At 56.9% G+C, this 57,671-nt stretch carries 52 protein-coding genes and 2 pseudogenes (2 of these 54 cut by a window edge); 5 read left to right on the top strand and 49 right to left on the bottom strand.

What is annotated here, in order from left to right; genetic code table 11:
* Both NL123_RS15645 and NL123_RS15640 read right to left on the bottom strand, forming a co-directional pair.
* Positions 1-732 carry the 5' portion of a DUF1329 domain-containing protein gene (locus NL123_RS15645; RefSeq protein ID WP_494358245.1) on the bottom strand. Its footprint begins 645 nt before the window's first position, so the window shows 732 of its 1,377 coding nt (coding positions 1-732); its start codon is at positions 730-732; its stop codon lies beyond the left edge, outside the window.
* A gap of 21 nt (positions 733-753) precedes the next feature.
* Positions 754-2,316 carry a DUF1302 domain-containing protein gene (locus NL123_RS15640; RefSeq protein ID WP_494358244.1) on the bottom strand — a complete coding sequence of 521 codons (1,563 nt, stop codon included), beginning with the start codon at positions 2,314-2,316 and terminating at the stop codon, positions 754-756.
* Positions 2,317-2,524: 208 nt separating this feature from the next.
* On the opposite strand from NL123_RS15640, the pseudogene NL123_RS15635 reads away from it, so the two are divergent.
* Positions 2,525-3,679: pseudogene (locus NL123_RS15635) on the top strand (methyl-accepting chemotaxis protein); the annotation flags it as partial.
* 33 nt (positions 3,680-3,712) lie between these two features.
* On the top strand, positions 3,713-4,585 hold the full coding sequence (locus NL123_RS15630) for a methyl-accepting chemotaxis protein (protein ID WP_494358312.1): 873 nt from the start codon (positions 3,713-3,715) through the stop codon (positions 4,583-4,585).
* 58 nt (positions 4,586-4,643) lie between these two features.
* On the opposite strand, the gene NL123_RS15625 is transcribed toward NL123_RS15630, so the two are convergent.
* The 8 genes from NL123_RS15625 to cysD all read right to left on the bottom strand — a co-directional run bounded on the left by NL123_RS15625 (position 4,644) and on the right by cysD (position 13,763).
* The gene (locus NL123_RS15625; protein ID WP_494358243.1) at positions 4,644-6,038 is read right to left on the bottom strand and encodes an FAD/NAD(P)-binding protein; all 1,395 of its coding nucleotides are present in this window, start codon (positions 6,036-6,038) and stop codon (positions 4,644-4,646) included.
* A 69-nt stretch (positions 6,039-6,107) separates the two neighbouring features.
* Positions 6,108-6,572: a nuclear transport factor 2 family protein gene (locus NL123_RS15620; RefSeq protein WP_494358242.1), complete on the bottom strand. Its 465-nt coding sequence runs from the start codon at positions 6,570-6,572 to the stop codon at positions 6,108-6,110.
* Positions 6,569-7,045, bottom strand: a complete 477-nt coding sequence (locus tag NL123_RS15615) for a nuclear transport factor 2 family protein (RefSeq protein WP_494358241.1) — start codon at positions 7,043-7,045, stop codon at positions 6,569-6,571. The genes NL123_RS15620 and NL123_RS15615 overlap by 4 nt, the downstream gene beginning before the upstream one ends.
* A gap of 29 nt (positions 7,046-7,074) precedes the next feature.
* Positions 7,075-9,162, bottom strand: coding sequence for an oxidoreductase (locus NL123_RS15610; RefSeq protein ID WP_494358240.1), 2,088 nt, complete (start codon positions 9,160-9,162; stop codon positions 7,075-7,077).
* Between the two features lie 104 nt (positions 9,163-9,266).
* Positions 9,267-10,022, bottom strand: coding sequence for an SDR family NAD(P)-dependent oxidoreductase (locus NL123_RS15605; RefSeq protein WP_494358239.1), 756 nt, complete (start codon positions 10,020-10,022; stop codon positions 9,267-9,269).
* A 67-nt stretch (positions 10,023-10,089) separates the two neighbouring features.
* A complete protein-coding gene (locus NL123_RS15600; RefSeq protein WP_494358238.1) occupies positions 10,090-10,821 on the bottom strand; it encodes an SDR family NAD(P)-dependent oxidoreductase in 732 nt (243 codons plus the stop codon).
* A 78-nt stretch (positions 10,822-10,899) separates the two neighbouring features.
* Positions 10,900-12,804 carry a sulfate adenylyltransferase subunit CysN gene (cysN, locus tag NL123_RS15595; RefSeq protein WP_494358237.1) on the bottom strand — a complete coding sequence of 635 codons (1,905 nt, stop codon included), beginning with the start codon at positions 12,802-12,804 and terminating at the stop codon, positions 10,900-10,902.
* Positions 12,804-13,763: a sulfate adenylyltransferase subunit CysD gene (gene cysD / locus NL123_RS15590; protein WP_494358236.1), complete on the bottom strand. Its 960-nt coding sequence runs from the start codon at positions 13,761-13,763 to the stop codon at positions 12,804-12,806. The genes cysN and cysD overlap by 1 nt, the downstream gene beginning before the upstream one ends.
* Positions 13,764-14,066: 303 nt before the next feature.
* Here cysD and NL123_RS15585 point away from each other — a divergent pair, with 303 nt between their 5' ends.
* Entirely contained in the window at positions 14,067-14,945 is an 879-nt protein-coding gene (locus NL123_RS15585; protein WP_494358235.1) for a VOC family protein, read from the top strand.
* 10 nt (positions 14,946-14,955) lie between these two features.
* On the opposite strand, the gene NL123_RS15580 is transcribed toward NL123_RS15585, so the two are convergent.
* From NL123_RS15580 to NL123_RS15415, 34 genes and pseudogenes are all read right to left on the bottom strand, one after another.
* Positions 14,956-16,164, bottom strand: coding sequence for an MFS transporter (locus tag NL123_RS15580; RefSeq protein WP_494358234.1), 1,209 nt, complete (start codon positions 16,162-16,164; stop codon positions 14,956-14,958).
* Positions 16,161-16,565 (bottom strand): nuclear transport factor 2 family protein, encoded by a 405-nt coding sequence (locus NL123_RS15575; RefSeq protein ID WP_494358233.1) that lies wholly within the window; start codon positions 16,563-16,565, stop codon positions 16,161-16,163. Before NL123_RS15575 ends, NL123_RS15580 begins: the two co-directional genes overlap by 4 nt.
* A gap of 28 nt (positions 16,566-16,593) precedes the next feature.
* Positions 16,594-17,364 carry an SDR family NAD(P)-dependent oxidoreductase gene (locus tag NL123_RS15570; RefSeq protein ID WP_494358232.1) on the bottom strand — a complete coding sequence of 257 codons (771 nt, stop codon included), beginning with the start codon at positions 17,362-17,364 and terminating at the stop codon, positions 16,594-16,596.
* Between the two features lie 74 nt (positions 17,365-17,438).
* A complete protein-coding gene (locus tag NL123_RS15565) occupies positions 17,439-18,836 on the bottom strand; it encodes a DUF1329 domain-containing protein (protein WP_494358231.1) in 1,398 nt (465 codons plus the stop codon).
* A 24-nt stretch (positions 18,837-18,860) separates the two neighbouring features.
* Positions 18,861-20,408 (bottom strand): DUF1302 domain-containing protein, encoded by a 1,548-nt coding sequence (locus NL123_RS15560; RefSeq protein ID WP_494358230.1) that lies wholly within the window; start codon positions 20,406-20,408, stop codon positions 18,861-18,863.
* 289 nt (positions 20,409-20,697) lie between these two features.
* The gene (locus NL123_RS15555; RefSeq protein ID WP_494358229.1) at positions 20,698-21,852 is read right to left on the bottom strand and encodes an LLM class flavin-dependent oxidoreductase; all 1,155 of its coding nucleotides are present in this window, start codon (positions 21,850-21,852) and stop codon (positions 20,698-20,700) included.
* Between the two features lie 235 nt (positions 21,853-22,087).
* A complete protein-coding gene (locus NL123_RS15550; RefSeq protein WP_494358228.1) occupies positions 22,088-23,524 on the bottom strand; it encodes an NAD(P)(+) transhydrogenase (Re/Si-specific) subunit beta in 1,437 nt (478 codons plus the stop codon).
* Complete coding sequence (locus NL123_RS15545; RefSeq protein WP_494358227.1) at positions 23,524-23,844, bottom strand: NAD(P) transhydrogenase subunit alpha part 2; 321 nt, start codon at positions 23,842-23,844, stop codon at positions 23,524-23,526. The genes NL123_RS15550 and NL123_RS15545 overlap by 1 nt, the downstream gene beginning before the upstream one ends.
* Positions 23,845-23,859: 15 nt before the next feature.
* Positions 23,860-24,981, bottom strand: a complete 1,122-nt coding sequence (locus NL123_RS15540) for a Re/Si-specific NAD(P)(+) transhydrogenase subunit alpha (RefSeq protein WP_494358226.1) — start codon at positions 24,979-24,981, stop codon at positions 23,860-23,862.
* Between the two features lie 88 nt (positions 24,982-25,069).
* Positions 25,070-27,406: an efflux RND transporter permease subunit gene (locus NL123_RS15535; RefSeq protein WP_494358311.1), complete on the bottom strand. Its 2,337-nt coding sequence runs from the start codon at positions 27,404-27,406 to the stop codon at positions 25,070-25,072.
* Positions 27,407-27,464: 58 nt separating this feature from the next.
* On the bottom strand, positions 27,465-28,535 hold the full coding sequence (locus NL123_RS15530; protein ID WP_494358225.1) for a WD40/YVTN/BNR-like repeat-containing protein: 1,071 nt from the start codon (positions 28,533-28,535) through the stop codon (positions 27,465-27,467).
* Between the two features lie 117 nt (positions 28,536-28,652).
* Positions 28,653-29,108: a nuclear transport factor 2 family protein gene (locus NL123_RS15525; RefSeq protein ID WP_494358224.1), complete on the bottom strand. Its 456-nt coding sequence runs from the start codon at positions 29,106-29,108 to the stop codon at positions 28,653-28,655.
* Between the two features lie 62 nt (positions 29,109-29,170).
* Positions 29,171-29,560 (bottom strand): nuclear transport factor 2 family protein, encoded by a 390-nt coding sequence (locus NL123_RS15520; protein ID WP_494358223.1) that lies wholly within the window; start codon positions 29,558-29,560, stop codon positions 29,171-29,173.
* 17 nt (positions 29,561-29,577) lie between these two features.
* The gene (locus NL123_RS15515; RefSeq protein ID WP_494358222.1) at positions 29,578-30,036 is read right to left on the bottom strand and encodes a MaoC family dehydratase; all 459 of its coding nucleotides are present in this window, start codon (positions 30,034-30,036) and stop codon (positions 29,578-29,580) included.
* Positions 30,037-30,046: 10 nt separating this feature from the next.
* Positions 30,047-30,832, bottom strand: a complete 786-nt coding sequence (locus NL123_RS15510; RefSeq protein ID WP_494358221.1) for an SDR family oxidoreductase — start codon at positions 30,830-30,832, stop codon at positions 30,047-30,049.
* A gap of 17 nt (positions 30,833-30,849) precedes the next feature.
* Positions 30,850-32,037, bottom strand: coding sequence for an acyl-CoA dehydrogenase family protein (locus NL123_RS15505; protein ID WP_494358310.1), 1,188 nt, complete (start codon positions 32,035-32,037; stop codon positions 30,850-30,852).
* 87 nt (positions 32,038-32,124) lie between these two features.
* Positions 32,125-33,132 (bottom strand): annotated as a pseudogene (locus NL123_RS15500) (acyl-CoA dehydrogenase family protein); the annotation flags it as partial.
* 65 nt (positions 33,133-33,197) lie between these two features.
* Positions 33,198-34,076 carry an SDR family oxidoreductase gene (locus NL123_RS15495; RefSeq protein ID WP_494358220.1) on the bottom strand — a complete coding sequence of 293 codons (879 nt, stop codon included), beginning with the start codon at positions 34,074-34,076 and terminating at the stop codon, positions 33,198-33,200.
* Positions 34,077-34,087: 11 nt separating this feature from the next.
* Positions 34,088-35,242: an acetyl-CoA C-acetyltransferase gene (locus tag NL123_RS15490; RefSeq protein WP_494358219.1), complete on the bottom strand. Its 1,155-nt coding sequence runs from the start codon at positions 35,240-35,242 to the stop codon at positions 34,088-34,090.
* Positions 35,243-35,250: 8 nt separating this feature from the next.
* A complete protein-coding gene (locus NL123_RS15485; protein WP_494358218.1) occupies positions 35,251-36,315 on the bottom strand; it encodes an acyl-CoA dehydrogenase family protein in 1,065 nt (354 codons plus the stop codon).
* A gap of 10 nt (positions 36,316-36,325) precedes the next feature.
* The gene (locus NL123_RS15480) at positions 36,326-37,489 is read right to left on the bottom strand and encodes an acyl-CoA dehydrogenase family protein (RefSeq protein ID WP_494358217.1); all 1,164 of its coding nucleotides are present in this window, start codon (positions 37,487-37,489) and stop codon (positions 36,326-36,328) included.
* Positions 37,490-37,504: 15 nt separating this feature from the next.
* Positions 37,505-38,275 (bottom strand): enoyl-CoA hydratase family protein, encoded by a 771-nt coding sequence (locus tag NL123_RS15475; RefSeq protein WP_494358216.1) that lies wholly within the window; start codon positions 38,273-38,275, stop codon positions 37,505-37,507.
* Entirely contained in the window at positions 38,272-39,363 is a 1,092-nt protein-coding gene (locus tag NL123_RS15470) for an NAD(P)H-dependent flavin oxidoreductase (RefSeq protein WP_494358215.1), read from the bottom strand. Before NL123_RS15470 ends, NL123_RS15475 begins: the two co-directional genes overlap by 4 nt.
* Entirely contained in the window at positions 39,360-40,265 is a 906-nt protein-coding gene (locus NL123_RS15465) for an enoyl-CoA hydratase (protein ID WP_494358214.1), read from the bottom strand. The genes NL123_RS15470 and NL123_RS15465 overlap by 4 nt, the downstream gene beginning before the upstream one ends.
* Before the next feature lie 27 nt (positions 40,266-40,292).
* Complete coding sequence (locus NL123_RS15460; protein ID WP_494358213.1) at positions 40,293-41,105, bottom strand: CoA-transferase subunit beta; 813 nt, start codon at positions 41,103-41,105, stop codon at positions 40,293-40,295.
* A gap of 31 nt (positions 41,106-41,136) precedes the next feature.
* Positions 41,137-42,012 (bottom strand): CoA transferase subunit A, encoded by an 876-nt coding sequence (locus NL123_RS15455; protein WP_494358212.1) that lies wholly within the window; start codon positions 42,010-42,012, stop codon positions 41,137-41,139.
* A gap of 8 nt (positions 42,013-42,020) precedes the next feature.
* Positions 42,021-42,929 carry a VOC family protein gene (locus NL123_RS15450; RefSeq protein WP_494358211.1) on the bottom strand — a complete coding sequence of 303 codons (909 nt, stop codon included), beginning with the start codon at positions 42,927-42,929 and terminating at the stop codon, positions 42,021-42,023.
* A 256-nt stretch (positions 42,930-43,185) separates the two neighbouring features.
* Entirely contained in the window at positions 43,186-44,760 is a 1,575-nt protein-coding gene (locus tag NL123_RS15445; protein WP_494358210.1) for a FadD3 family acyl-CoA ligase, read from the bottom strand.
* A gap of 37 nt (positions 44,761-44,797) precedes the next feature.
* A complete protein-coding gene (locus tag NL123_RS15440; RefSeq protein ID WP_494358209.1) occupies positions 44,798-45,829 on the bottom strand; it encodes a 2Fe-2S iron-sulfur cluster-binding protein in 1,032 nt (343 codons plus the stop codon).
* Between the two features lie 16 nt (positions 45,830-45,845).
* On the bottom strand, positions 45,846-46,583 hold the full coding sequence (locus tag NL123_RS15435; protein WP_494358208.1) for an SDR family oxidoreductase: 738 nt from the start codon (positions 46,581-46,583) through the stop codon (positions 45,846-45,848).
* A gap of 197 nt (positions 46,584-46,780) precedes the next feature.
* Positions 46,781-47,635, bottom strand: a complete 855-nt coding sequence (locus NL123_RS15430; RefSeq protein ID WP_494358207.1) for an SDR family NAD(P)-dependent oxidoreductase — start codon at positions 47,633-47,635, stop codon at positions 46,781-46,783.
* The gene (locus tag NL123_RS15425; protein ID WP_494358206.1) at positions 47,628-49,337 is read right to left on the bottom strand and encodes an FAD-dependent oxidoreductase; all 1,710 of its coding nucleotides are present in this window, start codon (positions 49,335-49,337) and stop codon (positions 47,628-47,630) included. Before NL123_RS15425 ends, NL123_RS15430 begins: the two co-directional genes overlap by 8 nt.
* 51 nt (positions 49,338-49,388) lie before the next feature.
* Positions 49,389-50,591, bottom strand: a complete 1,203-nt coding sequence (locus NL123_RS15420) for an acyl-CoA dehydrogenase family protein (protein ID WP_494358205.1) — start codon at positions 50,589-50,591, stop codon at positions 49,389-49,391.
* Between the two features lie 196 nt (positions 50,592-50,787).
* Positions 50,788-51,906, bottom strand: a complete 1,119-nt coding sequence (locus NL123_RS15415) for a 3-ketosteroid-9-alpha-monooxygenase, oxygenase component (protein WP_494358204.1) — start codon at positions 51,904-51,906, stop codon at positions 50,788-50,790.
* A 225-nt stretch (positions 51,907-52,131) separates the two neighbouring features.
* Between NL123_RS15415 and NL123_RS15410 the strand changes: the two genes are divergently transcribed.
* Both NL123_RS15410 and lipP1 read left to right on the top strand, forming a co-directional pair.
* On the top strand, positions 52,132-52,932 hold the full coding sequence (locus NL123_RS15410; RefSeq protein ID WP_494358203.1) for an SDR family NAD(P)-dependent oxidoreductase: 801 nt from the start codon (positions 52,132-52,134) through the stop codon (positions 52,930-52,932).
* A gap of 27 nt (positions 52,933-52,959) precedes the next feature.
* Complete coding sequence (gene lipP1 / locus NL123_RS15405; protein ID WP_494358202.1) at positions 52,960-53,904, top strand: LipP1 family hormone-sensitive lipase; 945 nt, start codon at positions 52,960-52,962, stop codon at positions 53,902-53,904.
* 56 nt (positions 53,905-53,960) lie between these two features.
* On the opposite strand, the gene NL123_RS15400 is transcribed toward lipP1, so the two are convergent.
* The 5 genes from NL123_RS15400 to NL123_RS15380 all read right to left on the bottom strand — a co-directional run.
* Positions 53,961-55,178: an MFS transporter gene (locus NL123_RS15400; RefSeq protein ID WP_494358201.1), complete on the bottom strand. Its 1,218-nt coding sequence runs from the start codon at positions 55,176-55,178 to the stop codon at positions 53,961-53,963.
* A 58-nt stretch (positions 55,179-55,236) separates the two neighbouring features.
* Positions 55,237-55,659, bottom strand: a complete 423-nt coding sequence (locus NL123_RS15395; RefSeq protein WP_494358200.1) for a MaoC/PaaZ C-terminal domain-containing protein — start codon at positions 55,657-55,659, stop codon at positions 55,237-55,239.
* Positions 55,656-56,087: an FAS1-like dehydratase domain-containing protein gene (locus tag NL123_RS15390; RefSeq protein WP_175531771.1), complete on the bottom strand. Its 432-nt coding sequence runs from the start codon at positions 56,085-56,087 to the stop codon at positions 55,656-55,658. Before NL123_RS15390 ends, NL123_RS15395 begins: the two co-directional genes overlap by 4 nt.
* Positions 56,088-56,185: 98 nt before the next feature.
* A complete protein-coding gene (locus NL123_RS15385; RefSeq protein WP_092243348.1) occupies positions 56,186-57,388 on the bottom strand; it encodes an acetyl-CoA C-acyltransferase in 1,203 nt (400 codons plus the stop codon).
* A 99-nt stretch (positions 57,389-57,487) separates the two neighbouring features.
* Positions 57,488-57,671 carry the 3' end of an SDR family oxidoreductase gene (locus NL123_RS15380; RefSeq protein WP_494358199.1) on the bottom strand. 596 nt of this gene lie beyond the right edge of the window, so 184 of the gene's 780 nt are visible here — the last part of the coding sequence; its start codon lies off the right edge, out of view — the gene reads right to left on this strand; it ends in the stop codon at positions 57,488-57,490.

Below are 57,671 nucleotides of genomic sequence, written 5' to 3'. Positions count from 1 at the left end.
CAGCGTTCCCTTGTCACGCTGAGGTACAAGTTTTTCGCCATAACTCCACGCAGCGGTCCCTGTCGTTTCCACTCGATTCTTGGGGTCGGCCTTGCTGAGCACTATTTTGTGAAACTCGCGCGCCCAGGAAATTCCGCCACCGGGGTTCACAACCGCAGTATCGAAGGTCCCAACCTCACGAGGAGAAGCAGCAGGTACTGTCATATTCCATACGAGTTCGAGACCGCTTTTTGGAATAGGAAAAGGGGAACTGCCGCTGGTGGCTTTTATACCCAACCCGTCGTCGACCAGCTCGGCCGTCACAGCATTCTTTTTCGAAACATCACAGATCCATTGCGGAAAAGCCCAGTCCCGATGCGATTGATAGACTGGCAAATTGAAAGTGTCCGGGTACTTTTTCAGCAGGGCTTTTTGTCCGTCGGTCAATCTGGCCGCGTACTGCTCCATATTGCTGGAGGTGATGACATAAAGCGGTTTTTCCTCCGCATAAGGGTCAGTGTAGGGAGTGCCAGTTCCTGCATAAGCAAGATTCGGAGGTTTACCAAGCCACTTGCCTGAATATTCAGGGATCGTCCCATCGGCATTGCCTGCCTTCTCCGCCCCCTGGCAGGTCAGTTCGTTGCCTAGCTTCGCCGCCTCCTCGGCAGGGACCTTGGCCCACACATTTGAGCTGATAAAGCACGTCATCGCCAAGGTACAAGCGGCCGCGCCTGCATAATATCTACTGAACATTTTTATACCCTCTTATACCGTTCAGAAACTGTATTTTGCATTAAGTGTGACAAAGTCTCGATCCGCCAACTGGCTTGCATCCTCGGCATCACCGAAAAACATGTTGTACTTAACTCCGATTTCCAAATTGTCGAGATAAATCAAACTGGATCCGATACTAAGGCGCTTGTCACCCTCATTAAGAAGCCCACTGCTTTGTATGACCCCGCTGCCTTTTACGCCTTGGTTCCAGGCAATTGGCACAGTCATATCCCATCCATCAAAGACACCCAGATAGCGATTGATGTAGGCGAAAGAATAGCCCCAGCCGGTACGAGTAGAAGAGGCTAGGCTCGTATTTTTGGTACTGGCCCCATACGGATTGCTGTCCAAGTCAATCAACTGCTGCGCCATCACTTCAGCCAACACAATAACTTGGTCAGACATAAAGTTGGGCCCAAACGAACCATACACGTTGGCTTGGGCTTGCAGCGCATCACCTCGAACTTGTTGCGGTAAACCGGCAGTGTTTACTTGAACCGGCAGGCCTTGATAGTAACCGACCTCCCCGCCCAAACTGTAATCACCCAAGCGCGTTGAAACGCTCATGGCAGTCGCTTTGATATCTTCAAAGTACTTCACATGATAGGAACTGCCAGAAGGGTCAAAAACGATTGAAGGCGTTTTACTGTGGTAATTGATGTGATAGAAGCCCAGTTCAGTGGACGGCGTGACTCGATACCGGGTGCCGAGACCCCATTGGCCGGAATCACGCGCATCCTCCGTTGACGTCCGCGGAATAGAAACCCCTGGCGCAAAGAACAACTTCTCGGAACCCGGGCCAATCACATCGGTGGAGAACAGATAGTCGCCCGTAGGAGACAGTTCAGTTGGGCGAAAGCGGAACTGTGAGTAAGCAACGAGCGACCAGTCCTGGGTAATGTTCCACTGGCCGGAAACTGCCTCTGCGCCAAGCAGGACATCCTTGGTTTCAACCCCGGGAATGTTGCTCTTGGACGCGTCCGCGCCATTTTGTCCACCGGAAATACCTGGGAAAAACACGTTCTCCCCCCAGGCGACCAAATGCTTACCCAGCTTTGCACTGAGCTTGCTTTCGCCCCCCAGATCCCATGCCCCATAGGCGTAGGCATCAAGCATAACGGTACGGCTACCGTCCCACTTGCGCGTCTGCGAACTGAACTCGTCGGCGTCACCATCATGATTCAATGTACTTTGCGAGTTGTTGTCAGTAGACCCTTTATAGACCGCGTCGTAAAACGTACTGCCACGCAGGAACAGGCCATAATTATCTTTATGCAAATCTGATTCGACCAGTAAACTCAGACGGTTGGTAGTCAAGCTGCCCCGGTCAAAATTTCGATCAGAATCATCAGCATTCAGTTGACTGAGGACTCTTCTGGATTGTTTCTCCGTGCGAACGCCAATACCGTAGTTGGCTGTCAGCGTGTAGTCCATGCTGACGCCATTATCAAAATTGATCGTCTCGCCCGCAAAACAGCTGATACTGGGTAACGCCAAGGAAACGAATGCCGCCGACATCGGTACCCGGGCCAGCGTACCAAGAACCTTTGGTGAAATTTTCATTTTGCTGCGTCCTCTTATTGTTGTTGATCGCAACGTGCGGTATCTACCTACTGCGAGTATTCCCTCCTACTCTTCAGTAACCTAAATTTTGCCATTCTCACGAACATCGTCTATTCGGACTATTCCGGAAAGTAAAAATACTGTCGGTCGGTTAGTCCATATGGACGAGGCGCACCAAAGCAGCAACTGATAATTTATCGATCGGGTAATGTTAATTTGGCCGATGCTATTGCAGGCCTCCTATAGAAAGTCGGCCTTTCTTGGATCCAGCTGCAACGCTAACACCGCTCATATCTTAAGAATAATAAGGAGCCTTCAAATGCTACTTGTTGCCGCTCGCGCCTGCGCCAACTTGGCTGTCGGTAAAAAGCTGTTGTTTGGATTTGGCATGGTGCTTGGATTGACGTTAACCGTCGCCGTCACCGGTTTATATGCAGTCAACGCTATTGTCCAGAGGCATACACGGGCGGTGCTGCTTACCCAAGTCAATACTGAAATCCTCCTGACACGCCAAGCAGAGAAAGACTTTGCTCTGACCCGAAATGCAGACTCAGCACAGGAGGTCAACACTCGTCTTGATAAGGCGACTCGTCAGCTCAACGACCTGAACGCAGTGGGCCCAGAGGATCCGAATCTAAAGAAAATGACTGATGCGGTTGTCAGCTATCGGCAACAATTCCAGGAATACGTTACGCAAGTGGCCAAGGCTCAGACTGCGCGTAATGTCATATCAGAAGATGCCAATGATGCGCGTCGGCAGTTCGAAGTCATTGAGCAGGACATGTATAACGCCGCTCGCGACGAACAATTGGCCAAAGACATATTGCGTGGTGGGGACCCTCTGTCGTTGGCCGAGAGCGCCTCAAAATTGAGCAAGTACATGCTCGACCTGCGCAGCAATGAAAGCCTCTTTATCATCGATGGGACGCAAGAGGCCTTGGACAGCTGGGGGCAGGTCAACGACGAGCTCCAAGCTCAGGCACGCAACCTCTCGGTCTGGCTGGGTGAGGACCAGATGCACGCACTCGACAGCGCGCTGGAAGCGCTGTTTCGCTATCAGCAAACCTTCGAAAATTACCATCAGGCACGTCTGGATAGCAAAGCCATCGAAGCCAGGTTGATCGAACGGGCACAAACTGTCACCGCGCTGAGTGGAGAGGCCCTGGCAACGGAAGAACAAGCCATGCACACCGATAGCCAGCAAGTCTTTGTCTTGCTCGCCGCCATGACGGCCTTTGCAATTGTGTTGGGTATCTGCGCCACGCTGATCATTTCCAGGTTGATTGTTACTCCCTTGCTGCAAACGGTTGCGTTCGCCCAGAAAGTCGCCGCGGGCGATCTGCGACAAAACCTGAACGTTGAGCGTACCGATGAACTTGGACAGCTGTTGACGGCCATGCAAGACATGATGCTCAGCCTACGGAATCTGATTGGGAACATTGATACAGGCGTAGGTCAAATCGCCAGTGCATCCGAAGCGCTATCGAGCATCACCGCGCAAACACGTGAAGGGGTATTGATACAGAAAACAGAGACAGAGAGCGCCGCCTCAGCCATCCAGCAGATGAGCATCACCGTTCAAGAGGTCGCCATTAACGCCGAACGCGCCTCTCGAGCCGCCTCTGAAGCAGACGAAGAGGCCCGTCATGGTGATCAGGTCGTGCGCGAAGCCGTCGCGCAAATCGATCATTTGTCTTTGGGGATCGAACACTCCGCTCAGGCAGTCCAGCAATTGCACCAAGAAAGCACCCAGATCAATACGGTGCTGGAGGTCATTCGCAGTGTTGCCGAACAAACCAACCTGCTGGCATTGAATGCCGCGATCGAGGCGGCTCGGGCCGGCGATCAGGGCCGTGGATTTGCTGTTGTGGCGGACGAGGTGCGCGCATTGGCCAGGCGCACCCAGCGTTCGACGCAAGAGATCGAGATACTGATCACCTCTCTCCAGCGAATGGCTCAGCAGGCGGTCGTTGAAATGGAAAGCAGTCGCAAGCTGACGCAGAGCACCGTCAGCCTCGCCGGCCAGGCCAGTTCGGCTCTGGGACGCATTACGCAGTCGGTCTTCATTATTAAACAGATGAATCAGCAGATCGCATCCTCAGGCGAGGAGCAAACCGCGGCGGCCGAATCTATCAGCACCTGCATGGTCCAGGTACGTGACATTGGGGACCAAAGCGCGTCCACAAGCGAAAAGACTGCCGTATCGAGCGCTCGTCTCGCAAGTTTGGGTGGGGAACTTCAAGGATTGCTGAAGCAATTCCATATCTGAGCGCCAGAAGGCTTATGCTTGGCGCTCCGATAGCTAGGCGCAGCACCCGTGCAAGATGTCACCCCACACGGTGCGACTGCACTGCGTCAACAACCAGCTTGCGAGCCAATTGCCACGCATGTTGACGTAGTTCAGGAACCGCAGTCGCCTCCCAGTAGTCGGCCTTGAGCATCGGGCCTATATAGCTCATCCATGGGATTGATCTACCCTCTCGATCTTTCACCGCTAGACTTGGATCAACACGCAAACCCAATCCGTCAGGATCGACACTGATCAGGCCATCTGCTTGCAGTTGTTTAATCAATCGGTCATCGACATGGCGCAGGTCTGAGTTCGGCCCGGTGCAATTAATCAATTGGGCCACCTCGATGTGTGTGAGCCGACGACTCCCACGTAGCTGAATACCTATACGCAACCCATGCTCACAGGATTCAAGCGTTTTAATGCGTCCCGCCATAGGCTTGAGTCGACCATCAGCCACCGCCGTTTGAAATGATTGAAAGGCGCTCGGAGCCACCCGATGACGATGGACGTCCCAATACGCTTGGGCATGACGAAGAAAACGTCTGCGCTCAGTTATCGCGAGGCGGTTCCACAGTGTTGCGGTATGAGGGCGCAACATTACAAACACATCACGCCAATTGACCCCATCCCCCTCCCCCAAACGAACCTGGCGCCGAATCTCTCGCATGTAGCTGCGCACCGTCGCTGGTCCTTCCAGCATTCTCTGGACCAGCTGATCATGAACGTGCGTATTCACCGGGCCAGCACGATGCGGCAGCGGTAACAGCCCTCGGCGTGACAACAAATAGATCGGCGCCTGAGGTGTTTGACGCTCAAGACTCAGCGCAACATCCATGGCGGTTAGACCGCTGCCCAATAGGAGCACGGATTGATTGGCAAAGTGTGATACCTGCCCCTCTACAGCCCATGGATCGCGTTGATAACGACCAGCGTCCAGGTCTGTGTCAATTCCTTTGGGATCAAGTGGCGCAAAGTGCCCGAATGCCAGTACCACATGCGCCGCTTCGATCAACCGGCCATCGGCCAACTCGACCTGAGCGCCTTGTTGGCGGGGTCGTAACGCCCAAGCTTCTCCTGCCAGACAGGTCAATGTACTTCCCGAGCGACATTGCTCCTGGGCGCTATTCAGAAGCGCAGCCAGATAATCGCCGTAACACTTGCGCGAGACGAAGTCAGCAGCACCGATCGAGGCATCATAGTTCTGACAGTAGCGCAAAAAATCTTGTGGATCATCGGCTAACGCACTCATATTTCCTGCAGGTACATTTAACCGATGATGTGGGCTGTTGGTTCCATAGGCGATACCCCGGGCCATGCCGCCAGTGCGGTTGACCATCACGATATGCAGGCCGACCGGGCTATGTCGTAGTAGTTGAACCGCCGTGGCCGTACCACTGAAACCCGCCCCGATGATAACGATAGTCTGCATGGGAGGCCTCCACGGTGGTGATCAAACTTGTTCGTTAAAACACATTGGGGTAACTGACTTGAGTCTGGCTCAGCGCCCCTGAGATTCTACGAACAGTCGAGTAATACGGCAGGAATGGATCTGCCAACGCCCGTCGACACGTCGATATTCGTCATGATAGTGGCCATAACCCTGCAGGAATCTCAGAGGCGAGTCCGACTCTTCAGACCAGTGCAAAACATCTTCCACCGCCCAGATGCCAACCGCCGAATCCTGACTGATTATCTCGATTTCAGGCATATGCCCATGGTGCATGGTGGTCACTCCAGCCAGTGCCTCACGTAAAAAGGCGATGATATTCGCCCGGCCCTCGGACAGCGCCTTGGGGTCGTGCTGGAGGCCGCTCGCATCGCGCATGTCGAAGCGTGCGTCTTGCGTAAACAGATCAGCGAGCACCAACCAATCCTGGCTATCTACACACCGGAAATAGCTGGCTTTCAGGCGCTTGATCTGCTCAATGGACAGCAGCTGGTCCAAGGTCTGCGCCGTGTTCATTTCGGCTCCTCCGGATCGGCGTACACAGGCTTGGTGAAATCGTCGAGCAAGGCCTCCTTGATGATTAGCGGGTTCACGTACTCGCGCCAGTACACGATCTTGTCGTCCACAAACCGGAAAATACTCAGATAGAAATTCGAATACGGTTTGTTGGTGGGATGGTAAAAAGTGTGAGAGCTGTATTCGGCAATCAGCGTATTGGGATCGAGCAAATCATGCATCGATTCGATCTCATACGCATAAGGGTCAAAAGGCGACGTACCCCGCTCAATCAGTGTACGTAATGCGCGATTACCAACCAGGCTCGAGGGCATGTTCGGCACCGGGCGATAAGGCCATTCCTGAAGCATATCCGGCGCAAGGCAAGCCTCGAACTCGTCGAACTCCTTCCGTCCAAGGTGGCCCAACATGCGTACGAACAACGCTTTATTTTTATCGCGAACGGCTTGATCGCTTGAAGGCGAGATACTCATCGTTCAACTCCCAAATATTGGCGAAAATCTCAGAGTGCGCGGCCGACGGCGTTGCCCGTACGGATCGCACCCTCGATATAACCCAGCTCCTGAGCATCACCGATGCAGTGCACGTCAGCGCACTCGGCTTCAAGGCTCCTGGACAGCTTTTCTCCGCTCGGCTTGGCGCCCAGCGCCATGATGACGGTATCGGCCTTACGCGATTGCACCTGTCCGGTGGCCGTACGGTAAACCACCCGATCAGGTTTGATCTCAAGCAGATCGCTGGAATACAGAAGCGTTACTTTCAGCTTGCGGAGGGTGTCCATCAGGCGCCAGCGGCGAACCATCATCAGCTCTTTACCGAAGCTGACGCCTGGCTCGATGACTGTAACCTTGCGTCCACGCTCGGCGAGGAACTCGGCCAGCTCGACACCCACTAACCCACCACCATAAATCACCACATGTTTGCCAAGCGGTAGCCAGTACTCGCTCATATGGCTGATGGTTGCTGCGTTATTGAGAAAGCCCAGGGTCCTGCCGGCAGTGATCAGCAAGCGAACATAGGCTGGCAGCTTGCGGGCGAGTTCCGGTCCGTACTGGCCGGTCACCATGGCGCGCATTTCATCGCCACTGAATACATGGGGCAGTTTGGATCCGGGTAAATCGATCAAGCTGCGGGTGGCGCCTGTCGCGACCACCACCGCATCGGGTTGCATCTGCCTGACCAATTCAGGGGTGACGGTGCAGTTCAAATGCACCGACACTTTGAGTTCGCTCATCTGCCGGGCAAGGTACTCAATCAGTTTGCCGTTCTCGGGATAGACAATGGACGAGAAAAACACGGTTCCGCCAAGACGCTTGGAGGCCTCATACAGCTGTACCTCGTGTCCTCGCAACGTTGCGACTCGCGCCACTTCCATGCCGGCCGGACCGCCACCCACCACCAGTATTCGCTTGCGCGGGCCGTCAATAGGCATGATCGGTGCGGTATTTTCAAAGCCGGTCTGGGCATTGACCGCGCAGCGCACATGGGTCCCCAGAAATATCTGGCTGATACAGGTGTAGCAATAGATACACGGGCGAACCAGCTCCGGGCGGTTGAGTGCAAGTTTGTTCGGCAACTCAGGGTCGGCCAGGAGCTTGCGCGCCATGGTGATGAAGTCCAGCTTGCCTTCACCGATCAATCGATCGCCGACTTCCGGTTCGATGCGCCCGGGGCAAATCACGGGAATGTTGACCGCAGCCTTGATTGCCGCGGCATTTTTGACGAAGTAGCCGGGAAAATGCGTGGCATGGCCTTCGGTGAAACTGATGCCTTTACTTTTATCCGCGTTCGCCGTCACATGGATCGCATCGGCGCCAGCCTGCTCTCCAAGGCGGGCCACTGCGATAGCATCTTCCAGGGTGATACCGTCATCCATCAGGAACTCTTGAGAATCGAGACGGAACCACACCGGGTACTCTGCGCCGACGGTACTCTTGATCCGCTTGATGACCTCGATCAACAGCCGTGCGCGATTCTCCAACGAGCCACCCCAACGGTCATCGCGCTTGTTACTCGAGGGAGACAAAAAACCAGACAGCAAGTAACCATGTCCTGCGTGGATCTCAACACCATCCATACCCGCAGCCTTGGCTCGACGCGCAGCCTGTGCGAAACAGTCGATTACCCACTCCAGATCTTCTTCTGTAGCCACCTGATGAGTGATCACCACGCCGGGCTTGAAAAAGGCCTCGAACATCTCCTTGTTTTCTTCCGGGGTCAGATCAACAGGCCAGTCAAACGCTTTATCGGTCGGTGTCGACGGCACCAGCAACGGCAATCCACGCAACGGCTCATTCACCGCGATGGCGCCGGCATGCTGCAGCTGCATGGCAATTTTTCCGCCGTGAGCGTGCACCGCGTCGGCCACGGCCTTAAGCCCTGGAATGAAGTGGTCCTCGGAGATCGCCACCTGCATTTGATTACCTGAGCCACGCGGCCACGCCACCCCCGTGGAACCCATGATGACCATGGCTGCGCCACCTTTGGCACGCGCTTCGTAATAACGCACGATGCGCTCGCCGCAGAAGCCTTCAGGCTCTGCCAGGTTCGACCCCATCGGTGACATGATGATCCGGTTGCGTAGGGTCATAGACCCGATCGACCCCGGGGACATGAGATGGCTAAAGCCACTGGACATACTGACGGACTCCATTTTCTTATAATTCTGCTCGGCTATCGCGTATGAATGTCCGTTCAGGACATGGTCTGCCCACCATCGATGGAGAAGTCGATGCCGGTGACGTAACGCGCTTCATCAGAGGCCAGGTAAGCGACAGCGGCAGCGATTTCCTCGGGCTCGGCAATGGCTGACAGCGGGTACAGCTTGGCCATCAATTTTTCATCGATGTCTTTCGGGAACTGGATCGTGGCGTGGATGTTGGTGTTTACCCCGCCCGGACAAATCGCATTGGCCCGCACACCATCAGCGGCGAACTCGACGGCAATGCTGGTGGTCAACGCGACAACCGCAGCTTTGGAAGCACAATAGGCCGCCAGATAAGCCTGGCCTTGCTTGGCCGAGGCTGAAGACATATTGATAATATTGCCTTTACTGGCAATCAGGGCCGGAATCGCCGCTTGGGAAATGGCAAATACGCTGTCCAGGTTAATGGTCAGCATTCGCCGCCATAGGGTGTCGGTCATCTCCGTGAAGTGCCACCCCCCGGCAATGCCGGCAATGTTGCACAACACATCGAGGCGATCGAAATGAGCCACCGCCCGTGCAACCATTTCCCGGCAACTTTGCATGTCGGTCGCGTCAAAGGCAAAACAGGCGACCTCGGTCCCATGAGCTTCTCGCAACTGTGTGGCGACAGTCTCAAGGCCCGCAGCATTGATGTCTGCCAGCACCAGCTTTGCGCCCTCTTGCGCCAGGCGCACTGCACTGGCACGACCAATACCGGAGGCTGCCCCCGTCACAAGCGCTACTTTCCCGTTGAAACGTTGCATGTCTTGCTCCTCATCTTATTATTATGGCCAGCTTGCAGCCCTGTATCCCTGACGCGTCCGGGCTGGATCAATCGATTACCGAATAACCACCGTCGACCACCAAGGTATGACCGGTGATGTAACTGGCCGAAGGCGAACAGAGAAACATGATTGGCTCGGCCATTTCCTGCGGCGTAGCCCAACGTCCCAGGGGGGTTTTGTCACTGACCACCTTGGCCCAATAAGGATTGTCCGCGTAGGTCGCGGTCATGCTGGTCGGCACCGAACCTGCAGCAATCGCATTGACCCGGATATTCTCCTTCGCCCAGGCCACCGCCAGGGTTTTCGTCAGTTGCACGACCCCAGCCTTCGCGGCGCCGTAACCTGGCAGATGCGGACTACCAAAATAGGACATCATCGAGGCGATATTGATGATGCTGGCGCCCCCTGCAAGCACACTTTTGCTTAGCGTGTGCCGCAGCGCTGCACTCAACTCGTAGACTGCATTAAGATTGACTTGAACGGCTTCGGCAAAATCAGCGTCGGGCATGATATGCCCTGCGTTATTGATCAGGATGTCGACAGACTTGACCGCACCCGCAAAGTCCGCAATTGAGCCTTTGTTATTCAGCTGCAGGCAGTGGTAATCAAGACCACTCAAATCCACATCCGGATACTCACCCATCGCCGCACGTTGTCCGGTAATGGCCACCTTTGCACCGGCAGCCAGAAATGACCTGGCGGTTGCCAGACCGATGCCACTGGTGCCGCCGGTGACGATGACATTCAACTGGTTAAAGTCGAAGACGATTCCGCTCATCCACAATTCTCCATCTGCGTGATCGATACGGCCCAGATAGGTCTGAAGACGTTTCCGGGCAGTTCAGGCTCGACGCACTTAGGTCAGGATGCCCATGGTGCGCAGGTGTTCGACAATACGCTCCGCCGCATCTTCGGGCGATAGCGAGGTGGTGTCGATACGCAGCTCTGGGTTCTGTGGCGCTTCATACGGCGAGTCGATACCGGTGAAATTCTTCAGGTCGCCACGCCGTGCTTTTTTGTACAAGCCTTTCGGATCACGCTCCTCGGCTACCCCTAATGGTGTGTCGACGAACACTTCGCAGAACTCACCTTCCTGCATCAGGCTGCGGGCCATATCACGTTCGGTTCGGAACGGAGAGATGAACGAAACCAGGGTGATCAAACCGGCATCCAGCATCAGCTTCGAGACTTCGGCGACTCGACGGATGTTCTCCACTCGATCCGCTTCGGTGAAACCGAGATCTTTGTTCAAACCGTGACGCACATTGTCGCCGTCCAGCAAGTACGTATGGCGACCCAATGCATGCAGGCGTTTCTCTACAAAGTTGGCGATGGTCGATTTGCCGGCACCGGACAAACCGGTGAACCAGACGACCGCAGGACGCTGCCCCTTCAGCTTCGCGTGCGCGGCTTTATTGACCTCGATGGCCTGCCAGTGAATATTCTGCGAACGGCGCAAGGCGAAGTGCAACATCCCCGCAGCGACCGTCGTGTTGCTGGCCCGGTCGATGATGATGAAGCTGCCCATGTCACGGTTTTCGGCGTAGGGGTCAAACGCGACGGCCTGATCCAGGCTGAGGTTGCACACACCGATTTCGTTGAGCTCGAGGGTCTTGGCCGCCAAGTGTTCAAGGGTGTTTACATTGACCTTGTACTTGGGCGGGGCAATGGTCATGGTCACGGTCTTGGCACCGATTTTCATCAAGTACTGACGCCCAGGCACCAATGCCTCATCACTCATCCAGACCAGATTGGCTTCAAACTGGTCCGCCACCGACGCCGGTGCATCGACCGTAACGATGGCATCGCCACGGCTGATATCGACTTCATCCGCCAAGGTCAGGGTGATCGACTGTCCCGCCACAGCAATCGGCAGGTCACCGGTGTAAGTGACGATACGTTTGACCGTACTCTCACGTCCGGATGGCAGGACACGAATACGGTCGCCCGGTTTGATCGCACCGCCGAGGATACGCCCCGAGAAACCCCGGAAATCCAGGTTCGGACGGTTGACCCATTGCACAGGCATACGGAAAGGACCACGAATCAACAGATCATTGTCGATCTCGACGGTTTCCAGGTACTCCATCAGTGTCGGGCCATCGTACCAAGGCGTTTTAGGGCTCTTGTCGATGATGTTGTCACCCTTGAGGGCCGACATCGGAATGGCCTGGAACTGTTCGATACCAATCTGTTGGGCGAATGCGCGGTAGTCAGCGACTATCTCGTCGTATCGCGCTTGGGAATAATCGACCATATCCAGTTTATTGATCGCCAGCACCACATGCCGGATACCGATCAACGACACCAGATAGCTGTGTCGGCGGCTCTGAGTCAGCACGCCACGACGAGCGTCGATCAGGATGACCGCCACATCGGCGGTCGAAGCCCCGGTCACCATGTTACGGGTGTATTGCTCGTGACCTGGGGTATCTGCAACGATGAATTTTCGGCGGTCGGTGGAGAAAAACCGATAAGCCACATCGATGGTGATGCCCTGCTCGCGCTCGGCGGCCAAGCCGTCTACCAACAATGCGAAGTCCAGGTCACCGCCTTGGGTACCGACTTTCTTGGAGTCAGCTTCCAGTGCAGAAAGTTGGTCCTCAAAGAGCATCTTCGATTCATAAAGCAACCGGCCGATCAGGGTACTTTTGCCGTCATCGACACTGCCGCACGTAATGAAGCGCAGCAAGCTTTTGTGCTGGTGGGCATGCAGATACTGTTCGATATCCTCGCCAATCAAATCGGAAACGTGTGCCATTAGAAGTACCCCTCTTGTTTTTTCTTCTCCATAGAGCCGCTTGAGTCATGGTCGATCATGCGACCCTGGCGCTCAGAGGTTTTCGCCAGGAGCATTTCCTGGATAATTTCCGGCAATGTCGAAGCCGTACTCTCGACTGCACCTGTCAGGGGGTAGCAACCCAAAGTGCGAAAGCGCACGCTTTTCATCATCGGCGTTTCGCCTGGAAGCAATGGCATACGATCGTCATCAACCATGATCAACGTACCGTCGCGTTCGACCACGGGACGCTCTTTGGCGAAGTACAGCGGTACCAGTTCGATATTTTCCAGATAGATGTACTGCCAGATATCCAGTTCGGTCCAGTTCGACAGAGGGAATACCCGAATGCTCTCGCCTTTGTTTTTGCGAGAGTTGTACAACCGCCAGAGTTCTGGCCGCTGCATTTTCGGATCCCAGCGATGCTGAGCCGAGCGGAACGAGAAGATGCGTTCCTTGGCTCGCGATTTCTCTTCGTCGCGACGCGCACCACCGAAGGCCGCATCAAAACCGTACTTGTCCAGCGCCTGCTTGAGACCTTGGGTTTTCCAAATATCAGTGTGTAGCGAAGAACCGTGATCGAAAGGATTGATGTTCTTCTCCACCCCTTCCGGATTGATATGCACCAACAGATTCATACCCAGCTTGTCCGCAGTCTTGTCGCGGAACTCGATCATCTCGCGGAACTTCCACGTGGTGTCCACGTGAAGGAACTGGAACGGCGGTTTGGAAGGATAAAAAGCCTTCATTGCCAAATGCAGCATTACCGAACTATCTTTACCGATGGAGTACATCATCACCGGGTTTTCACTGTCCGATACCGCTTCGCGCATGATATCGATGCTTTCGGCCTCAAGACGCTGCAAGTGAGTCAGTGTTGCGCTTGGGAGCACGCGCGCTTGCGAATGCTCGGCCAATGGTTCTCTATTTTCGACGTTCATGCCCGAGCTCTCTCCTGGCTGATTTCCACTCACGCCTATCTCCGTCACGACCACTTGAGTGGTTCGCCGACGACAGGCCTTTGAATGGAAAGTACGGCAATGGAGCGCTTCATCCATCGTCCGTCCGGACTACTTTTGGGAGCGATTGAGTCGGGTATGCAACGATAAGCTGAACGTTGTTTTGTTAGTCCAATCGGACGATGGCCGAAGAACACAAAAGAGGGATTTTCGACGCGCGCGTGAAGCTGACTTGCCGACCGGCAGGTTACTCGTCTTCAGCCCTGATCAATAAAGAGAGAAGCGATGAATATTCAGTTCAAGGCCAGAGGCTTGTGCGTCAGCGATCTCAAACAATCCGTGCGCTTCTATGAAGACGCCTTGGATTTTACGCCGCAACTCTCACCGCACGCACTGGACCTGGCCAGCCTTCCAGGCAGCGGCGAACTCGACAATGCTCAAGGCCGCATTCAAAGCATACGCGACGCTCAAGGAATCGAGTTGACACTGGTTGAAGTCAATAACCCACACTCCTCGGGTACGCTGGAACGACGCCCGAACAATCAGTATGGCCTGACACACCTGGCATTCTGGGTAGCTGATATTCAGCGCAGTGCAGAACGGATTTATGCCGCAGGTGGCAGGATCTACCCACACACCCTTGCATTTTTTTTCGAGGCAAAGGTCACCATGATGTATGCCACCGATCCGAATGGGATACGTATCGAACTCATGCATAGCCCGGGAGAAGAGGATCGTTTTTCGCATTCAGGAATGTGTACCTCAGCGATAGAGCCTGCCCTGGACTTCTATTCGCAACTCAACTTTGCCAAAGCCGAACGTTTCGATCTGCAAGGCAAGTGGTTGGACATCATCAATGAACTGGTGAATGTTCGACTCAGTGCGCAGATGGTCCGAAACGTCCAGGGCGACACGCTCGAGCTGCTCCAGATTGACCATCCACCCTGCTTCGGCGCGCTCGAACGCGCGCCATTGGAAAGTTACGGTTTCAACTTTCTGATCCTGACCGCTGCTGACCTCGCCAGTGCTGCCGACGCGATTCAGGCAAGAGGCGGTATTGTTCGCTTCCGCGCACAGGATCAACACGGTCTTTGCGGTTTGTCCTGCAGTGACCCGAACGGCATCCGCCTGGAAATACTCAGGCGTCAGCCGTACTCATTGTGATTCAGCTGACCTACGAAGACGGCGCCTCGGCAGCCGCCGCCGACTGGTCTCGCCTTTCACCCCGCAACAGGATGAGCAACGCAAAAACCGCCAGCAGTATGCCGATCCCTACCACCGCCGCATGACGTCCGAATAATGCGGCCAAAGGCGCCATAAGCAGTGGGTTGAGGAAACTGCCAAAGAACATTGCGCTGTACATGACGCCAACGGCTCGTCCACGCTGGCTTTCGCTGGCGCGGTCCAACACCAGATTGACAAGATGCGGAGTCAGAACTCCAGCCCCCAGGCCCGTCATGGCACACCCCAGGCCGGCTACCCATGCCCCATTGGACAAGCCCAATACCACATGCCCAATCGAAAGCGCGATAAGCCCGAGAAAAAACACGTGGCGCTTGCTCAACCAGCTCCGCAGAAAACCGTACCCGGATGCCCCTATCGTGTTGGCCAGCGCTGACATCGCAAGCACCAGCGCCAGGATCGTCGGTTTGGACACTCCACTGTCCGCCAGCAGAAACGACGTTTGCGTGCTGCTGGTGAATATGGCGGCGAACAATGGAATGAAGCCCAGATACAACGGGATCAGACTACGGATCGAGCCCTTTTCTCTCGCTTTATAGTCCACGACGACAGGGGCTTTGGGGATCACCACCATGGATAACAGCAGCAGCGGCACGCCGAGCAAGTAGAAGCTGAACGGCAGCCTCCAGCCGGCCAATTGGCCAATATATCCGGCCAATAACATCGACAACAAACCCATCAACGCACCGCACGCAGACTGATAGCCGACTATTCGATTGCGCGATTGGGCATCGAAACTTTCGCCGATCAGGACCAGTGTGGACGTACCTAATCCCGCCGCCGCGATCCCCAGAAAAAAGCGACTGAGCAACAAGCTCAAGGCACTGTCCAGATACAAGCCTGCCGACCCGGTAAGCGCATAGATTCCGGCACAGACAATCAGTAAACATCTTGCTCCCAGCCGGTCGACCAACCATCCCGTCAGCGGGCCGCCCACCATTAAGCCGATGCTCGGAATCATCATCACCAGCTGCGCCATCAATGCCGCCTCGCCAGGATCTCCGCCCAAATAGCCAGCCAGCTCCGGCAGTACCGGACTGACAGCGGTGTACAACAATGCCATTGCCGGTGCACTGGCCAGCAAAACAGGCATTGCCCAAGAACGCGCAGTTGACTGCGTTTGGATCGTGGAGTCCTTCATTTCAGAGCCTCTGCCGTGCGCATATTGGCTTGACTCCATATCGCAACCAACGAACCAAATCGCCCTTGTTCATCGAAATGAGCGATATCCAGCGTGTCGACCTCGAACGGTGGATCAACACGATCACAGATAGCCGTAAAGGCACAGGCGGCGTGTTCATTGTGAATTCGCACTGGCCCTTCCGGTTCTAAACGGATGCGCCCACCCACGCCGATAAAGCTGCGCTGAAAAAAATCGCGGATCGCCGTATGTCCACGATATTCGGTTCCTATCGGGTCCTCCAATAACGCATCCGGTGCAAACAACGCTACAACACCCTCAACGTCTCCTTCACTCAGGCAAAAAGCATAACGCTCGAACATCTGGCGAATATGCTCGACACTTGGAATAACCTTGGCCATGACTAGCTCCTAAGAATCATTGGATGATCTATCCCACCACCGAATATCCGCCGTCGACCGGGAGCGTTTGCCCAGTGATAAATGCAGCAGCGGAGCTGGTTAAAAAGAGAACCGCACCGGTGATGTCTACCGGCTGGGCGACCCGCTTGAGCGGTGTACGCTCAATGAACGGCTCAAGCGCTTGATGATTGGCGATGTGCTTCGACGTCATGCGAGTCTCGGTCAGGCCCGCCGCCACGGCATTGACTCGGATCCCCTGCCCGGCCCACGCAATGGCCAGTGTTTTGCTCAGTTGCACCAGACCGGCCTTGGCCGCGCCATAGCCAGGGACGGCCGGGTTGCCAAAGAACGATGTCATTGAGGCAATGCTGATCACGCTCGCACCTCCCGGCAGCGCACTGCCTGCCAGCTTCGGATGCAGCGCCAACGCAATGCGATAGAAGCTCGACAGATTGATCTGCACGGCGCGCTCAAACGCTTCGGGATCGAACTCACTGCCGCCCCCACCCGACAACGCAGCACCCGCGCAATGCACCAGGATGTCGAGTTGCGGCAAAGCACATGCGACATTTTCTATTTGCTCGTTATCAAGCATATTGAGTGGCAGATAGCGGTAACCGCTCAGATCTTCTGGATAATCGGCTGCCGCCGTACGCGTTCCGGTCACACATACTTGTGCACCCGCACTCTGGTAAGCCGCAGCGATCACGGCACCGATACCACTGGTTCCGCCTGTCACTAATACATGTCGACCACGATAATCGAAGGTCAGGTCCTGCCAGTCGATACGATTTATCACTGATGACGCTCCCGTTATGAAAATGCCCCGGACCGGCCGGGGCATTCTCGTATTAACTGTTCGGTGAACGGTCGTTAACGACCGGCACGAGCAGCCGCCTCAGGCGTAAACATGGCTGGAGTCATTCCCCCTTCGTTGAGTTTTGGCGCACCACGGCCCATGGTCATGCGGTCGACCAGATAGGCACCGGAGATCAGGTCATGGTGCCCGACTACGCCGTAGTAGTAGCCCTGGATCTCATAAGCGTATAGCCAGTTGGTCAGCACCGTACGCCAGAGTTGGCCGCGGCTGTCATACTCGTCCGCCATAACGCCCGACCACGTGTCCTCGTCGATGTAAATCACGCGCTTGGCATACTGATGCCTGAAACCGGGCTTGAGCGTGCCTTCCAGCACCCACACTCGATGCTTCTCAAAGCGCATTTTATCGGTATTGATATGGCCTTTATTTTTGAGCAACTCGTCGGTGGTCACATCGCTTTGGTGGATACGATAACTGTTCCAGGGCGTGTAGATTTCACGCTTTCCCGCGATTTTCCAGTCATACCGCTCTGGCGATCCGTTGAACAAATGGTCGTCATCCACCGTACGGAAGCCACCAGGCCCTTGCGGCATGTCGAAACCGAAAGAAGGCAGCTGGCGCACACGGCGCGTCCCAGGGTTGTATTGATAAGCATCCCGAGGGCGCTTGGCATAGTTGAAGTAGTCGCCCGCCACCAACACTGAGCCTTTATCACGCTGCGGAAGAAGGGTTTTGACGAAGCACCAGGAGTTCACGCCTCCATAAGGTTCCTCATTGGAGTCAGTGCTTCTTCGAACAGTCGGCTCTCCTCGCGGGGAGAGACAGCGCATATCCACCTCGCCCCATGCGGTATTACCGTCGGGATAAACGACGGCTTGCTGCTGGACCGAGGCCTCAGTCCAGGGTTGCAAGGAGGTGTTGTTGAAGTTCCAGAACAGTTCCAGCCCGGTTTTTGGAATCGGGAACGGAGGCGCTCCGGTGGTCGCGATGAAACCCTCACCGTTGTCGACCATTTCTGCTTGCGTCGCATTCTTTTCAGCTGTTGCACACACCCAATCCGGATAACGGAAATCACGATGACTGGCATAGACCGGGATCTTGAAGGTATCCGGGTATTTTTTCAGCAACGCTTGCTGGCCAGCCGTCAGGTTGTCGACATACTGGGCCATGTTCTGCGCAGTAATGATGAACTGTGGTTTTTCATCCGCGTACGGATCCGGCCAGTAGTGGCCCGTTCCAGGGAACTTGAGTTGTGGAGGAACCCCCAACCATTTACCGGAAAAAGCTGGAATCGATCCATCGGCATTGCCTTGTTTCTCGGCTCCGACACACGTCAGCTCGCCCTTCAACTTGGCGGCCTCATCGGCGGACACTTTTGCCCAGGCCGGATGTGCCACCGCAAAACTCAAACCAACGGCGACCACTACGGTACGAAGAACATTAATCGTCATCGTAAATCTCCTGTCCTTGTCTTGTTACAGGTCGTATTTGACGTTGATGGAGACGAAGTCTCTATCGGCCAGAGGCCGTTTCACCGGGTCTGGTGAACCGAGGAAAGCGTTGTAGGTCAACCCGACTTCCAGGTTGCTCAAATACTTGAACTTGGCGCCGACGCTGGCTCGCGAATCACCGTCGCCGCCAAACCCGAAGGTCCCGACTGAAGACTGATTGAACTGACGGCCATAGCTGACAGGCACCGACATGTCCCAGCCACTGAAAACGTCCGGGTATGTCATCGTCACCGTCATTTGCCCCATCTGAGCGTTACGATCACCCACCAGCTTGCCCTGATCTATGTCATTGACATGCAAAACTCCGACTTCCGCAGCCAAGGCAGTCTGCGGCGCAAGCCAGCTAGCGCCCCAGGTCCTGATTGTCGAGATCTGCGCTTGACTGGCAGAGCCACGAGAAACGCCGACTGTCGTGCTGGCGAGCGGCAAGCCATCCTTGTAACTGACCTCGCCCGACACCTGCCAATCACCGATACGGGTGGAGATACTCGCCCCTGTCAGGTCAATGTCTTCAAAGTATTTGACGGTATAGGTGCCAGCAATCGGGTTAACCAGAACACTTGGCAGTCGGTCGTGATAACGCAGCCGGTAAACGCCGACCTGGGTGTTCGGTGTCAGCATGTAGCGCATGCCAAGGCCCCACTGCCCGCTGTCGCGTGCATCCTCATCGCCGGTTCGCGCGAGCTTGCCAACGCTGGCCAGGTCACCTTCCGAGAATCGAAGGTAGCGTGCACCAGCCCCCACTACATCGGTGGTGGAAAAGTAATCCCCCACTGGCGACAGTTCGTACGGGTGGCTCTTGAATTGGTAATAGCTGAGCAACGTCCAGTCATTGAAGGAGAAGGTACCGGCGATTTGGCTTTCCGGGAGCAGTATTTCCTTGACTTCGGTTCCTGGCACGTTGGATTTCGTCGCATCCACCGGTCCCTGCACCGCAGAGATACCGGAGATAAACAGACTCTCACCCCACGCAACGACCTGATTACCGACTCGCAGATCGTAGAAACTACTATCACCTACTGCGCCGCCCGTGTAGGCATAAGCATCAAGGAGGCGACTACGCGATCCGCTGCGATCCTCGGCTTGAGATGAAAAGTGGTCTACTGGACCAAACTTGTTGATCGTGCCTGGCGAGTTGTTATCGTTCGAGGTGTTGTAAGCGAAATCGTAAAAGGTCGAGCCACGTAACATGACACCGGTGCCATCCTTGGAAATGTTCACTTCACCGATGGCACTGATGCGATTGTTGACGATGCTCCCTCGCTTGAAATTGCGATCACCGTCATCGCCGTTGATGTTGTTATTGATCAGGTCATTCGATTGTTTTTCAGCACGGACATTCAAGCCATAATTGAAGGTGGCGAGGTAGTCGACATTGATGCCGTCACCCAATTGGAAGTTCCCCGCATGGGCCGAGGACACGCCCATGGCGACAAAGGCACAGGTCACCATATTCAGCTTCAAACGCAGCCTCGCGCTGCCAGCGTTCGCCTTGCAATCTCTAGCGTTCATTTGAGTTTCGCCTCCGGGACAGTATTGAATTTATTTTTCGCCCTGGAACGCTTGTCAGCGATTTTTCAATGCTGACAAAGCCCCTGTGTAGTGATGCACTCCGACCTGTCCTCCGGACGTTCAGCGCTTTCTTATCAGCAGGTGCCGTTACTATTGCTTTGCCCCCCCCCCCTCACATCCTTCATTTGGACGAGGGAGGGAAATACCTTAAATTTATCCGCGCGACGCTCAAAAAACCATCTCAAAAAGCAACGTTGCTCTCGTCGGAGCAACGTCTAAACGCCTTTACTCAGGCCTCTGCAACGGTTTCCCGGCCTTTGACCAATGCATTGCGAAAATAAGGGATGACATGCTCGCCAATATTACGAATGGTCTCCAGTTGAGCCTCCTGCGGAATCGTCCCCATCTGGCAAATAAACAGAATTTCATCCGCGCCTGCATCCACGAGCCGTTGAACATAACCGATACAGTCAGCCACCGTGCCATACGCATGATTGGGGTTGAGCAACTCCAGTGACGGATCACTGAAGTCCACCGATACTTTTTCAGATCCCCACGACGTATTGAGTACAGTTTGCCCGCTTCCCGTGGTAGTCACATCCTCATCCCACTTCGATGGATCAGGCTTCTCCCCACCCGTGTACCAGTGAGCCAGAGACTCAAGGAAATAGCGCTGCCCCCGTATCCCAATCTTGCGGGCTGCCTGTCCGTCCTGCATGACGATCGCCGGGCAAAGGGCGGCCAAATGCTCGGTCGGACGAAAGCCTACTTGATCTTCAGCCTTGCGGTTGGCAAATGCTTCTCGATAGGTTGCGTTCTTTTTCGCGACCTCATCGGGACCGCCAAACCCGAGAACAAGCGCGCCAAGGCCACGCCCTCCCGCAGTCGCCAGACTGGTCGCATTAGTGCAGGCCATATACATCGGAGGATGCGGGAATTGGTAAGGTTTTGGATGGATGGGGCGTCGTGGAATTTTCACGAATTCGCCGTCATGTTCGATCTCGTCCTGAACAAACATCTTCGGGATCAGGTACATCATTTCGTCGATTTGCGGTTGCAGCTTGGCCAGGTCATAACCAAAGGTACCCGCTTCTTGCTGCGTACCGCCTTTACCCATACCGAAATGCACTCGACCTTTGGATAACAGATCGAGCGTAGAAATACGTTCAGCGATTTTTACCGGGTGGTTCATCGCCGGAGGCAAGCACACTACACCATGACCAATCCCGATTCGCTCAGTCTTGCCGGCGAGAAATGCCAGCAACGTTTCCGGTGCGCTCGAATGCGAATAGTTGCTCAGCGCTGTGTGTTCTACCGCCCATACCACATCAAAACCGAGCTTATCGGCCAGCACTACTTGCTCGACGGTATCGTCAAAAACCTTCCGGTCACCTTCGCGCGAAGAATCTGTGGTTTGTGCTTCATAAATTAACGAAAACTTCATGGTCTTTCTCCATATCGCTGGGCTCTACCTGTAGCGTCGCAACCGCTTTGTGGGTTCGTCGCTCAGAAGTTGCGCCCAGTATGGATAGCGTTAAATCTTTCGCGCATCGTCTGACTGGAGTAGTCAACTCGGCCGAGTTGAAGGTATGGATTAGCCGCGTAAAGGTTTTTTACCAGGTACTAGCCAGCCCGACCGGTATTGCGCCAGCGGGCGGCTAATGCTCTCGTAGAGGACCTTATTCGACGGCTTTGACCATGTCTTCGATGACTTTCTTGGCGTCGCCGAAGACCATCATGGTCTTGTCCAGGTAGAACAGCTCGTTATCCAGGCCGGCATAACCGCTGGCCATCGAGCGCTTGTTGACGATGATGGTCTTGGCCTTGAACGCTTCGAGGATTGGCATGCCGGCAATCGGCGAGTTCGGGTCGTTCTTGGCGGCCGGGTTGACCACGTCGTTCGCGCCCAGCACCAGCACCACGTCGGCCTGGCCGAACTCGGAGTTGATGTCTTCCATCTCGAACACCTGGTCGTAAGGCACTTCGGCCTCGGCGAGCAGCACGTTCATGTGCCCAGGCATACGGCCTGCAACCGGGTGGATCGCATACTTCACGGTGACACCGCGGTGGGTGAGCTTCTCGGTCAGTTCCTTGAGCGCGTGTTGCGCCCGAGCGACTGCCAGGCCGTAGCCTGGAACGATGATCACGGTGTCGGCGTTGGTCAGCAGGAAGGTCGCATCGTCGGCCGAACCGGATTTGACCGGGCGTGCTTCTTTGGAGCCCGTCGCGGCACCGGCATCCGGCGCATTGCCGAAACCACCGAGCAGTACATTAAAGAAGGAACGGTTCATCGCCTTGCACATGATGTACGAGAGGATCGCGCCGCTGGAGCCCACCAGCGAGCCGGCGATGATCAGCATCGAGTTGTTCAGCGAGAAGCCGATACCTGCTGCTGCCCAGCCGGAGTAACTGTTGAGCATCGACACCACCACCGGCATGTCCGCGCCGCCAATCGGGATGATGATCAGCACGCCCAGCACGAAGGCCAGGGCCAGCATCAGCGCGAAGGCCGTGAGGTTACCGGTGAACATAAAGGCCAGGCCCAGGCCCAGTGTCAGCAGGCCGAACACCAGGTTCAGCTTGTGCTGGCCGCTGAACTGTACCGGTGCGCCCTGGAATAGACGGAACTTGTACTTGCCCGACAGCTTGCCGAACGCGATCACCGAACCGGAGAATGTGATTGCGCCGATGGCCGCACCGAGGAACAGTTCCAGGCGGTTACCGGCCGGAATCGCATCGCCCAGGTGTTTGACGATGCCCAGGGATTGCGGCTCGACCACTGCGGCGATCGCGATGAACACGGCTGCCAGGCCGATCATGCTGTGCATGAACGCCACCAGCTCCGGCATCTTGGTCATCTCGACGCGCTTGGCCATGATCGAACCGGCGGTGCCACCGACCAGCAGGCCGACAATCACGTAGCCGATCCCGGCCGTGGCAAGCTCGGCGCCGAGTTTATAGATGAGGCCGACGGTAGTGAGCACCGCCAGCGCCATGCCGAGCATGCCGAACAGGTTGCCGCGCCCCGACGTGGTCGGGTGTGACAGGCCCTTCAGAGCCTGGATAAAGCAGATCGACGCAATCAGGTAGAGCGTCGTCACGAGATTCATGCTCATTACTTCGGCGCCTCTTCTTTTACTTTCGGGGCTTTCTTCTTGAACATCTCAAGCATGCGGCGCGTCACCAGGAAACCGCCGAACACGTTGACTGCCGCCAAGGCGACCGCCAGGGTGCCCATGGTCTTGCCCAGTGGGGTCACGGTGAGCGCTGCGGCGAGCATGGCGCCGACTATCACGATCGCGGAAATCGCGTTGGTCACGGCCATCAGCGGTGTGTGCAATGCAGGTGTGACGTTCCAGACCACGTGGTAACCGACATAAATCGCCAGCACAAAGATGATCAGGTTGTAGATACTGGGGGAGATAAGCTCTTCCATCGTCTGAATCCCTGTTTAGGCGTTTTTGCGAATGACTTGGCCGTCGCGGCACATCAGGCACGCGGCGACGATGTCGTCTTCGAGGTTGATTTCAAACTGCCCTTCCTTGTTGAAGACCAGCTTCAGGAAGTCCAGCAGGTTTCGCGCGTACAGGGCCGAGGCATCGGCGGCGACAGCGCCGGCGAGGTTGGTCGGGCCGCAAATGATCACGCCATTTTCCACTACCACCTGGTCGGCGACGGTCAACGGGCAGTTGCCGCCTTGCGCGGCGGCAAGGTCGATGACCACTGAGCCTGGCTTCATCTGTGCGACGGTGTCGGCGCTGAGCAAGATTGGCGCCTTGCGGCCGGGGATCAGGGCTGTCGTGATCACGATGTCGGCCTGCCTGGCGCGTTCGTGCACGGCCAGGGCCTGGCGCTGCATCCAGCTGGAGGGCATCGGGCGTGCGTAACCGCCGACGCCGACGGCGCACTCGCGCTCTTCGTCGGTTTCGTAAGGCACATCGACGAACTTGGCGCCGAGGGACTCGATCTGTTCTTTAACCGCTGGGCGTACGTCAGACGCTTCGATCACCGCACCCAGACGTTTCGCTGTTGCGATGGCCTGCAGGCCGGCAACGCCGGCGCCGAGAATCAGCACGCGGGCGGCTTTCACCGTACCTGCGGCGGTCATAAGCATGGGCATGAAACGCGGATAGTGATGAGCGGCAAGCAGCACGGCTTTATAACCGGCGATGTTGGCCTGGGACGACAGCACGTCGAGACTCTGGGCCCGCGAAGTGCGTGGCGCGGCTTCAAGCGCAAAAGCAGTGATGCCATGTTCGGCGAGCTTGGTAATGGTTTCATTGCTGAACGGATTGAGCATGCCCACCAGCACGGTGCCGCTTTTGATCAGCGCAAGTTCGCTGTCGCTGGGGGCAACCACCTTGAGAATAAGCTCGGCGCCAAACGCATCGTTGGCGCTGCCAATGGTCGCGCCTGCTGTTTCATAGGCACTGTCGACGATGCTGGCCTGGATGCCGGCCCCGCTTTGTACCGTGACCTTATGGCCTTGGCCGATCAGCTTCTTGATGGTTTCCGGGGTGGCAGCCACCCGCGTTTCACCGGCGAATGTCTCCCTCGGTATTGCGATATGCATAACGTCCTCGACTGAATGTTAAATAGAGGGCACAAGGGCGCATCGACAACAAAGTTGTCGATGCGCTGTGCTACCAGAAAAGTGTGTTTTACTTGGCGGAGACCGGAGCGTTAAGTTTGGTTTCAGCCTTGCTTCCGACGTTCAGCCAACTGGCAAATGCCGGCAGTAAAAGTACCGCGCCGAACATGTTCACCAGGAACATGAAGGCCAGCAAAATGCCCATGTCAGCCTGAAACTTCAGTGCGGAGAACGCCCAGGTGCCGACACCGACCGACATCGTCACGGCAGTGAACACCGCAGCCGTTCCCCGCTGACGCATTGCTTCATAAAAGGCAGAGCGCAAGTCATCCCCTTCGTCGAGATGATGCTTGATGCACTCGTAGAGATAGATCCCGTAATCCACGCCTACCCCGACACCCAGCGCGATGACCGGCAGCGTTGCGACTTTCAGGCCGATTCCCAGCTGCGCCATCAGCGCATTGCAGAGAATCGATACAATCGCCAGCGGCATGATGATGCACAGCACCGCCTTCCAGGAACGAAAGGTCAATAGACAAAGCAGTGTGATCGCACCGAAGATTGAAGCCAGCATGGTCACTTCGGCCTGCTCCACCGCTTCGTTGGTGGCAGCCATTACGCCGGCGTTGCCACCGGCCAGCCGGAACGACTGATCGACGCGAAACTCAACCCCCTCGGTCGGCTGCTCGGCGATGTAGCGTTTGATCTCCTTGGTCAGGTGATCAAGCGTCACGCCCTGGTGATCTTTGGTGTAGATCAACACTTGCATCGCCGTGCAACTGTCCGTATTCAAACCCAGGTCAGGGTTATAGGCCGCAGACCCCTGTTGCAATGCCTGACTGCTACGCGGTAGCGCCGCCCAACGCGGGTTACCTTCGTTGTTGGCTGCGATACCGACCTTGGCCAGGTCTGGCACGCTGACCACTGATTGCACACCGTAGACGCCCCGTAAGAACATTTCAAAACGATCGACGTTATTCATCACCGAGTAATACAGGCAGGCATCCCCCTCGAACCCCTTGGCTTCGACCACTACCGTCAGTACATCGACGCCAATGGCATAGTGGCTGACGATGGCCTCGTTATCCTGGTTATAACGTGAGTCGGCCCGCAGCTCTGGGGCGCCGCTACCGATATCGCCCACCGTAAGATGGCGCGACTCCAGCGTGCCCACCACCAACAGCGCCAGCCAAACCACGAAGACAGCCATGGCCGGACCTGGCCGCGTCACCGCCGACAGTTTCCACCAGACAGGATGACGACCGACCGGGTCGGTCTTGATGTTGCGGGCAGAACTCTCCAGACGCATTCTGGAAAGCAGTATCGGCAACATCATTTTGTTGGTGATGATCATCAATAGAACGCCCAGGCACGCGGTAATGCCCAGCTCGCGCACGCTATCGATCTGAATGCGCATGATCACCGCGAAGCCCAGTGCGTTGGTCAGCAAGGCCAACGCCCCGGGAATAAACAGCCGACGAAACGCCGAATGCGCGGCTGACAATGAGTCGGCACCGCCCAGCACCGCCTGCTTCCAGGCATTGGTCATCTGCACCGCGTGGGAAACGCCGATGGAGAAAATCAAAAACGGCACGAGAATAGACAACGGGTCGATGCCATAACCCAGCAGCGGCAACAAACCCAACAGCCAGATGACAGGCAACAGTGCTACCACCAGGGTCAGCAAGGTCAGGCGAAAGGAGCGGCAATAGAAAAACAGCAAGATTGCAGTGATCGCGAATGCAATCCCAAAAAACGCAATCACCCCAACCAAACCGTTGATAATCTCACCGATCAATACTGGAAAACCGATGATATTGACTTCAAGCTGATCGCTACTGAATTTGGCTCGAACCTTCTCCAATGCGGCCGCCACTTTTTCGTAATCGACCTTCTCGCCGGTTTGCGGATTGAGCTCCTGCAGATCGGCGCGAATCAGGGCCCCCTTCAAATCGATCTGCACCAGACGCCCAATGACACCAGAACGTGCCACGTTGCGCCGAACCACGGCAAGATCCTCGTCGGTTCCGCCAAACCGCGACGGAACCACCACATCACCGTAAAAGCCCTCTTCCGTCACTTCGATAAAGCGGGTGTCCGGGGTGAATAGCGAAGAGACCCTGGTGCGGTCCACGCCGGGAATGAAAAACACTTCATCGGTTGCTTCCCGCAAGGCTTGCAGAAATTCCTTGTTGTAGATGTCTCCTTCGCCTTTCCAGCGCAGATTGACCAATACCCGATTAGCCCCAGGAAACACCTTCAGGTAGTCGACGAAGGTCTGCATATAGGGATGTTGCAGCGGGATCATTTTATAGAAACCCGGGTCCAGCTTGATGCGTGTGGCTGTACCGGCAAAAACCAATGTCAGCAGCACGAACAGGATGAACAGCCAACGGCGGTGCGCCATCAATAGATCAGCGCAACGCTCGACGAAGATGGATTTTTTGTTATTCACGACACGTTCCTCATTCGACGGCTTTGCGTTGCACAGGCTGTTGTGCCTGCTGCGTAATACCCGCCGGACCGACGAATATCAGTCTTGCGTCAGTCGCTTCACTGACGCTTGAAAGGCTTTGCCCACCCCCGGCGTGCGTGCGTTTAAAGGTCTGGCCGTGATCTTGCGAGACAGTGACCACACCGCCCTCACCCACCAGCACAACGTTGCCTTCCCGAGTCTGGGTTCCGCCGTAAAGCGCCGCGGTAGTGCCCGAATTGATCTCTTTCCAGGTCACACCGAAATCCTGAGTGCGGTAAACCTTGCCACGCATGCCATACACCAGCCAGGTATCTGGCGACAGCGCGACCAAACCGAAAAACGAACCTTTGTAAAACTCTGGCAAGCGGGTCCAGGTCGCGCCCTGATCAGCAGACCTGGCGACCAACCCACTCTCGCCTACCAGCATCAGATGAGTCTCGCCGGCGCCGGAAAGTGCATACAAATGCCGGTCACCCAGCCCCGTATCGCGCGGCGTCCAGGACTTTCCCTGATCTGTCGAAGTGAGAAAACTGCCAAAACTGCCTATAGCGAAAAACGGCCCCTGCGCTGGCCCCCAGATATCAAGCAATACTTCTGAGGTTTCACCCATGAAGTTGGCCTCGTGCCAACTCTTGCCACCATCCTCGGTACGCAAAATCCAGTTGTCATGACCGACGGCAAAACCGAGTGCCGGGTTAGCAAAGAAAACTCTTGTCAGGGTCGAACCACGTTGCGGCTCGACGTTAGCGTCCTGCCAGCTCTTGCCTGCGCCCACACTGAAGAAAAGATGCCCCAACTCCCCGGCTGCAACCATTTGCCCATCAACTTGAATGGCACTGTTGATCAGCATGCGCTGCGGCTGGACCGTGGTCGCAGGGAAATGTGGGCTCGGCCGAGGTAAAAAGGAGACAACCGTGCCGATAGCAACCAGAAGAGCCATGGCCAAACCGCCCCAGACCCGACGCCCTCCCGAGTCGGGGGAGCGCAGGTCCAGCGGCGGTTGCCGACGAGCGCTTTGCGTAGCAGATTCATTGTTTATTATTGTTGACTGCTGATTCATGACTCCTCCTGATTAAGCATCGCCGAGCAGTCACGGATCACTGCATCGAAGGCTTACTGGAATGTGCCGTGCAGAGCCCACCTCTGCATCGTCCATCCGGAGTAGTCGCCCTAGGCGTCATGCTCCGCCTGGAGCATACGCGTACTTTCCATGGGCACTCAGGTCCCCGTACAAATCATTTGCGATTATCCGCTCGGAAAAACGCCAGACGTTATCAATTTTTTCGAACCGATCAATGTAGTCACCGCCAATGATCGGCTGCAGGGGCAATTGCGTGGTTTGTTGAAAGACCATCACATAGACATGGGCCATTGCCCGATTCGGGCCGTTGGGACGGATCTGCACGTTGCTCATCATATGCCGGGTACGCGGTCTGCCGTCATACAGGCGAACAAAATCCCTGAACAGCTCGGATAACAGCTTGGGGTTGTTGCTCACCGGAGCACTGCGTCCTGGAAGATGAACATCAGCCTGCGCGAACAACCTGCCAACACCATCAAGATCCCCCTGATCCAGGCGCGCCGCATATTCATAAATCAGGTTCTGGATTTCAAAATAGTCAGTCGCATCCACGGCATTCAAACCTTTAAAAGAAGTGTGCCTCCCAATGCAGGGGCAATACGGTATCAGTAGAACTAACCGGGCGTGACCAGCAAAAAATCATCAGGCCCGTAAAAAGACGCTCGTGAAATTATTTTTTCCGAGTCGTTGAAGCGAAACACGTCGATTCTCGAGTAGACCTCAAGCCCCCTGGCGGTAGGTGCCCACGTCTCCAGCACAATGGCCAAAGCGTTAGCCTGTGGAGCGCCCCGTATCGGCCCCTGAACTTTCAGAATGGTTTTCGCGGACATTGCTTTGTTATAGAAATCGGCGATGGCTGGTTTACCCACAACGGCCACCGATCCAACCGGATCTTCGATACTGGCATCATCGGCGAACAATGCGATAACCGACTCCGCATCCGCGCGCTCAAACCCGTCGACATAGCGTTGAAAAATGGCCGTCATTTGCTTTTTGTCGAGCATGAGTGCTTCCCCCAGGGTCAATCAAAGTAGTAACGACTGATTGTGTCGACGATGCAGGCAGGTCGCTCAGCCCCTTGAATCTCCACCGTGACCCGTACAGTTGCCTGTACGCCACCTTGCACGACCTCTGCCTTGATGACCTCTCCTCTTCCCCGAATAGCTGCCCCGACGGGCACGGGTGCAGGAAAGCGGACACGGTCGGTACCGTAATTGACCCCCATGCGCATTCGCACGTCGATCAGTTGCGAGAGGAAGTAGCTGCCGGCCAAAGCCAACGTTAAATACCCATGCGCAATGGTTGTACCAAACGGTCCCTCCCTGGCCCGTTCGGGATCAACATGAATCCATTGATGATCATTGGTCGCCTCGGCGAACCCCGTTATCCGAGCCTGATCGATACTCAGCCACTCGGTCACCCCCAGGGACGTGCCCACAGCTGCCAGCACTTCTTCGGCATTGTTGTAAATGTTTACCATGCGCCCGCCCTCATGCCCGCTGACTACTGGCAGAAATGACCTCTCCCACGAGATAGGAGGCATATTCACTGGCCAGGAACACTGCAATATTCGCCATTTCCCAGACTTCCGCAGGGCGCCCAAACGCTTCGTTGGCGGATAGCGCTGAAAGCAGCTTTTCATCGGCTGTCTTTTTCAGGAACGCATGCATGGCAATGCTCGGCGATATTGCATTGATGCGAATACCGTATTCGGCCGCTTCCAGCGCACTGCAGCGCGTCAGGGCCATGACCCCGGCCTTGGCCGCCGCATAGTGCGCCTGCTCTTTCTGAGCGCGCCAGCCCAGCACCGAGGCGTTGTTGATGATTGCACCATGGCCACGTGGTTGCATGACCTTAAGCATCGCGCGGGTCATGCGGAACGTACCGTTGAGCGACACATCGATGACCCGCAGCCATTCATCATCGCTCATTTCAATGATGCGCTTTTGCCCGCCCAGACCTGCGTTATTGAACAGAATATCGGTGCCGCCTAGGCGCGACTCAGCCTCGGCAACCAAGGCCTGGACTTGCTCTTCCTGGGTCACATCGCAGACCTGGCCGTAAATCGCGTCGAGCCCGGTTTCTTCACGCAAGCGGGCTACCGCCTCTTCAAGACGACGCGGGTGTACGTCAGATAGCATCAACGCGCGCACACCTTCTTCGGCAAATCGTTGCGCAGTGGAGTAGCCAATACCGCCGCCAGCAGCGGCCGTGACCAGCGCCGACTTGCCCTTAAGCAGGCCATGGCCGGGAACATAGGCAGGAACATTAATCATGCGAGACTCCTGATGAGCTAGCGCGTCGGCCGTGCTTCTTTGGGCATACCCAAGGCACGTTCGGCAATAATATTGAGCTGAATCTCGTTGGTGCCCGCGACGATGGTGTCCGAGCGACTGAACAGGAACACCTGTTGCAAACGGGTTCGAGAGAAATCATCAAGATAGATATCGCCTTCGATACCGAGCGCATCCATGGCCAGCTTGCCCAGATCGCGGTGCCAGTTGGACCAGTAATACTTGATGATGTAGCCCTCACGGGAAAGGCTGCCGTCATCTCCGCCACTGAGCGTGCGCAAGGTGTTGTAGTGCATCACCTTGAGGCCCATCCAGGCTTGCCCGATACGGGCACGGATCAGCGGGTTATTGACGCTTGCGGTATCCCGCGCGGCCTTGCACACCAGCTCGAGCTGATGGGCAAAATGCATCTGCATGCCGATCCAGGACAGCCCACGCTCAAACCCAAGCAAGGCCATGGCGATCTTCCAGCCCTCACCGGGTTGACCGATGACATTCTGTGCCGGACAGCGCGCACCATCGAAAAACACTTCGTTGAACTCGCAGGTGCCGGTAATCTGTTTGATCCCGCGAACCTCGACGCCCGGTTGGACCAGCTTGACCAGCAAAAAGATCAGCCCGTGATGCCCTCGAGATTCAGGTTCACAGCGGGCCACGACGAAAATCCACTGCGACTCGTGCGCCAGAGAAGTCCAGACTTTTTGACCGTGCAACACCCACTCGCCGGTCACCGGGTCAAGGCGTGCACGGGTCTGGACATTGGCCAGATCCGAGCCGGCACTGGGTTCGGAATACCCTTGGCACCAATACTCGGTGCCTGCCACGATTCCTGGTAGAAACTGTTGTTTCTGAGCTTCGCTGCCATAGGCAATGACGGTGGGACCGAGCAACGTTTCACCCAGATGACCGATATTGCCCGGACCACCTGCACGAGCATATTCCTCGTGGAATATAATCTGCTGCGCCACACTGAGACCACGGCCGCCGTATTCCTTTGGCCAGCCGACACAGGTCCAACCGCCTTTGGCGAGTTCCTGCTCCCATTCCTTGCGCAACTCTGGATAGGCATCCTCGTCTCCGGCGCCTCCGCGATGCTTCAGGCAGGCAAAGCGGCCCGTCAGATGTTCACCCATCCATTGCGATATCTCTGCGCGAAAGGCTACCGCTTCAGCCGCCTCTTCAGGCATTTCCCGATCGGTTTCGCCACCCGCGATCAGCCAGTTGGCAATGGCTTCACGGGACGCGTCGACATTGCCAAACCAATGAGCACTGGCCTGGGCACGTTTGAAATACAGTTGCGGATCGTATTCCCAAGTGAATCCCACACCGCCATGCAACTGAATCGCTTCTTGAGCGCAGAAATAGAAGGTCTCGCTGGCGAAGCTCTTGACGCAGGCCGCCTCGCGCAGCAACTCGGCCGTCGCCGGCACAGTGGCTGCAACGCGAGCACAACCACCGACGGCAGAACGCGTTGCCTCGATCTTCACCATCATTTCAGCACAGCGGTGTTTGACGGCCTGGAACGCATTGATCGGGCGCCCAAACTGCACCCGTTCAGCGGCATAGGCCAGCGTCAAGTCCAGGCATTGTTGCGCCCCACCCAATTGCTCGGCGGCGAGCGCCAGCGTTGCCAGAGCCTGTGCACGTTGCAAGCGGTCATCAAGTTGTGGGCCAGCGGCGAGTTTGCAGGCGCCTCCAACCGTAACGTCAGTCAAAACCACCTCAGCCACGCGTCGCGTCAGATCGATACCGACGTGTTCGCGCCGGTCGATTCCCTGGAGATCGGCAGCGACGGCGAACAACGCCAACTGGCCGGTTTCCAGGCGCGCCGGCAGTAAAAAAACCTCGGCGCTGGCGCCGTCAGGAACGTGGCGAAAGCGCCCTTGCAGACGATAGCCCTCAGCGCAGGCTTGAGCCGTGGCACCCGGCGATTCAGCACACCAGGATAAGCCATTGCCTGCCAACGCCACGGTCGCCCGCAACTGCCCGACGGCAATTTTCTCCAGATAAGGGGCACGCGTGGATTCGTCCACCGCTTCAAGCAATGTCGTCGCAGCCAGGCCCACCGTGGCGAAAAACGGCGATGGCAGCAGACGCCGGCCCATTTGCTCGAAAATCAGGGTCAACTCGACCCATGACAAACCCAGTCCGCCCTGGTTTTCAGGAATATGGGTGGCGCACCACCCCATGTCTTCGGCAATCTGCTTCCAAAGCGCAGGGTTGTAGCCAGTCGGGCTTTCCATGGCCTCACGCACCGAAGACGATGGGCAGGCCTCGGCCATGAAGCTTTCGGCGGCCTCGGCGATCATCTTCTGGTCGTCGTTGAGGACAAAATCCATACCCGCACTCATGTCCCATACACCTTTTGTGGAGGTACCGCTTCAGCGACCAATGCATCGACGACCACTGCGATTTCAGTCGGCAGCCAGCGCGCCGCTTTATCGCGCTGTGGACCAAGGCGCCAGCCGTCGGCCAGCGACAGCTTGCCACCGGAAGCCTCGAAGACCCGCCCGTTGATGTGCCCGGACTGTTCACTGCCCAGCCAGACCACCAGCGGTGCGACGTTGGCCGGGTCCCAGAAATCAAAGCTGTCGTCACTGGGCTTTTTCACCACGTCAGGCATGGCCGACTCGGTCATGCTCGTACGCGCTGCCGGCGCCAACGCATTAGCGGTGATGCCGTAGCGGATAAGCTCGGCCGACTGCACCAGTGTCAGTGCACAAATGCCGGCCTTGGCAGTGGCGTAATTGGATTGTCCGACCGAACCTTGCAGCCCGGCACCGGAGCTGGTGTTGATAATCCGTGCGTCGACCGGCACGCCCGCCTTGGCCTTGTCACGCCAGCGTTTGGCCAAGGTATTGGCCAGGCAAAAGTGGCCTTTGAGATGAACGCGCATGACCTCGTCCCAATCATCTTCGCTCAGGCTGACAAACATCCGGTCGCGCAGATTGCCGGCATTATTGACCAGTACATGCACCTCACCGAAATGTGCAACGGCCTTCTCGACGATCGCTTGAGCGTGGTCGATACGGGTGATGTCGTCATCGTTGGCGAGTGCCTGTCCACCGGCGGCAATAATATCGGCCACCACCGCCTCGGCAGCCTCACGACGAATGTCGTTGACCACCACATTCGCGCCTTCGGCGGCGAAGGCCAACGCATAAGCACGGCCCAGACCGCCACCGGCGCCGGTGATAATCACTGTTCTGTTAGCACAAATGCCCATGTTCAATTCCCTCACCCAAGTCGTTCGATGATAGTGACGTTGGCTTGGCCGCCACCCTCACACATTGTCTGCAGGCCATAACGACCACCGGTGCGTTCCAGTTCATGCAGCAAGGTTGTCATCAGGCGGGCGCCACTGGCCCCCAGCGGATGCCCCAGGCCTATGGCCCCGCCATTGACGTTGGTGCGCTCATGGGGATAGCCGGTCTCTTTGAGCCAGGCCTGGACCACGGAAGCGAAGGCTTCATTGATCTCTACCAGATCGATATCTTCCAAACGCAAGCCAGCCTTTCTCAACGCGGCAGCGGTGGCCGGAATCGGTGCAGTCAGGTGCCAGATCGGATCATCGGCACGCACGCTGATGTGCTCGATCCGTGCACGGGGCGTCAGGTTGTAACGTTTGAGCGCCGCCTCGGAAACCACCAGCAGAGCGGCGGCCGCGTCACAGGTCTGACTGGACACCGCGGCAGTGATCATCGGATAAGCCGGGTCGACTGGCTCCAGCGTGGCCATCTTTTCCAGGCTGCTGACACGTGGTGTTTCGTCGACGCAAAAGCCGTTGAGGCCCACGATCTCACGCTCGAAGCGCCCTTCCTTGATTGCCCTCAGCGCCCGCTCGTGGCTCTCCAGCGAGAATCGCTCCATGTCTTCACGGGTCAGTTTCCATTTGTCGGCAATAATCTGCGCCGCGTAAAACTGATTGACGGGCTGATCGCCGTAACGCGCTTTCCAGCCCTTGCTGCCCGAGAACGGGTCGGTAAAGCCCAATGGGTTCGCGGCGGTCATGGCATACGCAATCGGCACCATGCTCATATTCTGCACGCCGCCCACGGCAATCACATCCTGGGTGCCGCTCATCACTGCCTGCGCTGCGAAGTGCAGCGCCTGCTGCGAGGAGCCGCAGGCGCGGTCAATCACCGTGCCCGGCACATGGTCAGGCAAACCGGCGGCCAACCAGGATGTGCGGCTGATAACGCCGGCATTGGGGCCGACTGCATCCACGCAGCCGAAGATCACATCTTCGTAGTCTTCAGCCGGAATATTGTTGCGTTCCACCAAGGCTTTTAGAACGTGTGCACCCAGGTCAGCAGGATGAACCTCGGACAACGAGCCACGACGTTTCCCGGTCGGCGTACGCAGTGCATCGACGATATAAGCTTGCGCCATGCTGGACCTCATTCATTCAAGTTAAAGGTATTGCCCGGACCGAGCTGGTCGACGTTACCGAGTACGAACTCGGCCACGCGGGCTTTGTGAAAGCCACGATCGCCCCAGGTACCCACCAGGGCCCAAGCGCGCTTCATGAAGATTTGCAGGTCGACTTCCCAGGTGTACCCCATGGCCCCATGTACCTGAATACCCATTTTTGCCGCGAGCAACGCTGCCTCGCCTGCCGCCAACTTGGCGTGGGATACATAGATTTCACGGTTTGGGAGTTGATGCTCGACTGCATAGGCCGCCCGATAGAACACAGGCTTGGCGAACTCGATCAGCACAGCAACGTTGGCCAAGTGATGCTTGACCGCCTGAAAACTGCCAATCGGCTTACCGAATTGCTTGCGCTCGGCGGTGTAGTCGATGGAAAGGTCAAGCATGCGTTTGGCGAGGCCCAAGAGCTGCCCACTGGTGACCAAGGCACCACGCTCGAGGGTGTCGGTCCAGATCAGTTGGCCGCTTTGAGCATCGGCAATGCGGCTGCTGTCGCTCGGTGTCCAGCTCACATCGGATAGGCGTCGCGATAAATCGACGCTCAAATTGCGCTCCAGCTTCACCTCGTCACGATGCAGCGCGTGGACCTCGCCTTCATGAGGCAATAACAGCAAGTCACAAAGATGCGCGTCAGCCACCAACGGGTTGATCGGGTGACCCACGGCAATCCTGGCACTGCCATCAGCCACGCGCGGTAGCCACTCCTGTTTGACCGGCGAGTCATCCGGCAAGGCGTTGAGCATGGCTGCGGCCAGGTAGGCGGTGCCCGCCAATGAGTCAGGGATGGCGAAATAGCCCAGCTCCGGCATCATCAGCGCCCAGTCAACATCGCCACACCCCAGGCCACCATAAGCCTCACCGACCGACAGCGCCGTCAAGCCCTGTTCGGCAATCTTGCGGCGCAACTGCGGAGAACGGCCGGCTTCGGTTTCCCAAAGCTCGCGCAGCATTTCAGGGGCGGCTTCGACCAGAAAGAATCGCCGCATGGTGTCGCGAAACAGGATCTGATCCGCTGTAAATTTAAAGTCCATGGACGTCTCCTCAGCGAGGCATACCGAGCATGCGCTCGGCAATAATGTTGCGCTGGATCTCGTTGGTGCCAGCGTAGATAGGCCCGGCGTGGGCGAACATGAACCCCTCCAGCCAGGAGCCGACGTCTCGGGCCGCGGGCGAGTGCGGCAACAGCTCTGCGCGCGCACCGAGTATTTGCATGGCCGTCTCGTGCATGCGCTGATCGAGCTCGGACCAAAAGATTTTGTTGGTACTGGATTCAGCGCCGATATGCCCGCCGGCGATCAGGCTGCTGGCGGTGCGATAGGTCGCGAGCGTATAGGCCTCGGCTTGCATCCAGGCACTGATGACCGCCTCGCGGACCGATGGATCCTGATCGGCCGAAGCCCGGTTCGCCAGATACAGTTGCACCAGCGCCTTGGCGGTGGCCTGGAACCGTGCAGGCGAGCGCAGCATCAAACCGCGTTCGAAACCAGCCGTGGACATCGCCACCTGCCAACCCGCGCCCTCTTCGCTCAACCGGTTTTCTACCGGCACCCGCACATCATCGAAGAACACCTCGGCAAAGCCGGGCAGACCGTTGAGCTGACGGATCGGACGAACCGTGATGCCTGGAGAATTCAACGGCACCAGCAGAAAGCTCAAACCATGGTGGCGCTGCGAGTTCGGGTCGCTACGGAATATCCCGAACAACCAGTCGGCCCAGACGGCTCGGGTCGACCAGGTTTTCTGGCCATTGAGCACATAATGATCACCCTCACGGGTCGCCTTGGCACGGATGGCAGCCATGTCCGAGCCTGCATTGGGTTCTGACCAACCTTGAGCCCAAATACTTTCACCGCTGGCCATCATGGGCAGGAAACGCTGCTTCTGTTCAGGTGTACCGAAATCCATCAACGTTGGGCCGAGCAGGAAAATTCCGTTCTGGTTAACCCGCATAGGCGCACCGGCGCGCCAATACTCTTCTTCGAAGATAAGCCACTCAATCAGATCGCAGGCGCGACCGCCCAACTCCTTGGGCCAGGTCACCATGCTCCAGTTGCCGGTCGACAGCGTGCGCTCCCACTCGCGGTGCTGCTCGAACCCCTCCGCCGAGTCGAAACTGTCCAAAGGCCGCTTGGGTACATGTACGGTCAACCAATCGCGAACTTCCTGGCGGAACGCCTGTTGTTCATCGGTATATTCGAGTTTCATCAAAGGCTCTCCAGGTCAATCCGCGCTGCGGGGAATAAAGCTTGCCTGGCGCTTCTCGACGAAGGCCTGGCGGGTTTCGGCGGAGTCGGCATTCAGATAGGCCTGAAGCGTAAAACCCTGCTCCCAGCGATACTTGTCTTCCAGGTTCCCGTCTTCCACACCATTCAATGCTTCTTTGGCCAGACGAATCATTGCCGGACTTTTCGAAGCAATTTTGTGTGCGACGGCCAGCGCGGTTTCGCGTAGCTGCGCGCGTGGTACAACCTGCTCCAGCGCACCCAGGCGATAGGCCTCGGCGGCGGTGATTTTTTCTCCAGTGAAGTACATGTGGCGCACTTTCTGTACCGGGAACAGACGCTGCAGATGCGCCCCGCCTCCCATCGCACCACGATCAACTTCCGGTACACCGAACGTTGCGCACTCGGCACCGATAACGATGTCTGCCGCACCGGCGATGCCAATGCCTCCACCCAAAACGAAGCCATGCACCGCTGCAATCACGGGCACCGGACACCGGTGCACCGACCTGAAGGTTTCGTAGTTGCCTGCGTTGACTGCAACAATGCGTTCCGGGTAGGTCGCCAGTTCTTTGATGTCGACGCCTGCGCAGAAACCCCGGCCTTCGGCTCGAATCACAATCACGTGAACGTCGCTTCGTGCGCCTAGAGCATCAATCGCCTGCGCCAGGGCGAACCAGCCCGCACTGTCGAGAGCGTTGACCGGGGGATGATCGATGACCAGTTCCGCGACACCGCCCTCTATCGAGCTATGAAATCCTTGAGTCATATCTGTACCTCCGGAGTCGTTTTCATCCAGGCCTGAAGGGCCAGCAGCCGTTGGCGGGCCTGGACAACGATTGTTTCGATAACCTGTGCGCAGCTCTGTAGTCGATCGATGCTGGCAGCCACCTGCCCACTGGGCAGCACGCCGTCGTCGGGGCGTCCGTCACTCAATGCCAGGCGAATCAATTGGGGAGCGTTGGCGGCGCGGGCGGCCATACTCAGCGAGAGCTCGCTGTCAGCACGCCAGGTACTCAGCGCGACGCGCAACAGTTGGGGAAAATTCAGACCGACCTGCTGTTTGTAAGACCAGGCACTGCGCCAGGCCTGCCAGGCCTGACGCATCACACCCGCCCGTTCCAGACGCTGCAGTGTCGGGTTGTCTATCATCCGTTGCGGCAAGCCGTCTACCGCCACGGAAATACGGATACTGGCGGGATCTCTCACGCTCAAATAGCGTTCCAGTGTGGCAGCCGGCACGGGCGATTCCTCAGTCAGCAAAAAGCGCGTGCCCATTGCTATCCCCTGAGCGCCACATGCCAAGGCGGCCGCCAGGCCCCGACCATCGTGCAGTCCGCCAGCCGCCAGAACCGGCACATTCACCGCATCAAGCACCAATGGTAGGAGCATGCTGGTCGGCACGACGCCGGTATGCCCACCGCCTTCAGAACCCTGGATGACCAAGGCGTCAGCACCCAACGCCACGGCTTTACTGGCATGCCTTACGGCACCCACGGTAGGTATGCAGATCACCCCTGCCTGCTTCAAACGATCGATAGTCTGGGGATCCGCACCTCGCCCGTAACTGGCTGCGCGCAAGCGATATTTGACGATCAAGGCCAGCACTTGCTCAGCATTCGCCTGGAACATGTGGAAATTGATTCCGAACGGCTGATCAGTCAGCGCCAGTACCTGACGAATTTCCGCCTCCAACCGGTCCGCCGGCAGTGTCGCAGCCGCCAGAAAGCCAAAACCACCTGCATTGCCGACTGCCGCCACCAGCCGCGCATCCGCCACCCAGCCCATCGCGGTTTGAATCACCGGATAGCGGCAACCCAGCAAGTCACAGATCGGTGTATGCAGGCTCAGGGTCATTTGGTTTGCGCCTCGCCGGAACGGACTTCACCTGGAGCGCGCTGCGAATCAGCCATGGCTTTGGCGTCGTAACCGCCCAATTTGTCGCCGGAAATCAGCTCATTGTGGGCATGGGCAAAATGGTGCCAGGCAAACGCAGCCTCCATGCCGGCCCGCTTGCCCTGCAGGTCTTCGATGTGATTGATTGCCTGCTTGGTCAAGGCCAACCCCATGCGAGGCATCTTGCCGATCCGTTGAGCGATGCTGTAAGTCTCTTCCTCGAGGTTCTCCCGGCTGGCGATGCGGTTGACCATGCCCATCTGGTAGGCCCGCTCGGCGCTCATGCGCTCTCCGAGAAACAGAAACTCCTTGGCGATGCGTGGGTTCAATTCAAAGGCATGGGCGAAGTACTCAACACCAGGAATCCCCATGCGCACAACTGGGTCGGAGAAGAACGCATCATCGCTGGCAATGATCATGTCGCAGACCCAGGCCAGCATCAGACCACCGGCTACACAGGCGCCCTGGACCATGGCAATGGTCGGCTTGGGCAGATCGCGCCAGCGTCGGCACATACCCAGGTACACTTCCTGCTCACGCACATAAAGAAACTCGCCACCTGGCTTGTTCACATGGTCGTACCACAATGATGCGCGATCAAAACTCTGATTGATGTCTCGTCCCGGTGTACCGATGTCATGTCCGGCAGAAAAGTGTTTGCCACTGCCACGCAGAATGATGACCTTGACCTCGTCATCATCCACCGCGCGGCGAAAGACCGCGTCCAGTGCATAGGTCATCTTCGAGTTCTGCGCATTGTTGAACTCGGGGCGATTCATCGTCACCGTGGCGATGCCATCCAGCACGCTGTACAGCACCACCTCTTGCGCACCTTCGACGCCTGTTTCTTTATGCTCAGCCATACGGTACTCCCCGTTCTTGCTACGGCTTCAGGCGGCGCGGACGCCAGGCGGATTGTTTTTGATCACACTTGCCCGCAAGTTGTGCGGATCGAGGCGGCGGATGACGTCCAGCTGTTCTTCGGTCGGTGCCGGAGTGGTCGGCAGATCGTCAATCTTCAGTAAGCTAAAACCGGTGGCATTCTGGACCTGCTCGAAACTCACACCTGGATGCAGGGAAACCACCCGAATGCCATGATTCGGTCCGCCGAAATCCATGACGCACAGATCGGTGATGATCCATCGCAGATCGACAAAATCATTGCGTGCGCCTTCTGGCCAACGTTCCGGGTTGTATCCGACACCGGAAACCATATCGACCTCTGCATCGACGAAAACCCTCACACCGTGGTTAGGGACGAACATCGAATTCGCATGATTGATGCTATTGCCCGGCAATCCGCGAACACCCAGAACTGCAGTCTTCGGCTTGGCGTAATCACCGATCAACGACAAGTTTGTCTGGCCGTAGCGATCAATCTGTGTCGGACCGATCATCGCGTGCCGACGACCGCCCCACACACATTCGAACACCCGGTCAAATGACATGTAGCCAGAATACTTGGGCTGGTAGTCGCCACGTGGACCCAAGGGGATTGGCTCCTCGACCAGAAAGCATTCGCTGTCGGTCATCAACAGCTCCGGCGAATGAGTCAGCTTTGCCAGGCTAGCCCCCAGGCGCGGCACTACGCCGATACCGGAAGCAAGAATTTCACCATTGCCACGCCAGGCTTCGCTGGCGGCGACAATCAACAGCTCTGCAAGGCTGTAGTCAACAGCGGCGGCGGTAGACGCTTGAGTCATGACGGTTGTCCTTATCTTTAGGCTGCGAAAGCTAGAAAATCGGCAAAGGCAATTTGCTGACGCGCTCGGCGCCTCCAACCTTGCTCAGGTACTCGGCTTCACTGCAGGTAATAAATTCATCGACGTAGCCTTGCCAGCCATTTTCCTGGGTGGCACTGGCGCAATAACGCTTCAAGTGCTCCAGATCCCAGCCGTAGTCGGGGCCACTGTAGGTGGGGTGCGCGCCATAGGGTGCGTGCACCACGCCAGTGACCAGATAACGCTCGAAAAAATTCAGGCGGGCCATCTCCGGAGCAAGACCGAAGCAGTCATGCAAGACTTCAGTGCTGACGTAGCACTCTTTGGCGGCACGGGCGAACAGGTGATCAAAAAGCGGGTCGCCCCCCTTGACCAGGGTGTTACCCAGACGGTCCGATTCATTGACATGAATCAGCGCCACGTCGAGATTCAGCGCTGGCATGGCGACATAAACCTCACCGTCGTCATAAGGCGAACGCACCGTGCGCAGCTCAGGATTGCGCTCAAGCACATCGGTGCCCAAACCGCAGCGGGTCGGCAGGAAAGACATACGCATACCTGCGGCACGCAAGCCCCACTCGAACATCCCTTCGTCCACTTCCATGACCTGTAGCTCACCGGCTTCACGGGCTTTACGGAAGTAAGGTTCCAGCGGAATGGCGTCGAGTGTGACGAAGCCGAAAATCAGTTTTCTGACCTTGCCCGCGGCACACAGCATCCCCACCTCTGGCCCACCGTAGCTGACGATGGTCAGATCCTTGAGGTTCGAGCGCAGCAGTTCGCGAACGATCGCCATGGGTTTGCGACGCGGCCCCCAACCGCCGATGCCGATGGTCATGCCATCACGCAGTCGAGCGACGACATCCTTTGCGCTGAGTTCTTTATTCATCGTGGGCCTCATTTATCCAGGTGTGCAGTGGCGAGACCGAGACTCCAGTCATGCCCCCAATAGCTGATCGCAGTGGCTTCAAAGACCGAGTGTTGGTTCCAGTCCACAACCAGCCCGCCATAGCCGTACTCCAACGCGAACCCGCCGGGAGTTTCCATGTAGAAGGACACCATTTCGTCGTTGACGTGTTGGCCCAGGCTCGCCAGAAGCTTGAAGCCCTGCGCCTTGCAACGATCCATGGCCCGTCCCACTTCGGTCATCGAATCGACTTCGGCCATGACATGAATGCAGCCGGACGGCGCCTCTGCTTCAAATAACGCCAAGCTGTGCTGACGACCGTTGTTGCAATGGGTAAAGTGCAATCGCTGGACCGGGGCGTCGGGACCTGCTTGATGGTTGTAGATATCGGACAAACCGAAGCCCATCACATCGCGGAAAAATGCCCAGGTAGCGTCGAAGTTTGGAGCGGGCAGGACGGTGTGCCCCAGCCCCATCGCTCCCGTAATAAACTTCGGGACACCGACGGGCGAATCGAACAGTTTGAAGTCAGACTTCAGGCCCCAGACCACTTCATGGCGATTTCCTGAGGGATCAAGGAACCAGACCATGTCTTGAAACAGGCGTGAAACCAGCTCAACCGCGGTTGCCTTGCGCGGGTTGACACCGGCGGCCTCCAGTTCGATAACAGCAATGTCGAATGCCTGTTGATCGGCCACTTCCCAACCGGAAGCGAAGTAACCATCACGCTGACCCGGTGTGATGACATAGCGATAGGGACGCTCGTCGAGCTTGAGATACACGCCACCGGCTGTCGTTGGTGTCGACATGCAGCCCATTACCTGTTCGCCGTAGCGTTTCCAACGGGCAATGTCGGTCGACTCCGCGACCACGTAGGCCAGTCCTCTGATATCGATCATGAGTGCCTCTCAGAAATTTCGATTACCTGATGAGGATTCTCAGACGGATAGCGGGATCAAACATCGTCCATTGAGACTATCGATTCGATAATCAAAAGGCCGCGAAAATCGGCGATTCGACGGCCCTTCGACTCCCACTGGAGAGGATTCGACGCGCATGCTGAAAGACAGGATTATTGCGTGGCCGATGAGCCAGGCAAAATGTGAAAAGGGAACCGATCGGCTCCCTTCTTTAATCATTACGCTCGCTTTACGCTCAGGAAATCTGCGCCAACGCCAGCGACCTCAGCTCACGCTTGAGGACTTTGCCGCCGGGGTTAGTGGGCAGGCTGTCAACGAAATCGACGTAGCGCGGCACTTTATAGTTCGACATGTTTGTACGGCACCAGGCAATCAACTCCTCGCCACTTATCGACGCGCCTGGACGTGATACGACAAAGGCTCGCCCAACCTCGCCCATACGATCGTCCAGAACACCGACGATGGCCACTTGAGCGACGGCTGGGTGAGCAGCGATCAAGCGTTCGATCTCGGCCGGGTAACAGTTGAAACCACCCACTATGTACATGTCCTTGAGTCGATCCGTGATGCGCAAACAGCCCGCCTCATCAAGCAAACCAATATCGCCTGTGTGCAACCAACCTTCGCTGTCGACCACCTCACGAGTGGCGGCATCATCGGAGAAATACCCCTGCATGACGTTGTAGCCACGAATCAACACCTCACCCGCCGTACCTGGCTCCACCTCCCGATCGTGCTCATCAACGACCCTCAGCTCAACGCCTGGCATCGCTCGGCCACAGCTATGAGCGACTACCTGAGGCGAATCGTCTCGGGAGGTCAACGTGGCAAACCCGCAGGATTCCGTCAGTCCGTAGCCGGTCAGCACGACCTTGAAGCCCAACTCGCTGCGCATGCGCTCAATCAGGCTAGGGGGGATGGTGGTCGAACCGGTAATGGTTGCGCGCAAGCTTGAAAGATCAGTCGTCGCTAACGCAGGGTCGGCCAACAAACTATGGAATACCGTGGGCGGCCCAGGTAATACGCTGATGCGATCACGCTCGATGGCTTTCAATACAGCCGAGGTATCAAAAACCTGCTGCGGCAGGATGGTCGCACCGCGCAACAAGGCTGCCAACCACCCCGCCTTGTAGCCCATGGCATGAAAAAACGGATTGACGATCAAATAGCGGTCGTCTGCGCACAAACCCATGGCCTGAGCCCAGCCGTCGATAGCTTTCAGGTTCTGCCCATGAGCGGTCATAACGCCTTTGGGATTACCCGTAGTGCCAGAGGTGAACATCACATCACTGAGCATATCCGGAGTCACCGCTGCCTCACGCTGAACCACCGCGGATCCATCAATTTCCTGCGCCTTATCGAGAAACTTTTCCCAGCTCATTTCGTCGGGACGTGCGTCATTGAGGACGACGATTTGCATCAACGAGGAGGGACGATGTTCAGCCAGCAACTCGGGATAGTGACTGCCGAGAAACTGCCCGGCACTGAACAGGACGCGCGCACCACTGGAGGCCAACACATAACCGGCCTCACTGCCTTTCATGCGCGTGTTGACCGGCACCAACGCCGCACCTGCACAATGAACACCCAGCGCCGCGACGATCCATTGGCTGCCGTTGGGTGCCCAAATGGCCACGCGATCACCAGGTTCGACACCCAGCGCCATAAGTCCCGCAGCGACGCTCAAGGCATTGGCATGTAACTGCGCGTACGTGATCGCAACACCGTTTTCCTCGATCGCGATACGTTCACCGTGAAACTGCGCCGAATGCGCCAGCATGCGAGGGATAGTCAAAGTATTCGACGCCATGTTCAATAAACCTCAATGTTAAAACGACCCGGGACGATCAATCCGGGAAGCGCAAAGTGATGTGATCGCTGTCGGCGACCGCCTGGCATGCCAACGTCCAGCCTTCAGCCAGCTCGTTTTTGTCCAATACATCATTCACGCGTAAATTCACTCTCCCCCCCTCCACCGTGCACATGCAGGTAGCACAGGCGCCGGCGCGACAGGAATAAGGCGCATCGATACCCACGCGCAGCATGGCGTCGAGCAAGGACTCCTGGTTGGTGCAGGTCAATTGGTGATGCTCACCATCGAGCGTGACGTCAAGACGCGTTTCCTTGACGGGGGCACCGCCTTGGATCGGCGCGACCTCAGTGCCTTCTTCAGGCAAGGACACGAAGCGCTCGACATGGATCCGTGCCTGGGGAAGCTCCAGATCGTGAAGCGCCTCGACCGACGCGTCCATAAAAGGCCCTGGGCCGCAGATAAAACAATTAGCATGGCGCCACGGCCGTGCCAGTTCCGCAAGTTGGGCGACCGAAGGAATACCCTGAACCGAGTCCAGCCAGTGCAGAACTTGCAGACGTGATGGGTGGGCAGCAGCAAGGGTTTTCAACTCATCACGAAAGATAATCGAGGCCTCATCGCGATTGGCATAGATCAAACAGATCCGTCCCGTACCCGCCACCAACACCGAGCGCAGGATCGACAGCACTGGGGTAATGCCACTGCCCCCACCAAAGAGCAAAAAGTCGCCCTCGAAGGATTTCGGCGTAAACACGCCAGCCGGTGGCAGCACCTGCAATTCGTCGCCGGCGTTCAAGTTATCGCAGACCCAATTTGAGCCCCGTCCGTCGCGGACGCGCTTAATGGTGACCCGCATCGCGCCATCAACCAAGGGTGAGCTGGCCAGGGAATAACAACGGGGCAAGTGCCGCTCGCCAATGGGTAAACGCAATGTGAGGAACTGCCCCGGCCGATAGCGAAAGGTGTCAGCCAACGACGGCGGAACATCGAAAACCAGGGACTTGGCGTCCAGCGTTTCTTCAATGACGGTTCGGATACGAAGGGTGTGATAAACCGGGCCGCTCATGTTTTAGATCTCCAGCTCAACCGAGCGCCACCAGGAATGCATTATCGACGCGCATTTCAGCACCATTGATGTATCGCGACTCATCCGAGACGAGGAACACGATCAGATTGGCGACATCCAGCGGTTCACAGAACGGTGATTTGGGATTGTCGGCAAAACTGAGGTCATCATTCCCACTCCAGATGGCCGCCGTCATCGGCGTGCGGATCCCCCCTGGAATGATCGTATTGCAGCGAATTCGATAGCCATGATTGAGGCAATGCGCAGCCACGTTACGCGTCAGCGCAGCTACGGCCCCCTTGGACGCCGAGTAGGCACACATGCCAGGGTGACCCGCGACAGCGGCGGTGGAAGCGAGATTGACGATTGCGCCACCCTTCTCACGCAACGCCTGAATGGCGTATTTGCAGCCAAGGAAAGTCCCATCGGCATTGATTGAAAGCGTTCGCCGCCAGTCTTGTAGACTGGTCTGCTCGATATCTCCCATCGGCAAAATACCGGCATTGTTGACGACCGCATCCAGGCGCCCGAAATGCGCATAAGTCACGGCCACCGCTTGCTCCCAATCGTACTCATCGGCGATGTTCAAACGTACGAACAGTGCAGCCTCACCCAAGCGTTGAACGGTTTCACGACCATTGTGCTCATCAATATCGGCAACGACCACGCGAGCGCCCTGATCTATCAGCGCTTGCGCGGTTGCCTGGCCAACACCACTGGCTGCGCCGGTGATGAATACCACCTTGTCTTGCATGCGAGTCTTCAAAAGCGCGCCCCTTATTTTTTAATTGTTTCTGGGATGCCTGGATTCTCGGATTCAATGCCTCTGGACTCATCGTCCAATAGGACTATCGCCAGCGCTTTAAATCTTTGCCGCAAAAAAAAACGCCCCTTTGAGGGGGCGCCATGATCAGTGTGTGAAGGGGAGCGATGATCAAAAGAGACTGCGCGCTACTCGACCACTGCCGGAGAGAACTCAGGAGGATCACCGAGGAACGCACGATGGGATGGAGGCTGGGTGCCGCCGTCATCCTGCACGCCGTAATCCACTGCCAACTCGGCGGCATAGTAGACCTTCCCCGAACGTGCCTGTCGCTCGCTGTCCAAATACAGCGCCGCCACTACCCGGCCAAGAAACTCCGGTGTTTCGCCCATGGCCAGCCAGTCACCGTACTTCTCTGGCTCCGCCGCGCAGACAGCCAGGGTCCGCTCGGTTTTGACCAGCCCCGGCCACAGCGACACAACACTGACGCCAAACGGGCGGAAGTCGTGAGCCATGTCATGGGACATCTTGTCGGTCGCAGCCTTAGCACCGCCATAAGCCGGGCCATGCATGTAACAACGCCCGCCAGCGGAAGAGATGTTAACAATCAACCCCTGGGTTTCAAGCAGCAAGGGCGCCGCGTGATAACAGGCGACATACACCGAATGCATACCGACGCCGAATAACTCGGTCATTGTCAGCGGCTTCTTCCAGAACGGCGCGATATCCGTCAGCTCTGCAGGAATGGCAATGGCACAGTTGACCAGAATATCGAGCCGCCCCTGCTCACGCTGAACCCGCTCGAACAAGACTTGAACCTGAGCATCGTCGGCATGATCGCAGACCACGGCGATGCCCTGCCCGCCCGCCTGGTCGATATCTTCAGCGGTGCGATAAACCGTGCCGGGCAGAGGCGCATCACCCTCGCGCACACTGCGTCCCGTCACGTAGACCGTCGCGCCCGCGGCGCCGAGCGCGAGCGCTACGCCCCGACCGACACCACGACTCGCACCCGTCACCAGGCAAATTTTTCCTTTAAGCATTTTTCTCTCCCGCAAGATGGTTGGCGGCGATGAAACCGAATGTCAACGCAGGCCCAAGCGTGGCCCCCGCCCCCGGATAAGAAGGCCCGGTGACAGACGCCGAGGTATTGCCGGTGGCATAGAGCCCGACGATGGGCTCCCCAGACTCGTTCAACACCCGAGCGAACTCATCGGTCACCAGACCACCTTTGGTTCCGATCTCTCCCGCGTCGAGTTTCAACGCGTAGAACGGTGGCTTGAGGATCGGTCCAAGACACGGATTGGGCTTAGCGGTAGGATCTCCATAGAACAGGTCATACTGGTTCCCGCCCTTGGCAAAATCCGTATCGATACCCGTGGCCGCGTAACGATTGATACGCTGCACGCTGTCCGTCAGCCCTGCTGCATCGACACCAATGGCGCCGGCAAGGGATTCGAGGGTTTCTCCGCGGAAAAACACATTGCCCAGCCAATCACGTGGCAACAGCGCGTCAGGCATGACTGAAGCAGAGACCAGCGGACCCGCGTTGTACTTGCGCCGGAAGTTAGCGTCGAAAATCATCCAGGCCGGTAGATTGGCTTTCGTCCTGGCGTGGTCTTCGTACATCGCCAGAACGAAGTCCAGGTAATCCTGCGCTTCGTTGGCAAAGCGCTGACCCAGTCGATTGACCACGATGCACCCTGGCAAGGCGCGCTCGGAAAACAAGCCGCGCTGTTTCTCCTCGCCAGGTACATGGACGGTAGGCGTCCACCAGGCATGCTGCATCAGATCCACCGCCGCCCCCAGCTGTTGACCAGCCACTATCGCATCCCCGGTATTGCAGGGTGGTGCTGCCGTCCAATCGGTTTGAGTTGGCTTGGGCAAGTACTGTTCACGCATTTGCTGATTGCGCTCAAAACCACCGGCAGCCAGCACGACGCCCTTGCGGGCACGTATGAACAGCTCCTGTCCCTGATGATTCACCTGTACGCCAATCACACGGCCGCCCTCTTCACGCAGGCTTTTTAACGGTGTGTTCAACCAAATCGTAATTTTTCGATCCAGCAACGAGCGCAACAGCGAGCCCACCAGCGCGTTGCCCATGGTCAACCGACGATCGCGCTTGCTGCGAAGCCGTCCAGGCAAGTCCAACCAGTATTTGCACCCCATCTTGAACGCAAGGGTCTTCCAACCGGGCACCCGAGCCAACAGGGTCATGGCCTCGAACGTGGTCATGCCCATTCGCCCAAATATCAGCATGGTGGGAGAAGTTTCACGCAACCGGGATAATAGCGAACCGAGGGAGCGACCATCGAATGCCAAAGGATCAAGGGTCCGGTAGCCCAGTTTGGCACCCGGTAAGTTCTGGTAATAATCGGCATAATTCGGCACGGCGCGATAACGCATGTGCGTTTTTTCTTCGGCATAACGCAACATCCGTGGCGCCTGCTCGACGTAAGCGCGAATGCGCTCAGGTGCCACTTCGCCTTTGGCCGCAGCAATCATGTACGCGTTTGCATCTTCTACGCTATCGGTACCGCCGCTGGCTGCAATGTGGTCGTTATTGGGAATCCAGATCCCCCCTCCCGACACTGCAGAGGTGCCGCCGTATTTGTCGGTTTTTTCGATCACCAGTACCGACAGCCCCAAGTCGTGGGCTCGGGCAGCGGTCAGCATTGCGCCCGCCCCGGTCCCGACCACTACCACATCGTATGTTTCTTCCCGGTTTGCTATCGCATTCATGGCCTGATCTTGTCGTTATTATTGGCGAGACTGAAAGCGGCCCAGAGGCGCTTAAACAGTAGTGTCTTTATTCTCAAGACCACAGAGCACCCCACCGAAGTTGCGCCCCACGGGGTCTGCGTAGTTGGCGACGTGTGCTCGTCCCGCATGAATATCTAGGAAATAGCGCACCACCGGATGGCTTTGATAAAGCCCGGAACCGCCACAGGCCTTGAGTAGACGACTGACGTGATGCGCACAGATTTCCGGCGCCTGAGACGATTGAAAGCGATACAGCAACCGGTCTTCGATAGGGGCCGGCTCGCCCTTTTCCGCAGCGCTCATCAGCGCCTCGAAGTTTCGAAACAATGTCGTTTTGAGTTGATCTACCGCTGAAGCCGCTTCGCTGGCGACCAGTTGAGCCGACGGATCATTAGCGGTCGCACCGAGGAAATTGCGGCTGACTTGCACAGCGGCAGTCGCTCGAAAGGCATTCAGCGCGCCCTGCAGACCACCGATACAAGAAGACGACACTGCACGCACAAACACTTGTGCAAAAGGCAGCAGGTACAGCGGCGCATTGTTGATGGCCAAGCCTGGACGAGCCGCTACTGAATCGTCACGGGTGCGATGGGTTCGATACTCCGGAACGAAAACATCCTCGACGACAATATCGTGGCTCCCGGTGCCCTTGAGGCCGAAGGTATTCCAGTTGCGGACAATTTTGTAGTCACTTTTTGGCAACAGAAAAGTCCGGTATTCCGGCGCATCACCCTCGTTGCCGGGAGGAACCATTCCCCCTAGAAAAATCCACTCGACATGTTCACAACCGCTGGAAAAACTCCAACGCCCGCTCAAACGAAACCCCTTCTCTGCCAGTGTAACTTTACCGACAGGCATGTAGGTTGACCCTACTAGAGTGGAAGTATCGCTTCCCCAAACTTCGTCCTGGGCACGCTCATCGAACAAGGCCATCTGCCAAGGATGGACACCCAAGACGCCGTAGATCCAGGCCGTCGACATGCAGCCCTCAGCCAAGATCATCTGCACTTTGTAGAAGGTCGCCGGTGACATTTCGTAACCACCGTACCGTTTGGGTTGCAAGACCCGAAAGAAACCGGCCTCCAGCATTTCACCAACCGTTTCATCGGGGACCTTACCGTCTCGCTCGGCTTGTTCTGCACGCTCAAGCAACCTCGGCACCATCGCGCGAGCACGCTGTACGAGGTCGTACTCACTCGGGATCGCCGTCTTGGGTACGGACTGAATGGACATGCAATTTCTCCCTATAAAAGCCTGATGGTCACACCAGAGACTGTGTGCCTTTAACCTATCCTTCCATTCCCACAGACCCCAAGCATCGTCCAAAAAGACTAATGCTCAGCCCACACCGACGGGTGTTTCACTGATGTAAAAAAGGGCGAACCAGGATCAACCCAGCCCGCCCTTCACATGCCTTGCCTCTGTCAAATCATGCCGTGCGATCGGCCTGTAGTGGAGTGGAATATTGATCCGCGCAATCGTCTTGCTCAAACACATGATGCATCGCAGGCGATGCCACCTTGGTCACGGTTTCGAAGATTTTGCGCTCACCCACATCCGCCGGCAGATCCGCAACGTCGGTATAGAACTGCGAGTACCACTTGCGTAACTGATAGATCGGGCCGTCGTTTTCACAGAGCATCGGATTGTCGATTCGCACCTTGTTATCCCAGATCACCTGGTCCTGGGCGAAGGCATCAAATACCGCCTTCGAGTACGCTTCGGCCAACGCCTCGTTCTCGGCGTCGGACATCCCTGGCACGCGCTTGACGATCACTCCAAAACGCTGGTGAAAGCTGTTGAGATCCCTCGGAACATGCGAGTTCAGCAGGATTGACTCGATGGTCATACCGCCTTGTTCTGCGATCATATGGGTGATGTGGTAAGCCGGTCCAAAATAGGTGTTATAGGTACTCAGCCCTCCCTCCGTCAGCGTTTCACTTCCACCAATGGTGATTTGGCTGGCCTTGTGCCCTTCGAAGATGTTGGCAAAATAATCATTGGGGGCATGATGGACCGCATCGAAGTGACCTTCGTCCGCCAAGTTGTCGACCAGCTCACGGCAATTGGTATTGAACAGCCAATACTTGACGCTCCAATCGGTCCATTCATCGGAGAAGCACGCATCAATGCGCGGAATTTCGACTTCTGGCGGCGGCGGGTTGCCCTCCGGGTCGTTGTAGACGAACAACAATAGATTCTGCTCACGCGTTGGCCAGGTTTTGGTCTTGGCTCTTGGAGGAATCCGCTTGCAGTAAGGAATGCTGTTGCATTTGCCATCCGCCCCCCAACTCCAGTGATGGAAAGGACACACGACAGAGTTGCCTTGCACTTCGCCCATACTCAGATCGGCGCCCATGTGAATGCAATACGCATCGAGTATGTGCACATTGCCATCTTCACCTTGGAAGGCCACCAGCTTGGTGCCAAACACATCAAGCTTATGCGGCTTGCCGTCTTTGTAATCCTGCGCCAGCCCTAAGCAATGCCAGCCACGGGCGTAACGCTCCGGGATCGCTTGTGTCTCGATCTTGTGTCCCAGTGCCATTTTTATCTCCTCAAAACGTAGCGCACGAGGCGCCAAATCCAGCCGGACCACATAAAGCGCGCGCGTCAGGCACGCATCGCGCTCAGGTTGTGCCCACGTTAGGCGCCACCTCGGATCAGCACATACCCCATTTGGACGAGTTGCCGGTTAGTCCGTGCGGACGATGCTATGAAGACCTCTCATACGCTAGAACGGTATCTATTTCGGAGTTGGAGCACGATCCCCATGCGCATCTGCAGAAACTCGGTCGCTGTCGTGACCGGCGCGGCCAGCGGCATCGGCAAAGGCCTGGCACTTGCACTGGCCAAGCGCGGCTGCAAGCTGGTGCTGGCGGATATCAACGTGACGGGGCTGGACCAGGTCCGCGCCGAGGTGTGCGCGCTGGGCGTCACGGCCATGTCTGTCGAAACGGATGTCGCAGAGTCTGCTGCCGTGGAGAACCTGGCCATCAAGGCATTCGAACGGTTCGGCCGCGTCGACCTGCTGATCAATAACGCTGGCGTGTTGAGCAGCGGTGCCAGCTGGGAACTCGACTTACAAGAATGGAAGCGTGTACTGGATATCAATCTATGGAGCGTGATTCATGCCATCCATGCCTTTATCCCACGCTTGCTCAAACAAACCGGTGGCGCCCATGTCGTGAACATCGCCTCTCTGGCCGGACTTACCAGCGGTGCCTGGGTGGCGCCCTATACCGTGTCCAAGCATGGAGTGATCGCGCTGAGCGAATGCCTGGCTGCGGAGATGGCGACTACAAACCATCCCATCACCATCTCGGTGGTCTGCCCTGCTGCCATCAACACAAGTATTGCCCAAAGCCTGAGCGATAAAGACTCTGCCCACAGCGGGGAGCTGAATGCACATTTACGTGACTTGATCAGCCATGCCATGTCTCCCGACGTTCTGGCTGAAAAAGTGCTCGCCGGGATCGAAGCGCAACAGTTCTGGATTTTTCCACAACAGGAAGTTCGTACAGCGGCCGCGCGCCGACTGCAGCGCATCCTGGCGAGCACTCACCGCGATTGATCAACTCCACAAAACAGGAATAGCCCCATGCCACTTCACCCACAAGCCAAGGCAGCCCTCAAGTTATTGGCCTTGATGCCACCAATGGACTACAGCATGGACGGCGCCCAGGTCCGTGCTGCCTTGGCCCAAATGCCAGCAGGCACATCGCCCTTCAGTCCCGGCGATGAGGTGCGACGTATTGAAGACCTCAGCATTGAAAGTCCCGGCGGTCGGCTGGGCCTGCGCCTGTATTACCCCGACGCAAACGGTCCGCTACCCATTACGCTTTATCTGCACGGTGGCGGTTTCGTCTTCGGCTCGCCTCAGATGCACGACAACATCTGCCGTTGTCTGGCCAATCGGGCAGCAAGCCTGCTTGTGTCGGTCGACTATCGCCTGGCGCCAGAAGCGAAATTTCCCGCTGCCCTGAATGATGGCCTAGCCGCGCTGAACTGGATCATCACGAACGCCGCCTCACTCGGCGGCGACCCAAGCCGCATCGCCATCGCCGGTGACAGTGCTGGAGGAAATCTGGCCGCTGTGATCGCCAACATCGACGCACAAAATGCCGCGCCGACACTCTGCCATCAACTGCTACTGTATCCAGTAGCCGACTGCCGCTTCGACAGCCCCTCCTACCGGACACGTGGCGAGGATTACTTTCTTACCACCGAAATGATGCAGTGGTACTGGAAACAATACCTGCCTGATCAATTGGCGGCGAACGACCCCCACGCCTCTCCGTTACGAGCCACACTGTCAGCCGCAGCAGCGCCAGCCACCGTGATCACCGCCGAATATGACCCCTTGTGCGACGAGGGTGAGGCATATGCCAAAGCGCTGAGGGCGGCCGGCGTCATTACTCGCCTTCACCGGTGGGAGGGGCAAATCCATGGTTTCGCCAGCATGCTCGGGGTTATTGATGCGGCCGACGAGGCCTTGAGCGTGGCGGCGACTGCCTTGCAGCTTGCCTTCAAGAAAGCACAATAAAAAATGCCCCAGCCTGGATATCGTGCGGGGGCATTTGAGGTTCGCTCACTCAGCGCTCAAAGTTCGCTATTGGAAGGCACCGGCACCGAGCTGTCCGCGCGCTTACGTTTGAGCAGCCAAAGCATGATAGCCAGCCCCATGAAGATCAGACCGACACCGAAAAATGCACCATGAATACCGTAAAACGTCCGCAGAGGGCCAACCGCCAATGGGTTAAGGAATTGCCCGAGGAACACCGCACTCAAGAGCAATCCTACAGCCCGTGCCCGAACCGGTTCCGGCGCACGGGACAAAATCATCGATACCGTAATCGGCTCCACCAGGCCAGCCCCGATCCCGGTAATCACACAACCCAGAGTCAATCCCAGGACGCCGTGAGCGGTGGCCATGACCAGGCTGCCGCCCCCCAGAGCAAGCGCAGTGAGTACCAACACCGCTTTTGGCTCTAAACGACGGCGTAAGTAACCGAAGCTGCCGGCGGCAATCGCAGCCACCAGCGAATAGGCTGATAACACGAGACCTCGAGTCGTCGCGCTTTCTACTCCATCAGCCTCAAGTAGGAATGGCCCCTGAATACCCGGCATGAATAGGCCAATGGTCAAAATAATAGTAAGCAAATAAAGCGGCCAAAGGCTGCCCATCGGAAACTTGACTTCGCTGACAATACGCTCCACGGCACTATGCCTGGCCACTGCAAACCAACCCAGAAGCACCACGGGCAAACCTAACAGATAGAGTATGAAAGGCCCTCGCCATCCCAATAAGTCCACCAGGTGCCCACCGGCGATCATCGCAACAATGGCCATCAGCGCCGCGCCCGCTCCGGCAAAACCGAGTACCCGCTCACGAAGGTGTCCCTGGAAATCCCCCGCCAATGCAAATGAAATGGTTAGCAGCCCACCGCCAGCTACACCCAACACTAATCGAGAGCCGATCAGCAACCAGGGATCGCTTAACAACATCACACAAGCACCCGAAAGGGTGAATAGAAACAGACAACTGAGCAGTACCAATCGACGCCCAATACGCTCAGCGAGATAGCCCATGAGAGGAGCGGCGAGAATGACCATGACGGCAGGGATCGTCATCACCAGCTGTGCAAAGAGTGCCCCGTCACCTTCGGCGGCGAATTGCACCGCCATGGCCGGTAGCGCGGGAGCCGCCGCCATAGGGATCAATGCAACCAGCGCAGGGCCGGCCACAACCACACACGCTTTGGCGTTTTCGTTGCGGCCGATAGCGGCCGCCGTACTGCCATCGTTCATCATGGTCATCCTCTGCTTATTCTTATTTGAGAATCGGACACTACATTTGCAGGCGAAAAATTACCACTCAAGGCCACTCCAGCCTTACCGCGCCACTGGCATGCACGCTTTCATTCCCATAAGCGTGCATCTCAATTTCAACCCACCGCATTGGCGTAGCCCCTGAATCGCTGACAGTACCCTCAATGCGTAACGTGTTTCCCGCATAACACGGAGCACCTAGCCGAATGCTCATCCTGCTAAGACGCGCCTCGGTTCCCGCCCATTGACTGACGAAGCGCTCGACATAGGCAGCGCTTGAAAAGATGTTCAAGAAAAGCGCTGGATGCCCCAACTTCCGGGCCACATCGAGATCATGATGAATCGGATGAAAATCACGGGTAGCGATGGCACTGGTAACAATGCTGCTGGTTGACACCTCTGCCCGCAATGATGGCAAAGATTGACCAACACAAATATCTTCAAAGCACACAGGCGAAGCACTGGTCATGATGCCTCCTTCGGCCTGTAGCACAACTGGCGGAAGTGAAGGACAGCAACCTTTTCATTGTCCTCAGTAAACACATCCTGGCGCACAGTAAAAAAGTATCCGTCACCCAACCCTGTCGTTTTACGATCACTCACCAACACAAGGGTGCTCACGCTATAAAGCCGTTCACCTACGCGAAGGTATCGCACAAACTCCTGGTCGACATTGACGCCGACCAGGCCGGTATAACCTCCCTCAGTGAACAGCCGGATAATTTCCGTCGCATCCACTTGCGCCGAACCTTCCGGCCGCCAACCAGAAGGGCCTGGCTGAAGCCAGACTTGCAACATGCTCGGAGGGGCCAACAACGTTCCGTCGCTGCGCTCTCCCGCGCCTACCCGATAGCGTGAGTCATTGACACCGTGCGCCTCGCACCAGTGTCGAATCATGCTTGGATTCACGGGATCACACGCCAATACCCGAGCATAAGGTTGATCGAGGCGCGCTTGAATCCTTGATAACCAATCACCGGTTAGGGCGCTCACACTCATAACACCTCGAAAAGCCCAGCGGCGCCCATGCCACCGCCGATACACATGGCCACAACGACATATTTAACGCCGCGACGCCGGCCTTCGAGCAAGGCATGGTTGACCATCCGCGTGCCACTCATTCCAAAAGGGTGCCCAATGGCAATAGCTCCGCCGTTTACGTTAAGCCGGTCCTGGGGAATACCCAACTGATCGCGGCTGTAAATCACCTGACAGGCAAATGCCTCGTTGATCTCCCACAGGCCAATATCCTTGACCGCCAACCCATGCTGCTTGAGCAATTTGGGAATTGCATAGACCGGACCGATGCCCATCTCTTCGGGTTTACAGCCCGCCACCGCAAGACCGAGGTAAGCCCCCAGCGGTTGTAAGTTACGGCGTTTTGCTTCAGAAGCGCTCATCAGCAAACTGGCGGCGGCTCCGTCGGACAGTTGCGAGGCGTTGCCCGCAGTTATGTGCTGTCCTTCAGCAATCCAATTGCCCCCCTTCCAAACCGGTTTCAGGTTCGCCAGGCTCTCGAGTGTTGTCTCTGCCCGATTACATTCATCCTGGGTCAGGGTGACCAGTTCATGGCCAAGGCTGCTGCCTTCTTTGTCGAACAGTTGTTTGGCCGTGGTGATGGGGACAATTTCGTCGCTGAATAGCCCATCACGTTGAGCCGCTGCGACACGCTGTTGGCTTTGAAGCGAGTACTCATCTTGCAAGGCGCGCGGGATCTCATATTTCTTCGCGACGATTTCAGCGGTTTCAATCATCTGGATATAGGCGCTCGGCGCGACCTCCAGCACAGCTTTGGATTGGGACCGATAAGTGTTCTTGTGTTTGTTCTGGGTCAGCGAAATGGACTCCAGACCACCGGCCACCGCAATGTTCAGTTCGCCACATATGATGCCTTTGGCGACAGTTGCGATGCTCATTAATCCCGAAGCACACATCCGATCCACCGCCATGCCAGGCACCGTGTCAGGCAGGCCGCCCGTGTAACCGCACAGCCGCCCCAGATTGTAGCCCTGAGTTCCCTGCTGAGCTGCCGCGCCAATGACCACATCATCGACCTCGGACGATTCGATACCTGCCCGTTCAACCACTGCACGCACGACATGGCCACCGAGTACTGGCGCTTCAGTGTCATTGAACGCCCCGCGAAAGGCCTTGCCCATTGCCGTGCGAGCTACGGATACGATGACCGCCTGTGTCATTTGTCATTTCCTATTCTGAAAAGTAGAACCTGGTCCAGATGCTGGCCGAGAGAACCGGCAGGCTCATCGTCCATCGGGACTAGGACGAAGGATGCTGTCTCATTCATTGTTCACACTGGCAGCATCGAGAAAGGCAGGACGCTCGCCCCCGCCATGAACCAGCAGGTCGACCCCACTGATGTAGGCCGCCTGTGAAGAAGCCATGAACAAGCAGGCTTCACCGATATCGGAAGGTTGTGCCATACGTCCAAGTGGCACGGTGGCGGACACCGCAGCGATGCCG

The sequence above is a fragment of the Pseudomonas sp. FBCC-B1565 genome (genome assembly GCF_059133265.1).
The sequence above is the reverse complement of the archived record's forward strand: the minus strand, read 5'-3'. Positions and strand labels throughout refer to the sequence as shown.

What these genes read in the sequence shown, in the direction of transcription:
- NL123_RS15415 (WP_494358204.1), bottom strand. Translation starts at nt 51,906, where the DNA reads ATGGCACTGGGACACAAGATCGAGACACAAGCGATCCCGGAGCGTTAC.
- NL123_RS15550 (WP_494358228.1), bottom strand. Translation starts at nt 23,524, where the DNA reads ATGAGCATGAATCTCGTGACGACGCTCTACCTGATTGCGTCGATCTGC.
- NL123_RS15575 (WP_494358233.1), bottom strand. Translation starts at nt 16,565, where the DNA reads ATGGCCAAGGTTATTCCAAGTGTCGAGCATATTCGCCAGATGTTCGAG.
- cysN (WP_494358237.1), bottom strand. Translation starts at nt 12,804, where the DNA reads ATGGCACACGTTTCCGATTTGATTGGCGAGGATATCGAACAGTATCTG.
- NL123_RS15630 (WP_494358312.1), top strand. Translation starts at nt 3,713, where the DNA reads ATGCAAGACATGATGCTCAGCCTACGGAATCTGATTGGGAACATTGAT.
- NL123_RS15470 (WP_494358215.1), bottom strand. Translation starts at nt 39,363, where the DNA reads ATGACCCTGAGCCTGCATACACCGATCTGTGACTTGCTGGGTTGCCGC.
- NL123_RS15395 (WP_494358200.1), bottom strand. Translation starts at nt 55,659, where the DNA reads ATGACCAGTGCTTCGCCTGTGTGCTTTGAAGATATTTGTGTTGGTCAA.
- NL123_RS15445 (WP_494358210.1), bottom strand. Translation starts at nt 44,760, where the DNA reads ATGGCGTCGAATACTTTGACTATCCCTCGCATGCTGGCGCATTCGGCG.
- NL123_RS15480 (WP_494358217.1), bottom strand. Translation starts at nt 37,489, where the DNA reads ATGAAACTCGAATATACCGATGAACAACAGGCGTTCCGCCAGGAAGTT.
- NL123_RS15585 (WP_494358235.1), top strand. Translation starts at nt 14,067, where the DNA reads ATGAATATTCAGTTCAAGGCCAGAGGCTTGTGCGTCAGCGATCTCAAA.
- NL123_RS15520 (WP_494358223.1), bottom strand. Translation starts at nt 29,560, where the DNA reads ATGCTCGACAAAAAGCAAATGACGGCCATTTTTCAACGCTATGTCGAC.
- NL123_RS15545 (WP_494358227.1), bottom strand. Translation starts at nt 23,844, where the DNA reads ATGGAAGAGCTTATCTCCCCCAGTATCTACAACCTGATCATCTTTGTG.
- NL123_RS15490 (WP_494358219.1), bottom strand. Translation starts at nt 35,242, where the DNA reads ATGGCGCAAGCTTATATCGTCGATGCACTGCGTACGCCGACCGGGAAA.
- NL123_RS15580 (WP_494358234.1), bottom strand. Translation starts at nt 16,164, where the DNA reads ATGAAGGACTCCACGATCCAAACGCAGTCAACTGCGCGTTCTTGGGCA.
- lipP1 (WP_494358202.1), top strand. Translation starts at nt 52,960, where the DNA reads ATGCCACTTCACCCACAAGCCAAGGCAGCCCTCAAGTTATTGGCCTTG.
- NL123_RS15390 (WP_175531771.1), bottom strand. Translation starts at nt 56,087, where the DNA reads ATGATTCGACACTGGTGCGAGGCGCACGGTGTCAATGACTCACGCTAT.
- NL123_RS15555 (WP_494358229.1), bottom strand. Translation starts at nt 21,852, where the DNA reads ATGAAGTTTTCGTTAATTTATGAAGCACAAACCACAGATTCTTCGCGC.
- NL123_RS15455 (WP_494358212.1), bottom strand. Translation starts at nt 42,012, where the DNA reads ATGAATAAAGAACTCAGCGCAAAGGATGTCGTCGCTCGACTGCGTGAT.
- NL123_RS15605 (WP_494358239.1), bottom strand. Translation starts at nt 10,022, where the DNA reads ATGCAACGTTTCAACGGGAAAGTAGCGCTTGTGACGGGGGCAGCCTCC.
- NL123_RS15600 (WP_494358238.1), bottom strand. Translation starts at nt 10,821, where the DNA reads ATGAGCGGAATCGTCTTCGACTTTAACCAGTTGAATGTCATCGTCACC.
- NL123_RS15495 (WP_494358220.1), bottom strand. Translation starts at nt 34,076, where the DNA reads ATGGGCATTTGTGCTAACAGAACAGTGATTATCACCGGCGCCGGTGGC.
- NL123_RS15425 (WP_494358206.1), bottom strand. Translation starts at nt 49,337, where the DNA reads ATGAATGCGATAGCAAACCGGGAAGAAACATACGATGTGGTAGTGGTC.
- NL123_RS15530 (WP_494358225.1), bottom strand. Translation starts at nt 28,535, where the DNA reads ATGAATCAGCAGTCAACAATAATAAACAATGAATCTGCTACGCAAAGC.
- NL123_RS15625 (WP_494358243.1), bottom strand. Translation starts at nt 6,038, where the DNA reads ATGCAGACTATCGTTATCATCGGGGCGGGTTTCAGTGGTACGGCCACG.
- NL123_RS15540 (WP_494358226.1), bottom strand. Translation starts at nt 24,981, where the DNA reads ATGCATATCGCAATACCGAGGGAGACATTCGCCGGTGAAACGCGGGTG.
- NL123_RS15460 (WP_494358213.1), bottom strand. Translation starts at nt 41,105, where the DNA reads ATGACTCAAGCGTCTACCGCCGCCGCTGTTGACTACAGCCTTGCAGAG.
- NL123_RS15385 (WP_092243348.1), bottom strand. Translation starts at nt 57,388, where the DNA reads ATGACACAGGCGGTCATCGTATCCGTAGCTCGCACGGCAATGGGCAAG.
- NL123_RS15515 (WP_494358222.1), bottom strand. Translation starts at nt 30,036, where the DNA reads ATGGTAAACATTTACAACAATGCCGAAGAAGTGCTGGCAGCTGTGGGC.
- NL123_RS15410 (WP_494358203.1), top strand. Translation starts at nt 52,132, where the DNA reads ATGCGCATCTGCAGAAACTCGGTCGCTGTCGTGACCGGCGCGGCCAGC.
- NL123_RS15485 (WP_494358218.1), bottom strand. Translation starts at nt 36,315, where the DNA reads ATGGACTTTAAATTTACAGCGGATCAGATCCTGTTTCGCGACACCATG.
- NL123_RS15565 (WP_494358231.1), bottom strand. Translation starts at nt 18,836, where the DNA reads ATGACGATTAATGTTCTTCGTACCGTAGTGGTCGCCGTTGGTTTGAGT.
- NL123_RS15510 (WP_494358221.1), bottom strand. Translation starts at nt 30,832, where the DNA reads ATGATTAATGTTCCTGCCTATGTTCCCGGCCATGGCCTGCTTAAGGGC.
- NL123_RS15560 (WP_494358230.1), bottom strand. Translation starts at nt 20,408, where the DNA reads ATGAACGCTAGAGATTGCAAGGCGAACGCTGGCAGCGCGAGGCTGCGT.
- NL123_RS15475 (WP_494358216.1), bottom strand. Translation starts at nt 38,275, where the DNA reads ATGACTCAAGGATTTCATAGCTCGATAGAGGGCGGTGTCGCGGAACTG.
- NL123_RS15465 (WP_494358214.1), bottom strand. Translation starts at nt 40,265, where the DNA reads ATGGCTGAGCATAAAGAAACAGGCGTCGAAGGTGCGCAAGAGGTGGTG.
- NL123_RS15610 (WP_494358240.1), bottom strand. Translation starts at nt 9,162, where the DNA reads ATGACCCTACGCAACCGGATCATCATGTCACCGATGGGGTCGAACCTG.
- NL123_RS15400 (WP_494358201.1), bottom strand. Translation starts at nt 55,178, where the DNA reads ATGACCATGATGAACGATGGCAGTACGGCGGCCGCTATCGGCCGCAAC.
- NL123_RS15640 (WP_494358244.1), bottom strand. Translation starts at nt 2,316, where the DNA reads ATGAAAATTTCACCAAAGGTTCTTGGTACGCTGGCCCGGGTACCGATG.
- NL123_RS15440 (WP_494358209.1), bottom strand. Translation starts at nt 45,829, where the DNA reads ATGAGCGGCCCGGTTTATCACACCCTTCGTATCCGAACCGTCATTGAA.
- NL123_RS15420 (WP_494358205.1), bottom strand. Translation starts at nt 50,591, where the DNA reads ATGTCCATTCAGTCCGTACCCAAGACGGCGATCCCGAGTGAGTACGAC.
- NL123_RS15430 (WP_494358207.1), bottom strand. Translation starts at nt 47,635, where the DNA reads ATGCTTAAAGGAAAAATTTGCCTGGTGACGGGTGCGAGTCGTGGTGTC.
- NL123_RS15450 (WP_494358211.1), bottom strand. Translation starts at nt 42,929, where the DNA reads ATGATCGATATCAGAGGACTGGCCTACGTGGTCGCGGAGTCGACCGAC.
- NL123_RS15535 (WP_494358311.1), bottom strand. Translation starts at nt 27,406, where the DNA reads ATGGCGCACCGCCGTTGGCTGTTCATCCTGTTCGTGCTGCTGACATTG.
- NL123_RS15435 (WP_494358208.1), bottom strand. Translation starts at nt 46,583, where the DNA reads ATGCAAGACAAGGTGGTATTCATCACCGGCGCAGCCAGTGGTGTTGGC.
- cysD (WP_494358236.1), bottom strand. Translation starts at nt 13,763, where the DNA reads ATGAACGTCGAAAATAGAGAACCATTGGCCGAGCATTCGCAAGCGCGC.
- NL123_RS15505 (WP_494358310.1), bottom strand. Translation starts at nt 32,037, where the DNA reads ATGCCTGAAGAGGCGGCTGAAGCGGTAGCCTTTCGCGCAGAGATATCG.
- NL123_RS15620 (WP_494358242.1), bottom strand. Translation starts at nt 6,572, where the DNA reads ATGAACACGGCGCAGACCTTGGACCAGCTGCTGTCCATTGAGCAGATC.
- NL123_RS15615 (WP_494358241.1), bottom strand. Translation starts at nt 7,045, where the DNA reads ATGAGTATCTCGCCTTCAAGCGATCAAGCCGTTCGCGATAAAAATAAA.